The organism is Pseudomonas sp. GM102 (genome assembly GCF_000282555.1).
Taxonomy (GTDB): Bacteria; Pseudomonadota; Gammaproteobacteria; order Pseudomonadales; family Pseudomonadaceae; genus Aquipseudomonas.
Genome location: NZ_AKJB01000071.1, coordinates 1 through 54,478 on the forward strand (window position 1 = coordinate 1; position 54,478 = coordinate 54,478).

The 54,478-nt window shown below is 58.8% G+C and carries 62 protein-coding genes (1 of these 62 cut by a window edge); 38 read left to right on the forward strand and 24 right to left on the reverse strand.

The features are described from left to right. The first annotated feature begins 76 nt into the window (after window positions 1-76). The 10 genes from PMI18_RS11075 (at window position 77) to PMI18_RS11030 (ending at window position 8,977) form a co-directional block, all read left to right on the forward strand. Window positions 77-1,198: a Re/Si-specific NAD(P)(+) transhydrogenase subunit alpha gene (locus PMI18_RS11075; RefSeq protein ID WP_007902742.1), complete on the forward strand. Its 1,122-nt coding sequence runs from the start codon at window positions 77-79 to the stop codon at window positions 1,196-1,198. Window positions 1,199-1,213: 15 nt separating this feature from the next. After that, window positions 1,214-1,537 carry an NAD(P) transhydrogenase subunit alpha gene (locus PMI18_RS11070; protein WP_007902743.1) on the forward strand — a complete coding sequence of 108 codons (324 nt, stop codon included), beginning with the start codon at window positions 1,214-1,216 and terminating at the stop codon, window positions 1,535-1,537. After that, entirely contained in the window at window positions 1,537-2,988 is a 1,452-nt protein-coding gene (locus tag PMI18_RS11065) for an NAD(P)(+) transhydrogenase (Re/Si-specific) subunit beta (RefSeq protein WP_007902744.1), read from the forward strand. The genes PMI18_RS11070 and PMI18_RS11065 overlap by 1 nt, the downstream gene beginning before the upstream one ends. Window positions 2,989-3,177: 189 nt before the next feature. Continuing rightward, window positions 3,178-4,671, forward strand: a complete 1,494-nt coding sequence (locus PMI18_RS11060; protein WP_007902745.1) for an acetyl-CoA hydrolase/transferase family protein — start codon at window positions 3,178-3,180, stop codon at window positions 4,669-4,671. Window positions 4,672-4,990: 319 nt separating this feature from the next. Continuing rightward, window positions 4,991-5,206, forward strand: coding sequence for a DUF1127 domain-containing protein (locus tag PMI18_RS11055; RefSeq protein WP_007902752.1), 216 nt, complete (start codon window positions 4,991-4,993; stop codon window positions 5,204-5,206). Between the two features lie 260 nt (window positions 5,207-5,466). After that, window positions 5,467-5,676 carry a DUF1127 domain-containing protein gene (locus PMI18_RS11050; RefSeq protein ID WP_007902754.1) on the forward strand — a complete coding sequence of 70 codons (210 nt, stop codon included), beginning with the start codon at window positions 5,467-5,469 and terminating at the stop codon, window positions 5,674-5,676. 136 nt (window positions 5,677-5,812) lie between these two features. Further along, window positions 5,813-6,130, forward strand: a complete 318-nt coding sequence (locus PMI18_RS11045; protein ID WP_007902756.1) for a DUF2388 domain-containing protein — start codon at window positions 5,813-5,815, stop codon at window positions 6,128-6,130. Between the two features lie 222 nt (window positions 6,131-6,352). Then, window positions 6,353-6,670 carry a DUF2388 domain-containing protein gene (locus PMI18_RS11040; protein WP_007902758.1) on the forward strand — a complete coding sequence of 106 codons (318 nt, stop codon included), beginning with the start codon at window positions 6,353-6,355 and terminating at the stop codon, window positions 6,668-6,670. A 28-nt stretch (window positions 6,671-6,698) separates the two neighbouring features. Continuing rightward, complete coding sequence (locus PMI18_RS11035; protein ID WP_007902760.1) at window positions 6,699-7,019, forward strand: DUF2388 domain-containing protein; 321 nt, start codon at window positions 6,699-6,701, stop codon at window positions 7,017-7,019. Next, window positions 7,016-8,977 (forward strand): DUF7844 domain-containing protein, encoded by a 1,962-nt coding sequence (locus PMI18_RS11030; RefSeq protein ID WP_007902761.1) that lies wholly within the window; start codon window positions 7,016-7,018, stop codon window positions 8,975-8,977. The genes PMI18_RS11035 and PMI18_RS11030 overlap by 4 nt, the downstream gene beginning before the upstream one ends. Before the next feature lie 170 nt (window positions 8,978-9,147). On the opposite strand, the gene PMI18_RS11025 is transcribed toward PMI18_RS11030, so the two are convergent. The 3 genes from PMI18_RS11025 to trpB all read right to left on the reverse strand — a co-directional run bounded on the left by PMI18_RS11025 (window position 9,148) and on the right by trpB (window position 11,771). Beyond that, window positions 9,148-9,603, reverse strand: a complete 456-nt coding sequence (locus tag PMI18_RS11025) for an anti-virulence regulator CigR family protein (protein ID WP_007902763.1) — start codon at window positions 9,601-9,603, stop codon at window positions 9,148-9,150. A 120-nt stretch (window positions 9,604-9,723) separates the two neighbouring features. Beyond that, window positions 9,724-10,536, reverse strand: a complete 813-nt coding sequence (gene trpA, locus PMI18_RS11020) for a tryptophan synthase subunit alpha (RefSeq protein ID WP_007902765.1) — start codon at window positions 10,534-10,536, stop codon at window positions 9,724-9,726. Then, window positions 10,536-11,771, reverse strand: a complete 1,236-nt coding sequence (gene trpB / locus PMI18_RS11015) for a tryptophan synthase subunit beta (RefSeq protein WP_007902766.1) — start codon at window positions 11,769-11,771, stop codon at window positions 10,536-10,538. The genes trpA and trpB overlap by 1 nt, the downstream gene beginning before the upstream one ends. 112 nt (window positions 11,772-11,883) lie before the next feature. Between trpB and PMI18_RS11010 the strand changes: the two genes are divergently transcribed. Continuing rightward, entirely contained in the window at window positions 11,884-12,777 is an 894-nt protein-coding gene (locus tag PMI18_RS11010) for a LysR family transcriptional regulator (protein ID WP_007902769.1), read from the forward strand. On the opposite strand, the gene PMI18_RS11005 is transcribed toward PMI18_RS11010, so the two are convergent. Next, window positions 12,774-13,100, reverse strand: coding sequence for a DUF883 family protein (locus PMI18_RS11005; protein ID WP_007902771.1), 327 nt, complete (start codon window positions 13,098-13,100; stop codon window positions 12,774-12,776). The genes PMI18_RS11010 and PMI18_RS11005 overlap by 4 nt on opposite strands. Before the next feature lie 154 nt (window positions 13,101-13,254). Between PMI18_RS11005 and PMI18_RS11000 the strand changes: the two genes are divergently transcribed. After that, entirely contained in the window at window positions 13,255-13,470 is a 216-nt protein-coding gene (locus PMI18_RS11000; RefSeq protein ID WP_007902773.1) for a dodecin, read from the forward strand. 129 nt (window positions 13,471-13,599) lie between these two features. Continuing rightward, window positions 13,600-13,824 (forward strand): DUF1161 domain-containing protein, encoded by a 225-nt coding sequence (locus tag PMI18_RS10995; protein WP_007902775.1) that lies wholly within the window; start codon window positions 13,600-13,602, stop codon window positions 13,822-13,824. Window positions 13,825-13,889: 65 nt separating this feature from the next. Here the strand turns inward: PMI18_RS10995 and PMI18_RS10990 are convergent, their stop codons facing one another. Then, complete coding sequence (locus tag PMI18_RS10990; protein ID WP_007902776.1) at window positions 13,890-14,891, reverse strand: LLM class flavin-dependent oxidoreductase; 1,002 nt, start codon at window positions 14,889-14,891, stop codon at window positions 13,890-13,892. Window positions 14,892-15,129: 238 nt separating this feature from the next. On the opposite strand from PMI18_RS10990, the gene PMI18_RS10985 reads away from it, so the two are divergent. After that, window positions 15,130-15,561, forward strand: a complete 432-nt coding sequence (locus PMI18_RS10985; protein WP_007902777.1) for an OsmC family protein — start codon at window positions 15,130-15,132, stop codon at window positions 15,559-15,561. A 171-nt stretch (window positions 15,562-15,732) separates the two neighbouring features. Beyond that, window positions 15,733-15,966, forward strand: a complete 234-nt coding sequence (locus PMI18_RS10980; RefSeq protein WP_007902778.1) for a DUF1161 domain-containing protein — start codon at window positions 15,733-15,735, stop codon at window positions 15,964-15,966. 6 nt (window positions 15,967-15,972) lie between these two features. Here the strand turns inward: PMI18_RS10980 and PMI18_RS10975 are convergent, their stop codons facing one another. Beyond that, on the reverse strand, window positions 15,973-16,392 hold the full coding sequence (locus tag PMI18_RS10975; RefSeq protein WP_007902779.1) for a PA0061/PA0062 family lipoprotein: 420 nt from the start codon (window positions 16,390-16,392) through the stop codon (window positions 15,973-15,975). A gap of 40 nt (window positions 16,393-16,432) precedes the next feature. Continuing rightward, the gene (locus PMI18_RS10970; protein ID WP_007902780.1) at window positions 16,433-16,849 is read right to left on the reverse strand and encodes a PA0061/PA0062 family lipoprotein; all 417 of its coding nucleotides are present in this window, start codon (window positions 16,847-16,849) and stop codon (window positions 16,433-16,435) included. A 58-nt stretch (window positions 16,850-16,907) separates the two neighbouring features. Between PMI18_RS10970 and PMI18_RS10965 the strand changes: the two genes are divergently transcribed. After that, window positions 16,908-17,999, forward strand: a complete 1,092-nt coding sequence (locus tag PMI18_RS10965; protein WP_033036633.1) for an aminopeptidase — start codon at window positions 16,908-16,910, stop codon at window positions 17,997-17,999. A gap of 120 nt (window positions 18,000-18,119) precedes the next feature. Here PMI18_RS10965 and PMI18_RS10960 read toward each other — a convergent pair whose 3' ends face one another. From PMI18_RS10960 to PMI18_RS10950, 3 genes are all read right to left on the reverse strand, one after another. Then, complete coding sequence (locus tag PMI18_RS10960) at window positions 18,120-18,578, reverse strand: REP-associated tyrosine transposase (protein ID WP_007902784.1); 459 nt, start codon at window positions 18,576-18,578, stop codon at window positions 18,120-18,122. 175 nt (window positions 18,579-18,753) lie between these two features. Then, window positions 18,754-19,404 (reverse strand): HAD family hydrolase, encoded by a 651-nt coding sequence (locus PMI18_RS10955; protein WP_007902787.1) that lies wholly within the window; start codon window positions 19,402-19,404, stop codon window positions 18,754-18,756. 45 nt (window positions 19,405-19,449) lie between these two features. Next, window positions 19,450-19,995, reverse strand: a complete 546-nt coding sequence (locus PMI18_RS10950; protein WP_007902790.1) for a gamma carbonic anhydrase family protein — start codon at window positions 19,993-19,995, stop codon at window positions 19,450-19,452. 62 nt (window positions 19,996-20,057) lie between these two features. On the opposite strand from PMI18_RS10950, the gene prlC reads away from it, so the two are divergent. Next, entirely contained in the window at window positions 20,058-22,148 is a 2,091-nt protein-coding gene (gene prlC, locus PMI18_RS10945; RefSeq protein WP_162831696.1) for an oligopeptidase A, read from the forward strand. Then, a complete protein-coding gene (locus PMI18_RS10940; RefSeq protein WP_007902793.1) occupies window positions 22,145-22,432 on the forward strand; it encodes a YheV family putative zinc ribbon protein in 288 nt (95 codons plus the stop codon). Before prlC ends, PMI18_RS10940 begins: the two co-directional genes overlap by 4 nt. 46 nt (window positions 22,433-22,478) lie before the next feature. Here PMI18_RS10940 and PMI18_RS10935 read toward each other — a convergent pair whose 3' ends face one another. Together PMI18_RS10935 and PMI18_RS10930 are read right to left on the reverse strand one after the other, a co-directional pair. Then, the gene (locus PMI18_RS10935; RefSeq protein WP_007902795.1) at window positions 22,479-23,126 is read right to left on the reverse strand and encodes a dual specificity protein phosphatase family protein; all 648 of its coding nucleotides are present in this window, start codon (window positions 23,124-23,126) and stop codon (window positions 22,479-22,481) included. 249 nt (window positions 23,127-23,375) lie between these two features. Beyond that, window positions 23,376-23,678 carry a hypothetical protein gene (locus PMI18_RS10930; RefSeq protein WP_007902796.1) on the reverse strand — a complete coding sequence of 101 codons (303 nt, stop codon included), beginning with the start codon at window positions 23,676-23,678 and terminating at the stop codon, window positions 23,376-23,378. Window positions 23,679-23,927: 249 nt separating this feature from the next. Here PMI18_RS10930 and PMI18_RS10925 point away from each other — a divergent pair, with 249 nt between their 5' ends. From PMI18_RS10925 to PMI18_RS10915, 3 genes are all read left to right on the forward strand, one after another. Further along, entirely contained in the window at window positions 23,928-24,986 is a 1,059-nt protein-coding gene (locus PMI18_RS10925; RefSeq protein WP_007902799.1) for a PA0069 family radical SAM protein, read from the forward strand. Between the two features lie 243 nt (window positions 24,987-25,229). After that, a complete protein-coding gene (locus PMI18_RS10920; protein WP_007902800.1) occupies window positions 25,230-25,961 on the forward strand; it encodes a carbonic anhydrase in 732 nt (243 codons plus the stop codon). An 84-nt stretch (window positions 25,962-26,045) separates the two neighbouring features. Continuing rightward, a complete protein-coding gene (locus tag PMI18_RS10915) occupies window positions 26,046-27,575 on the forward strand; it encodes a SulP family inorganic anion transporter (protein WP_007902802.1) in 1,530 nt (509 codons plus the stop codon). Between the two features lie 120 nt (window positions 27,576-27,695). Here PMI18_RS10915 and PMI18_RS10910 read toward each other — a convergent pair whose 3' ends face one another. Further along, complete coding sequence (locus tag PMI18_RS10910; RefSeq protein ID WP_007902803.1) at window positions 27,696-28,346, reverse strand: hypothetical protein; 651 nt, start codon at window positions 28,344-28,346, stop codon at window positions 27,696-27,698. A 371-nt stretch (window positions 28,347-28,717) separates the two neighbouring features. On the opposite strand from PMI18_RS10910, the gene coxB reads away from it, so the two are divergent. The 4 genes from coxB (at window position 28,718) to PMI18_RS10890 (ending at window position 33,164) form a co-directional block, all read left to right on the forward strand. Continuing rightward, the gene (gene coxB, locus PMI18_RS10905) at window positions 28,718-29,845 is read left to right on the forward strand and encodes a cytochrome c oxidase subunit II (RefSeq protein WP_007902806.1); all 1,128 of its coding nucleotides are present in this window, start codon (window positions 28,718-28,720) and stop codon (window positions 29,843-29,845) included. A gap of 82 nt (window positions 29,846-29,927) precedes the next feature. Continuing rightward, window positions 29,928-31,520: a cytochrome c oxidase subunit I gene (gene ctaD, locus PMI18_RS10900; RefSeq protein WP_007902815.1), complete on the forward strand. Its 1,593-nt coding sequence runs from the start codon at window positions 29,928-29,930 to the stop codon at window positions 31,518-31,520. A gap of 165 nt (window positions 31,521-31,685) precedes the next feature. Next, window positions 31,686-32,243 carry a cytochrome c oxidase assembly protein gene (locus tag PMI18_RS10895; protein WP_007902817.1) on the forward strand — a complete coding sequence of 186 codons (558 nt, stop codon included), beginning with the start codon at window positions 31,686-31,688 and terminating at the stop codon, window positions 32,241-32,243. Between the two features lie 33 nt (window positions 32,244-32,276). Continuing rightward, on the forward strand, window positions 32,277-33,164 hold the full coding sequence (locus tag PMI18_RS10890; protein WP_007902819.1) for a cytochrome c oxidase subunit 3: 888 nt from the start codon (window positions 32,277-32,279) through the stop codon (window positions 33,162-33,164). A gap of 16 nt (window positions 33,165-33,180) precedes the next feature. Here the strand turns inward: PMI18_RS10890 and PMI18_RS10885 are convergent, their stop codons facing one another. After that, a complete protein-coding gene (locus tag PMI18_RS10885) occupies window positions 33,181-33,384 on the reverse strand; it encodes a twin transmembrane helix small protein (protein ID WP_007902820.1) in 204 nt (67 codons plus the stop codon). A 69-nt stretch (window positions 33,385-33,453) separates the two neighbouring features. Here PMI18_RS10885 and PMI18_RS10880 point away from each other — a divergent pair, with 69 nt between their 5' ends. Genes PMI18_RS10880 through PMI18_RS10860 form a run of 5 tightly spaced genes read left to right on the forward strand, consistent with a single transcriptional unit; the run spans window position 33,454 to window position 37,362 of the window. Continuing rightward, window positions 33,454-34,194, forward strand: coding sequence for an SURF1 family protein (locus PMI18_RS10880; protein WP_007902821.1), 741 nt, complete (start codon window positions 33,454-33,456; stop codon window positions 34,192-34,194). After that, complete coding sequence (locus PMI18_RS10875) at window positions 34,160-34,753, forward strand: hypothetical protein (protein ID WP_007902822.1); 594 nt, start codon at window positions 34,160-34,162, stop codon at window positions 34,751-34,753. Before PMI18_RS10880 ends, PMI18_RS10875 begins: the two co-directional genes overlap by 35 nt. 10 nt (window positions 34,754-34,763) lie before the next feature. Further along, complete coding sequence (locus PMI18_RS10870) at window positions 34,764-35,843, forward strand: COX15/CtaA family protein (RefSeq protein WP_007902824.1); 1,080 nt, start codon at window positions 34,764-34,766, stop codon at window positions 35,841-35,843. Next, window positions 35,831-36,730 carry a heme o synthase gene (cyoE, locus tag PMI18_RS10865; RefSeq protein WP_007902827.1) on the forward strand — a complete coding sequence of 300 codons (900 nt, stop codon included), beginning with the start codon at window positions 35,831-35,833 and terminating at the stop codon, window positions 36,728-36,730. Before PMI18_RS10870 ends, cyoE begins: the two co-directional genes overlap by 13 nt. Further along, window positions 36,727-37,362: an SCO family protein gene (locus PMI18_RS10860; RefSeq protein ID WP_007902830.1), complete on the forward strand. Its 636-nt coding sequence runs from the start codon at window positions 36,727-36,729 to the stop codon at window positions 37,360-37,362. The genes cyoE and PMI18_RS10860 overlap by 4 nt, the downstream gene beginning before the upstream one ends. 196 nt (window positions 37,363-37,558) lie before the next feature. Here the strand turns inward: PMI18_RS10860 and PMI18_RS10855 are convergent, their stop codons facing one another. Genes PMI18_RS10855 through PMI18_RS10845 form a run of 3 tightly spaced genes read right to left on the reverse strand, consistent with a single transcriptional unit; the run spans window position 37,559 to window position 40,074 of the window. Then, window positions 37,559-38,332: a MetQ/NlpA family ABC transporter substrate-binding protein gene (locus tag PMI18_RS10855; protein WP_007902836.1), complete on the reverse strand. Its 774-nt coding sequence runs from the start codon at window positions 38,330-38,332 to the stop codon at window positions 37,559-37,561. Between the two features lie 60 nt (window positions 38,333-38,392). Then, the gene (locus PMI18_RS10850; RefSeq protein ID WP_007902839.1) at window positions 38,393-39,067 is read right to left on the reverse strand and encodes a methionine ABC transporter permease; all 675 of its coding nucleotides are present in this window, start codon (window positions 39,065-39,067) and stop codon (window positions 38,393-38,395) included. Next, on the reverse strand, window positions 39,067-40,074 hold the full coding sequence (locus PMI18_RS10845; protein ID WP_007902843.1) for a methionine ABC transporter ATP-binding protein: 1,008 nt from the start codon (window positions 40,072-40,074) through the stop codon (window positions 39,067-39,069). The genes PMI18_RS10850 and PMI18_RS10845 overlap by 1 nt, the downstream gene beginning before the upstream one ends. 265 nt (window positions 40,075-40,339) lie before the next feature. On the opposite strand from PMI18_RS10845, the gene katE reads away from it, so the two are divergent. Next, window positions 40,340-42,478, forward strand: a complete 2,139-nt coding sequence (gene katE / locus PMI18_RS10840; protein WP_007902848.1) for a catalase HPII — start codon at window positions 40,340-40,342, stop codon at window positions 42,476-42,478. Between the two features lie 96 nt (window positions 42,479-42,574). Here katE and PMI18_RS10835 read toward each other — a convergent pair whose 3' ends face one another. From PMI18_RS10835 to zur, 4 genes are read right to left on the reverse strand one after another with little or no spacing between them, the layout of a single operon-like run. Continuing rightward, the gene (locus tag PMI18_RS10835; RefSeq protein ID WP_007902852.1) at window positions 42,575-43,291 is read right to left on the reverse strand and encodes a PA5502 family lipoprotein; all 717 of its coding nucleotides are present in this window, start codon (window positions 43,289-43,291) and stop codon (window positions 42,575-42,577) included. Between the two features lie 37 nt (window positions 43,292-43,328). Next, a complete protein-coding gene (znuB, locus tag PMI18_RS10830; protein ID WP_007902855.1) occupies window positions 43,329-44,117 on the reverse strand; it encodes a zinc ABC transporter permease subunit ZnuB in 789 nt (262 codons plus the stop codon). Next, on the reverse strand, window positions 44,110-44,895 hold the full coding sequence (znuC, locus tag PMI18_RS10825; protein ID WP_007902857.1) for a zinc ABC transporter ATP-binding protein ZnuC: 786 nt from the start codon (window positions 44,893-44,895) through the stop codon (window positions 44,110-44,112). The genes znuB and znuC overlap by 8 nt, the downstream gene beginning before the upstream one ends. Continuing rightward, entirely contained in the window at window positions 44,895-45,377 is a 483-nt protein-coding gene (zur, locus tag PMI18_RS10820; RefSeq protein WP_007902861.1) for a zinc uptake transcriptional repressor Zur, read from the reverse strand. The genes znuC and zur overlap by 1 nt, the downstream gene beginning before the upstream one ends. A gap of 66 nt (window positions 45,378-45,443) precedes the next feature. On the opposite strand from zur, the gene PMI18_RS10815 reads away from it, so the two are divergent. After that, window positions 45,444-46,364 carry a zinc ABC transporter substrate-binding protein ZnuA gene (locus PMI18_RS10815; protein WP_007902867.1) on the forward strand — a complete coding sequence of 307 codons (921 nt, stop codon included), beginning with the start codon at window positions 45,444-45,446 and terminating at the stop codon, window positions 46,362-46,364. Window positions 46,365-46,491: 127 nt separating this feature from the next. Here PMI18_RS10815 and PMI18_RS10810 read toward each other — a convergent pair whose 3' ends face one another. After that, complete coding sequence (locus PMI18_RS10810) at window positions 46,492-47,442, reverse strand: homoserine kinase (RefSeq protein WP_007902869.1); 951 nt, start codon at window positions 47,440-47,442, stop codon at window positions 46,492-46,494. Between the two features lie 59 nt (window positions 47,443-47,501). After that, window positions 47,502-47,789, reverse strand: a complete 288-nt coding sequence (locus tag PMI18_RS10805; protein ID WP_007902871.1) for a DUF2782 domain-containing protein — start codon at window positions 47,787-47,789, stop codon at window positions 47,502-47,504. A 74-nt stretch (window positions 47,790-47,863) separates the two neighbouring features. On the opposite strand from PMI18_RS10805, the gene polA reads away from it, so the two are divergent. Further along, window positions 47,864-50,632, forward strand: a complete 2,769-nt coding sequence (gene polA / locus PMI18_RS10800; protein WP_007902873.1) for a DNA polymerase I — start codon at window positions 47,864-47,866, stop codon at window positions 50,630-50,632. 300 nt (window positions 50,633-50,932) lie between these two features. On the opposite strand, the gene yihA is transcribed toward polA, so the two are convergent. Further along, window positions 50,933-51,574 carry a ribosome biogenesis GTP-binding protein YihA/YsxC gene (gene yihA / locus PMI18_RS10795; RefSeq protein WP_007902875.1) on the reverse strand — a complete coding sequence of 214 codons (642 nt, stop codon included), beginning with the start codon at window positions 51,572-51,574 and terminating at the stop codon, window positions 50,933-50,935. Window positions 51,575-51,765: 191 nt separating this feature from the next. On the opposite strand from yihA, the gene PMI18_RS10790 reads away from it, so the two are divergent. From PMI18_RS10790 to PMI18_RS10770, 5 genes are all read left to right on the forward strand, one after another. Next, complete coding sequence (locus tag PMI18_RS10790; protein ID WP_003196231.1) at window positions 51,766-52,056, forward strand: c-type cytochrome; 291 nt, start codon at window positions 51,766-51,768, stop codon at window positions 52,054-52,056. A 46-nt stretch (window positions 52,057-52,102) separates the two neighbouring features. Continuing rightward, window positions 52,103-52,714 (forward strand): c-type cytochrome, encoded by a 612-nt coding sequence (locus PMI18_RS10785; RefSeq protein WP_007902879.1) that lies wholly within the window; start codon window positions 52,103-52,105, stop codon window positions 52,712-52,714. Between the two features lie 198 nt (window positions 52,715-52,912). Continuing rightward, the gene (locus PMI18_RS10780) at window positions 52,913-53,554 is read left to right on the forward strand and encodes a thiol:disulfide interchange protein DsbA/DsbL (RefSeq protein WP_007902881.1); all 642 of its coding nucleotides are present in this window, start codon (window positions 52,913-52,915) and stop codon (window positions 53,552-53,554) included. 14 nt (window positions 53,555-53,568) lie between these two features. After that, complete coding sequence (locus PMI18_RS10775) at window positions 53,569-54,429, forward strand: endonuclease/exonuclease/phosphatase family protein (protein ID WP_007902883.1); 861 nt, start codon at window positions 53,569-53,571, stop codon at window positions 54,427-54,429. Continuing rightward, on the forward strand, window positions 54,430-54,478 hold the 5' end (the start) of the coding sequence (locus tag PMI18_RS10770; RefSeq protein WP_007902885.1) for a GGDEF domain-containing protein. Its footprint extends 1,985 nt past the window's final position; the window shows 49 of its 2,034 coding nt (coding positions 1-49); its start codon is at window positions 54,430-54,432; its stop codon lies off the right edge, out of view.

Genomic DNA, 54,478 nt, shown 5'->3' on the forward strand with positions numbered 1-54,478 from the left:
CGTGCTGATCGGCCGCCCCAGCCGCACCATCCGAAGTGCCTGGGTTTACTCAATAAGATCACGCAGGAGATTTGACGTGCACATTGGTGTTCCTCTCGAAACCCAGACGGGTGAAACACGGGTTGCTGCAACCCCGGAAACCATCAAGAAGCTGATCGGCCAGGGTCATAAAGTCACTGTGCAAAGCGGCGCCGGCATTAATGCCAGCGTTGTCGACAGTGCTTATGAAGCGGCAGGCGCAACCATTGGCAGCGCCAATGATGCATTTGGCGCCGAGCTGATTCTCAAGGTGGTCGCCCCCAGCGACAGCGAACTGACGCTGATAAAAAGCGGCACCGTTGTGGTGGGCATGCTCAATCCGTTCAGCAATGAAACCATTGCCAAGATGGCTGAGTGCGGCATTACCGCTTTCGCACTGGAGGCCGCGCCGCGCACCTCCCGCGCTCAGAGCCTGGATGTGTTGTCCTCTCAGGCGAACATCGCCGGCTATAAGGCCGTGTTGCTGGCTGCTCACTACTATCCACGCTTCATGCCGATGCTGATGACCGCTGCGGGCACCGTGAAAGCGGCGCGCGTGCTGATTCTTGGCGCTGGCGTAGCCGGTTTGCAGGCGATTGCCACGGCGAAACGTCTGGGTGCCGTCATCGAAGCGTCCGACGTGCGTCCTGCCGTGAAGGAGCAGATCGAATCCCTGGGTGCGAAATTCGTCGATGTGCCGTACGAAACCGATGAAGAGCGCGAATGCGCCGTCGGTGTCGGCGGTTACGCACGCCCCATGCCGGCCAGCTGGATGCAGCGCCAGGCCCTGGCCGTGCACGAACGCGCCAAGCAGGCTGACATCGTCATTACTACTGCACTGATCCCGGGCCGCAAGGCGCCGACGCTGTTGAGCGCGGAAACCGTGGCGCAGATGAAGCCAGGCTCCGTGGTCATCGACCTCGCGGCAGCCCAGGGCGGTAACTGCCCGCTGACCGTGGCTGATCAGGTGGTCGTCGAGAATGGCGTGACCATTTGCGGCCCGACCAATCTGGCCGGCGCCGTCGCGGCCGATGCTTCGGCGCTGTACGCGCGCAACCTGCTGGACTTCCTGAAGCTGGTCTTCAACAAAGAAGGCCAGTTTGAAGTGAACCTCGAAGACGACATCGTCGCCGCGTGCCTGATGTGCCGCGACGGCCAAGTCATCCGCAAAAACGCCTAAGCAGGGATTCAGACGATGGAAGAGCTTATCTCCCCCGGTATCTACAACCTGATCATCTTCGTGCTGGCGATTTATGTCGGTTATCACGTGGTCTGGAACGTTACACCCGCACTGCACACGCCATTGATGGCAGTGACCAACGCCATTTCAGCGATTGTGATCGTCGGCGCCATGCTGGCGGCCGCTTTAACCGTGACGCCACTGGGCAAGACCATGGGCACCCTCGCCGTGGCTCTGGCGGCAGTGAACGTGTTCGGTGGTTTCCTGGTAACGCGTCGCATGCTTGAGATGTTCAAGAAAAAAGCCCCGAAAGCCGTAAAAGAAGAGGCGCCCCAGTAATGAGCATGAATCTGGTAACGACGCTCTACCTGATCGCGTCGATCTGCTTCATCCAGGCCCTCAAAGGCCTGTCGCACCCCACCACGTCGCGGCGCGGCAATGTCTACGGCATGCTCGGCATGGCGTTGGCGATCCTCACTACCGTGGGCCTGATCTATAAGCTGGGCGCGCTCTCTTTTGAGCAAGGCAGTGCTACTGCCGGCATCGGTTACGTCATCGTCGGTCTGCTGGTCGGCGGCACTGCTGGCTCGATCATGGCCAAACGCGTTGAAATGACCAAGATGCCGGAACTGGTCGCCTTCATGCACAGCATGATCGGTATGGCCGCAGTGTTCATCGCTATCGCGGCGGTGGTCGAGCCGCAGTCTCTGGGCATCGTCAAACAGCTGGGTGATTCGATTCCGGCGGGCAACCGTCTGGAGCTGTTCCTCGGCGCGGCCATCGGTGCAATCACCTTCTCCGGTTCGGTGATTGCGTTCGGCAAGCTCTCGGGCAAGTACAAGTTCCGCCTGTTTCAAGGCGCACCGGTACAATTCAACGGTCAGCACAAGCTGAACCTGCTGTTGGGTCTGGCGACGCTGGCACTGGGCGTTACCTTCATGCTGACCGGCAATCTAAGCGCATTTGCTCTGATGCTGGCCCTGGCCTTCGTGATGGGCGTGCTGATCATCATCCCGATCGGCGGCGCAGACATGCCCGTCGTGGTGTCGATGCTCAACAGTTACTCCGGCTGGGCCGCAGCGGGTATCGGCTTCTCGCTGAACAACTCGATGCTGATTATTGCTGGCTCGCTGGTCGGTTCGTCCGGTGCGATCCTCTCGTACATCATGTGCAAGGCGATGAACCGCTCCTTCTTCAACGTGCTGCTCGGCGGTTTCGGCAACACAGCAGATGCCGCTGGCCCGGCAGGCTCGAAAGAAGCGCGCCCGGTGAAATCCGGTTCGGCTGACGATGCCACCTTCCTGCTGACCAACGCCGACACCGTGATCATCGTTCCGGGCTATGGCCTGGCGGTGGCTCGCGCGCAGCACGCATTGAAAGAGCTGACCGAGAAGCTGACTCACCGCGGCGTAACCGTGAAGTACGCGATCCACCCGGTTGCGGGCCGGATGCCTGGCCACATGAACGTACTGCTGGCCGAGGCCGAAGTGCCTTACGACCAGGTGTTCGAGATGGAAGACATCAACTCCGAGTTCGGTCAGGCCGACGTGGTGTTGGTACTCGGTGCCAACGACGTGGTGAACCCGGCAGCCAAGAACGATCCGAAATCGCCGATTGCCGGCATGCCGATTCTGGAAGCGTTCAAAGCCAAGACCATCATCGTCAACAAGCGCTCGATGGCCAGCGGCTATGCCGGCCTGGACAACGAACTGTTCTACCTGGACAAGACCATGATGGTTTTCGGGGACGCCAAGAAGGTCATCGAAGACATGGTCAAAGCCGTCGAGTAACACTCTTCGGCAATCTGAAACGCCCCGACTCGTCGGGGCGTTTTTGTTTGTGGCTGTTACCGATCCTGTAACGGTGTTTTGTCTGAAAGGCCCAGAATAGACAGCCCGAATGCGACCTTGGTAGCGGGACGGACACTGATCAAATTCACTAGACTGCGCACCTTGCTTCCGTTGCCCGAGATAACAATCATGTACCGTGACCGTATTCGCTTGCCTTCATTGTTGGACAAGGTGATGAGCGCCGCCGACGCTGCCGCTCTGATTCAGGACGGCATGACCGTCGGCATGAGCGGATTTACCCGAGCCGGCGAAGCCAAGGCCGTGCCTCATGCCCTGGCCGAGCGCGCAAAGGTCACGCCGCTGAAAATCACCCTGATGACCGGTGCCAGCCTGGGCAACGACCTCGACAAACAACTGACTGAAGCCGGCGTACTGTCGCGACGCATGCCGTTCCAGGTGGACAGCACCCTGCGCAAGGCGATCAATGCCGGCGAAGTCATGTTCATCGATCAGCACCTGTCGGAAACCGTAGAGCTACTGCGTAACCAACAACTCAAGCTACCGGACATCGCGGTGATCGAAGCCGTGGCAATCACCGAGCAGGGCCATATCGTGCCGACCACCTCGGTAGGCAACTCGGCCAGCTTCGCGATTTTCGCCAAACACGTGATCGTCGAGATCAACCTGGCTCACAACCCGAATCTCGAAGGCCTGCACGACATCTATATCCCGACCTACCGGCCGACCCGCACGCCTATTCCGCTGGTGAAGGTCGACGACCGCATCGGCAGCACCGCCATCCCGATACCGCCAGAAAAAATCGTCGCAATCGTGATCACCAACCAGTCCGACTCGCCGTCCACTGTCTTGCCGCCGGACAGCGACACACAGGCCATCGCTGACCACCTGATCGATTTCTTCAAACAAGAAGTGGCTGCCGGTCGCATGACCAACAAGCTCGGCCCGTTGCAAGCCGGTATCGGCACTATCGCCAATTCGGTGATGTGCGGCTTGATCGACTCGCCGTTTGAAGACCTGACCATGTACTCCGAAGTGCTGCAGGATTCGACTTTCGACCTGATCGACGCCGGCAAGCTGAGCTTTGCTTCCGGCAGTTCGATCACCCTGTCGAGCCGGCGCAATGCCGATGTGTTCGGGAATCTGGAGCACTATAAGGACAAGCTGGTGCTGCGCCCTCAGGAAATCTCGAACCATCCCGAAGTGGTGCGACGCCTGGGCATCATTGGCATCAACACTGCGCTGGAGTTCGACCTGTACGGCAACGTCAATTCCACCCACGTCTGCGGCACGCGGATGATGAATGGCATCGGCGGCTCCGGCGATTTCGCGCGCAATGCGCACCTGGCGATCTTTGTCACCAAGTCGATTGCCAAGGGTGGCGCGATTTCCAGCGTGGTCCCGATGGTCAGCCACGTCGACCACACAGAACATGACGTCGACATTCTCGTGACCGAGATAGGCCTGGCCGACCTCCGGGGCCTGGCACCGCGTGAGCGTGCTCGAGTCATCATCGACAACTGCGTTCACCCGGACTATCGACCAGCCTTGAATGACTACTTCACTGCCGCTTGCGCAGTCGGCGGGCATACCCCGCACATCCTGCGTGATGCCCTGAGTTGGCACATAAACCTGGAAGAAACCGGGCGCATGCTGGCGGTGTAATTGATACAGATTGCAGCTGACGCAAACACAGTTTCGTCAGCTCGCGGTGACAACACTCAATACCGTCAAAAACTGTACTGCTGTACCGGTCTTTTCCTACGGTATTTTCCTACCTTTTGCGTTGAACGGAGCAAAAATGCACCGTATTAGTGCAGATAGGTACAGTTGCCTCAATTTCGACCAGTACACTGCCTTTTAACAGTTAACTGGTCTCTCACAATACAGGTGAACTGTATCTACAGAGACTGGCCAAACGAGAGGATCATTGGCATCAGTTAAACCACTACCTAATCCCGCCATAAGCGGAAGGATGTCAACCATGGAACGTACACTCAGTTCCGAACTGTTCTTCGAAGATACTGCTGCAAAAACCCAGGCTTCCATGCCTCTGCGCGTTATCGCCAACCTGATGCTGTGGCAGCGCCGCATCTCCAGCCGCCATCAACTGGCTCGCCTGGATTCGCGTCTGCTGGCTGACGCAGGGATTAGCGAAGCACAACGCTACGAAGAGCTGAGCAAGCCGTTCTGGCGTTAAGTTAGCGTCGCTGGCTCTGATCCTCTGGATCCACCGCCAGCAACCCGAATTGAACAAACAAAACCCGTCGTGGGAAACCACGACGGGTTTTGTCGTTTTGGAGCGTTCACATTGGGCCGTACAGAAGACATAACCCTCAATAGGTACAGTTTATATATTCAACAAATTGAACCAGTACAATTTCATCTGAGTGTGTCTGTGCCCGCAGGCGTAGGGGGGTCACCATTGAATCCCGACAAGTTGGCAAAAGGACCGCGCCCATGAATAACTTACTAAATGCTTCCATCGTCACACCGCAAGCAAAGCCCCGCTTGGCCAGGCTTCGAGGATTGCTGAGAGCGTTCGCCGACAGCCTGGAAAGGGCTCGCACCCGACGGTTACTGGGCCAACTCAATGATCAACAGCTCTCGGATCTGGGCATCAGCCATGCCGACCGCCTCAACGAAGTGGACAAACCGTTCTGGCGCTAGCGTTCTCCATTAACAGACGGGACTGTTCTAACCGAGGTGCACAGGCCTAATATCCAGATAGAACGTGGCGAACGCTTTACGAAAGGCGTCTGATCCTGAGCCACCTCTAAATCGGTCTATCCAAAGGAGCTACCCCATGTCCCGTCTACGTCTGCTCAGCGCTGCCGCCCTGCTTGCCGTTGCTGCCAATTCCCACGCCACCAGCTTTATCGTGACCACCGATTCCATTGTTGGTGGACTGAAGGCGTCCTCTGACGCAACGTCGGATGTCTCGTCGTCCTTTCGCGACGACAAAATCGTTCGTGCTGCTCGTGACGATGCCGCCAGCTTCGTCGCCAGCGAAGGCGCCATTCGTGGTGTGAAACTGGAAAGCGCGCTCGACCACATCCGCCAACAGACTCCACAACTGAATGCGACCGACGCACAGCTGGCCCAGGCCATCCTGACGATCTAAGCGACAGCTCTGAAGCGGGGCACGCCCTAATGCTGATCAGTTAAACGCAATCCATGTCGGAGCGGGTTTGCTCGCGAAGGCGTCAGCACATCCAACATTGATGTCGTCTGACGCACCGCTTTCGCGAGCAAGCCCGCTCCCACAGGTGTCCCCATGTTTCGGCACTGGCTCTAGCCCGGGCATTGCGCTAGCCTTGGGACTCGTTTTCAGCTATCGAGCCTCATGCGTTTTCTTTCAAGTATTTCGATCACTGCGGTTTTTCTTGCGGCTTGCTGGTCGGGTTCGGCCCATGCCTTCGATGCTTTCAACCTGTCTACGCAAGGCACCGTGGCCAGTGGTTATGCCACCAGCATGGTGACCTCCGCGCCCTTCGACCATAAACTGCTGATCGCCGCCCGGGATGACGCTGCCGCGTTCATTGCCAGTGACGGTCAACTGCGAGGATCACAACTGGAGGCCGCGTTGATTTACCTGCGCCGGACCCAGCCAAAACTTCACGCCAGCGACCTTGAACTGGCGCAAGCAATTCTCGTCCAATAGTTATCCCTTGTTCCTCCGGAGTCGTTCCATGCGTAGCCCGCTGATTGCTGCCACCCTTGGCCTGCTGTTGTTGGCCAATGTGGCCCAGGCGCAAACCCTGGTAGCCACCAGTAACATCATCATTCGTGCTTCCGAACGCACGCTTGATTTCACTTCCGACACCACCACGTCCATCCGCGATTCGAAGATCGTCCGTGAAGCCCACGACGATGCAGCCAGTTTCGTCGCCAGCGAGGGTGAAATCCGTGGTGCGCACCTGGAAGCGGCCTTCGACACCTTGCGCACTCGCGTGCCGGAAGCCCGAGACGCCAGTGATCAGGTTCTCGCCGAAGCCATCCTCGCACTGTGAAGTCACTCGGCGCCTGGCTGCTGGCCGGGGTTGTGTTGCTGCTTGGCAACACAGCTCAGGCCAGCCTGCAATTACGGCTCAAGACCGACGGTCTGAGCCCCGCGCAACAGCAGGCCAGTCAGGCGCTGCTCGATGAAGCCATGCAGGCGTTACCACCGCGCTTCATCGAGCAACTGGACCGGCGCATTGACGTCGGCTGGACCTACGACATGCCGAGCGATGCTTACGGCCAGGCGTCACTGGTGTCCGAACTCGATCTGAACCGCAATTTGCTCGCCAGCCTCACCAACGGCAGCGCCGCGACCCAAAAAACGTATCGTCCACACGGTACCGTTCGCCGGGAAATGCTCGCCACGGTGTTGCACGAACTCACCCACATTTATGACCGTGCGCGCCTGTGGCCAGCCGCCGAGCGCACACTGATCCAGCGTTGCACGCAACGTAACAGCAGCTCCGGGCTGATCGGCATCCCCGATCAATGCCGTGGGCAGACGGAGAGACGCTGGACCCTCAGCGATGACCCTCGTCTGCTGGATTTGGCCGGCTGGCCGCAATACGTCGGTCGGCGCGGCGAGCGCGAACAGCACAACCGGCAGATTGCCCGAAGCCCGGACATCTACGAGACGAACAGCCCGAAGGAGTTTGTCGCGGTCAACATGGAGTACTTCCTCCTCGACCCAAGTTACGCCTGCCGTCGCCCTGCGCTGTATCGCTACTACAAAGAACATTTCGGTTGGGCTCCTGCTGCAAAAGATACGTGCGCCCAATCATTTGCCTTTCTCAATGCGGGTAACGACTTCGCCAAGCAGCCTCTGGGTCAGGTCGATCCGGAGCGGGTTTACGCGGTTGACTATCTACTGGCAGAAGCCAACCAGAACTGGGTCAGCCGCTGGGGTCACAGCATGCTGCGACTGGTGATCTGCGCACCGGGTCGGCCTCGCGGGCCGGATTGTCGACTGGATCTGGATCAGCATCTGGTGTTGTCCTACCGCGCCTTCGTCGGTGACTTACAGCTGTCGAGCTGGGATGGGCTGGTGGGTAAATACCCATCGCGCCTGTTTGTCTTGCCGCTGGCCCAGGTGATCGACGAATACACCAAGACCGAACTGCGCAGCCTGGCATCGGTGCCGCTGAACCTGTCGCACAGCGAGGTCGAAGACGTGGTGGAACACGCCGCGGAGATGCACTGGAGTTACGACGGCAACTACTTTTTCCTGTCCAACAACTGCGCGGTAGAAGGCCTGAAATTACTGCGCAGCAGCACCAACAATGCGCAACTGGTCGGCCTCGACAGCATCATGCCCAACGGTTTGCTGGAAGTGCTCAAGGGCCGTGGATTGGCAAACACCAGCGTGCTGGATGATCCCCGCGAAGCACTGCGCCTGGGCTATCGCTTCGACTCCTTCCGCGAGCGTTATCAAGCGATGTTCGAAGTGCTGAAAAAGCATTTGCCGATCAAGCAGGACAAGGTCGAGGACTGGCTGTCCTTGAAAGCTGAGGAACGCCGTAAATGGATTGATCAGGCTGACTTACGCACCAGCGCGGCATTGCTGCTGCTGGAGCAGGCCAGTTTCCGTCAGCAGATGGTGCTGGCCCAGGACGAAGTGAAGCAACGTTATCTGGGCGCTCGGGAATTGAAGAATGGCGGCATGGATAAGGCCAATGCGACCTTGCAGGAGATTCTCGCCAACAGCGGCTTCCTCAGCCGTCCGGCCGAACTGCTCGGCACCGGCGGTTATGGTTTGCCGCAACCGAACGAGTGGACGCGCCTGGAGTCGGAAAGCAACCTGCGCCAGAAGCAACTGCAAGCGCTGACCGGGGATCTCGACAAGGAAGTGAGAGCACTGCTCGAACCGAGTCGAGCCGCCGAGATGGCCGCCAACGAAGCCAACCTGAAGCAGGTTGGCGAACATTTGCGCAAGCTGCACAAGGCTGCGGGTGGGTTGGAGTTGCCCTGAGGTAAAGGATCCCTGAAAGACCAGAGATCCCCCTGTGGCGATAAGAGCTTGCTCCCGTTCGACGGCGAAGCCGGCGCGATAGGTTGCCTGGTCGATCTTGGGGCCGCTCCGCGACCCAGCGGGAGCGAGCTCCCTCGCCACAATGGATCGCCTTCCCGCTTAGGCGTGAATCAATACAAAACCCCATCCAGAATCTCATAAACAATCCCGGTGCCTACGGCGATCAGCACAATATCGCCGCCCGCACGACGCCACTCGTAACCCGGGTAATACGGCAGTCGGCCCAACGCGCGGTTATCCAGACGCTCTCCGTAGTAACCGTGAGGCAACGGCCGGCCACGGACCAGATGAACACCTGGAGGTGGCGGCGCACCGCGTACGAAATAACCATGGTTATCGTGGATAGTCTGACGCACCGGGCCGAAATCCCGTGGTGGACCGCCGCGACGATTGTCCTGCGGGCCACGGTGATCGTCGCCACGATTGTCACCTCGGTTATCGTAATGACCCTGCTGCGGCCCGCCTCGGTCGTTATCGTCGCGCTGATCGGCGCTGGCGTGCAGCAATGGAGTCGCACTGAGCATCAGCACGCCCAGGCTGGCAATCAGACGTTTCGGCATTTTCATCAGGTCTTTCCTCACAGCCATACAGCAAAAAGGGCTTCAGAACGTAGTCCTGAAGCCCTCGGTCTTGCTGTTTAGTCTGTGCTGCGAAGCTCTAATTCCTCTGTATCAGGAACTTTACCTTCAGCTGACCCGCGCTTTACGTACGCCGTCAGACAAGGCCGCGCACAGGCTGAGTACACCCTCCACAGCCTGATCCGGCGTTGAGGCATTGGCGATGTGATCGATCAGTGCCGACCCCACCACCACACCGTCGGCCAGACGCGCGATGGACGCCGCTTGCTCCGGTGTGCGGATACCAAAACCGATGCTGATCGGCAGATCGGTATGGCGACGCAGACGGGTGACGGCTTCTTCGACATGTTCCAGAGTCGCCGCGCCCGCACCGGTCACACCCGCCACCGATACGTAGTAAACAAAGCCGGAACTGCCGTTCAATACAGTCGGCAAGCGCACGTCATCAGTCGTCGGAGTGGTCAGACGGATGAAGTCCAGGCCCGCCGCCTGTGCCGGGTCGCACAGCTCGCCATTATGCTCGGGCGGCATGTCGACCACGATCAGGCCATCGACACCGGCCTCTTTGGCTTCAGCGATGAAACGCGGCACGCCGTACATGTGAATCGGGTTGAAGTAACCCATCAGCACCAGCGGCGTATCGGTATTGCCTTCGCGGAACTCGCGAACCATTTGCAGGGTTTTCGCCAGGTTCTGTTTGGCGCCCAAGGCACGAATGTTGGCCAGTTGAATCGCCGGGCCATCGGCCATCGGATCGGTGAAGGGCATGCCCAACTCGATTACGTCGGCACCCGCTCCCGGCAAGCCTTTGAGGATCGCCAGCGACGTGTCGTAGCTCGGATCGCCAGCGGTCACGAAGGTCACCAGGGCGGCGCGATTCTGTTCCTTGAGTTCGGCAAAACGCGTTTGCAGGCGGCTCATCAGTGTTTCTCCTGCTTGGATTGCTCTTGTTGAGAGTGTTCCATGTGGTGCATCACGGTCTGCATGTCTTTGTCGCCACGGCCGGACAAGTTGACCACCATCAGGTGATCTTTCGGCAGGGTCGGTGCGCGTTTGAACACTTCGGCCAGGGCATGGGCGCTTTCCAGTGCCGGAATTATCCCTTCCAGGCGGCAGCATTTGTGGAATGCGTCGAGGGCTTCATCGTCGGTCACCGAGGTGTACTGGACGCGGCCGATGTCATGTAACCAGGCGTGTTCCGGGCCAATGCCTGGATAGTCGAGGCCGGCAGAGATCGAGTGAGCGTCGATGATCTGGCCATCGTCGTCCTGCAACAGGAACGTACGGTTGCCGTGCAGCACACCCGGTACGCCGCCGTTCAGGCTGGCCGCGTGCTTGCCGGTTTCGATGCCGTAACCGGCGGCTTCGACGCCGATGATCTCAACGCTCTTGTCATCGAGGAACGGGTGGAACAGACCCATGGCGTTGGAACCACCACCGATGCACGCCACCAGACTGTCTGGCAGACGGCCTTCCTGGGCTTGCAACTGCTCGCGGGTTTCCTTGCCGATCACAGCCTGGAAGTCACGAACCATGGCCGGGTACGGGTGCGGGCCGGCCACGGTGCCGATCAGGTAGAAGGTGCTGTCGACGTTGGTCACCCAGTCACGCAGGGCTTCGTTCATTGCATCTTTAAGGGTGCCGGTGCCAGCGACCACCGGGATCACTTCGGCGCCCAGCAGCTTCATGCGAAACACGTTGGCTTGCTGACGTTCGATGTCAGTGGTGCCCATGTAGATCACGCAGTCGAGGCCGAAACGCGCAGCCACGGTGGCGGTCGCCACGCCGTGCATACCAGCGCCGGTCTCGGCAATGATGCGTTTCTTGCCCATGCGCCGCGCCAGCAGAATCTGGCCGATGCAGTTGTTGATCTTGTGCGCGCCAGTGTGGTTCAGCTCTTCGCGCTTGAGGTAAATCTTCGCGCCGCCACAGAACTCAGTCAGACGCTCAGCGAAATACAGTGGGCTTGGACGTCCAACGTAATCTCGCTGGAAGTAGGCCAATTCTTCTTTGAACGCCGGATCTTCCTTGGCCGCTTCGTATTCGCGGGCCAGATCGAGGATCAACGGCATCAGGGTTTCGGCGACGTAACGGCCACCGAACGCGCCGAACAGGCCGTTGGCGTCGGGGCCGTTGCGCAGATTAGTCTGGGTCATGGGTCGCTCCAGTTGTATTCGAGAGGTGACGATGGGGTTCACTCTACCCCTGACATCCCGCACTGAAAACCGATAAGATCGCCACAACCTGTCAGGAAAACTCACAGATCCCATGAGCCACGACCTTCCTCCGCTGAACGCCCTTCGCGCCTTCGAAGCCACTGCCCGCCTGAACAGCGTCAGTCAGGCCGCCGAACAGCTGCACGTCACTCATGGTGCGGTCAGTCGACAACTCAAGGCGCTGGAAGAACACCTCGGTGTGAGTCTGTTCATCAAGGATGGACGCGGCCTGAAACTCACAGATGCCGGTGTCCGTTTGCGCGATGTCAGCGGTGAGGCCTTCGAGCGATTGCGCAGCGTTTGCGCCGAACTGACCCAAAGCACCGCCGATGCGCCGTTCGTGCTCGGCTGTTCGGGCAGCCTGCTGGCGCGCTGGTTCATTCCGCGCTTGGGGCGACTCAATGCGGACCTGCCGGATCTGCGTTTGCACCTGTCGGCTGGCGAAGGCGATCTCGATCCACGACGACCCGGCCTGGATGCTCTGTTGGTATTTGCTGAGCCGCCATGGCCGGCGGACATGCAGGTCTACGAATTGGCCAGCGAACGCATCGGCCCGGTCATGAGCCCACGATTCGTCGGCTGCGAAAGGCTGCAGAATGCACCGGCTCACGCGCTGCTGACCGAACCCTTGCTGCACACCACCTCACGCCCGCAAGCCTGGCCGAGTTGGGCACAGCAAAGCGGCCTCGACGGCAAGGCGCTGAAGTATGGTCAGGGTTTCGAGCATTTGTATTATTTGCTGGAGGCAGCAGTCGCCGGGCTGGGCGTGGCCATCGCGCCCGAGCCGCTGGTGGCCGAAGACTTGAAGGCCGGTCGCCTGGTTGCGCCATGGGGCTTCTGTGAAACCCCGGCGCAACTGGCGTTGTGGCTACCCAAGCGCGCCGCGGACGGGCGCGCTCGGCAGCTGGCGCAGTGGCTTAAAAACGAACTGCGCCAGGCATCTTAATTACCGCGTTTGCACAGCAGATAGGCCGCCAGAAGACCCAGCGCACCGACTGCGACACCGGCTGTAGTCCAAGGGTGTTCCTGGGCGTAGTCACGTGTCGCGATCCCGGTTTCACGGGTTTTGACCTTGACCTCTTCATAGGCATCGGAGAGCAGATGACGCGAATGCTTCAGCGCGTTTTCGGCGTTGATTTTCAGCGTTTTAAGGGTTTTACGCGACTCGTCCGAGGCGTCGTCCTTCAGGCTTTCCAACGATTTCAGCAGACTCTCGATCTCGGCTTCCATGCTTTGCAATGAGGCTTTACGTAACGAGGTGTTGGCCATGGTGAATCTCCTGCATTGTTTGAGTTGCGTGTGTTGGTTGGGACTTCAGGGGTTCGAGAAAGTGCAGTAAATCTGAACTTCCATCCGGATTGGTCGACAGAAGAAATAAGAAAAATCACTGCTAGGCTGTATTTCACACCCTTAGGAGAACGCCATGACTGACCATCACACCTACAAGAAAGTCGAGCTGGTTGGCTCATCCACCACCAGCATTGAAGACGCCATCAACAATGCCCTGGCCGAAGCCAACAAAAGCCTCAAGTACATGGAATGGTTTGAAGTGACCGAAACCCGCGGACACATCAAGGACGGCAAAGCAGCACACTTCCAAGTGACGCTCAAAGTCGGATTCCGGATTGCCAGTAGCTGAGTTTGAGCTAGTCTTCTGAACTTGCGCGCTGGCCGAATGCCATAGGGAATGGCAGAGCGCTGCACGGTGGGCGCATCCAGCCGATAGCTGGATGCTCTCCCCTATTGATCCGACCAGAGAGTGCAACCCATGAAGAAGTTTATTTTGGCGGTAGGCTTGTTGAGCCTTGCGGGAACAGCCTTTGCCCAAGGCAAGTCGTGCGACGAGCTGAAAGCCGAAATCTCAGCAAAACTGGATGCCAAAGGCGTTTCCAATTACACACTGGAGATCGTCGACAAAGGCGCTGCTGCTGACGGAAAAGTCGTCGGCACCTGTGAAAAAGGCTCCAGGCAAATCGTCTACAAGCAGGGCTGACCTGCCCTCGATAATAAAAAAGCCGACGCAATGGCGTCGGCTTTTTTGTGGGCGCTGTTTGCGCTTCAGCCCTTCATGACCTGCGCCAGCAACTCATAGGAATGCAGGCGATCGGCATGTTCGTACAGGTCACAGGTAAAAATCAGCTCATCGGCTTGAGTCTGTTCGATCAACACTTCCAGCTTGGCGCGAATTTTCTGCGGGCTGCCGACCATGGCAAGACCCAGGAAATCACCGACCGCTTCTCTCTCATGGGGCAGCCATAGCCCGTCCATGGTCTTGACGGGCGGGCGTTGCACCAGGCTCTGGCCACGCATCAACGCGAGAATCCGCTGATAGACCGAGGTGGCCAGGTAATCGGCCTGCTCATCAGTATCCGCTGCCACCAACGGCACGCCGAGCATCACGTAAGGCTTATCCAAAACCGTTGAAGGCTTGAAGTGGTTGCGGTAGACGCGAATCGCCTCATGCATGAAGCGCGGTGCGAAATGTGAAGCGAAGGCGTAGGGCAAACCGCGCTCACCCGCCAACTGTGCACTGAACAGGCTCGAACCCAGCAACCAGACCGGAACATTGGTGCCGGTACCCGGCATGGCAATGATCCGCTGATCCGGCGTGCGTGGGCCGAGGTAGCGCATCAGTTCAGTCACGTCTTGCGGGAAGTCGTCGGCGCTGCCGGAGCGCTCACGGCGCAAGGCGCGAGCGGTCATTTGATCGGAGCCAGGCGCGCGACCCAGGCCCAGATCGATCCGTCCCGGGTACAGACTTTCAAGGGTGCCGAACTGCTCGGCGATCACCAGTGGCGCGTGGTTGGGCAGCATCACGCCCCCCGAACCGACACGAATGGTCGAAGTGCCGCCAGCCAGATAGCCCAGCAGAACCGAGGTCGCCGAACTGGCGATCCCGTCCATGTTGTGGTGCTCGGCGACCCAGAAGCGGTTATAGCCGAATTTTTCGACGTGCTGCGCCAGGTCCAGGGAATTGTGCAGAGACTGGGCCGCACTGCCGTTCTCCCGCACGGGCACCAGATCGAGGGTCGAAAACTTGATATCGGATAGTCGTTTCATAAACCTGCTTCTCCAATGGGTAAGCAGGTTTTTTCACGAACGAAAACCTGCCGAGTCTATAAGCGTGTTCTATGCAATGAGGGCATATACCCGAGTTTCAATAGGAGAGACAAAATTCCTACGCGATTAGAGGACCGATCAGATGAGGTGAACTTTGCCTGACGGTCTATCCTCAGAACCCTGGTAACCGAAAACCACGAAGGCGCGACGTTTCGCGTCGGATCTTGAGGAGGCAGACATGGCTATCACGAAGAAAGCATCAGCTCATTGGGAAGGTGATCTGAAAACCGGTATCGGCTCGATTTCCACGGAAACCGGCGTTCTCAGAGACGCGCCCTATGGCTTCAAGGCCCGTTTCGAAGGGGGTAAAGGCACCAATCCGGAAGAGCTGATCGGCGCGGCTCACGCGGGCTGTTTCTCCATGGCGTTTTCAATGATTCTCGGCGAGGCCAACCTTAAGGCCGACAGTATCGACACCAATGCCGAAGTTACCCTGGACCAGGTAGACGGTGGCTTTGCAATCACAGCGGTAAAACTGATTCTCAAGGCGAAAATCCCCGGGGCGACCCAGGCGCAATTCGAGGAACTGAGCAACAAAGCCAAAGAAGGCTGCCCGGTGTCCAAAGTGCTGAATGCGAAAATCAGCCTGGATGCGACGTTGGTCAGCTGATAGTGGGTTGATACGCTAGCGGGTAAAAGATCGCAGCCTTCGCGGGCTCCCTTGCGCAGGTTGCGGTCTTTTTTTGTCCTGAAACATAACCTGACTGACAAAACTGTGGTCGAATAAATGACAGCAGCTTCAGCGCATCACCGTGCGCGCTGCCTAAAGGGAGCTTCAACCATGAAACGTTTTGCCTTGGCGGTTATCTGTTGCACGCTGGCCACATCGGCCCTCGCGGCACCGAAATCCTGTGAGGAACTCAAGGCCGAGATCGAAGCCAAGATCCAGGCCAATAACGTCTCGTCCTACACCCTGGAAATCGTCACCAACGACGAAGTCCACGATCAGAACATGGTGGTCGGCACGTGCGAAAACGGCACCAAAAAAATCATCTACCAAAAAAATGATCGCTGATTCGGCTCACATGACGCAGTTGGCCAGCCGATCTTCGGCGACAATTTCCCGCTTGGCATTGTAGAGTCGGGCGCTGGGGGTGAACGCTATCGAACGCGCTTCCAACAGGTAGCGTTGGCCGGCCTCGAAATGGTCGTAATTGATGGTCAGGTAGCACAGCCGCTCCAGCGGAGCATTCATCAAGCCTGAGCCACCACCAAACACTTCAAAATCGAAACGCACTCTCAGTTCATGGCTACCTGGGGTGACCTGGAAGTAACGCCCGTCGCTCAGCCGCTGATTGTCCAGCCGGTCGGCCATTAGCAGTTTCCCGCCGGGGCTCGGCGTAGCGAAGTCGACCCAGGCCATCTGCGGATTGACCGCCGGTAACGGACTCGTGCAACCGACAAAGGCGCCTGCAGCGAGCAACAGCAACAACCTGCGCATGATGAATTTCCCAAGGACTGATAATTCAGCATAGCGTCGATCAAGTACGTTGGCAGCCTGCCGGTGTGCCCTGCCCAATCACTTTTCGCTGTTGATCATAGAGCTTCGCCCACGGTCGAAAGCCGATATACCCCGCTTGCAGCTGATACCGCTGACCGGCGTTGAAGTCCTTGAATTTCACATTCAACTGGCAGTCGCGCCACAGCGGCTCGGCGTCGGGGCCAATGTTGGTCGGCTGGACTGCAAACAGGTAGCGAACCGTCAGCTCATGGCTGCCCGGCTGCACCTCGAAGTAGCGCTTATCGATGGAAGCCTTGTCATCGACTTCCACCGCTTGCAGCGCGGTGTCTTCCTGCCGTGAATCCAGATCGATCCATGCCTGCGAAGGATCAGGGGTGGGCAGTCCAGCACAACCGGCCAGCATCAGCAGGCCTCCCGTCAGTATCAACTTGCGCATAGCGGAGCTCCAATAGGCGGGATAGTCTTGCGGGCAGACTTTCCAGGGATGATTCATTTTGATCAGGCCGTGTCCAAGCCTTGGGTTACTTGATCGCGTTTTACGCATTTTGTTTCCGGGGATGCTTCTTTTGTTATTTAACGGCTGCACCAGCATCAGCTATTACGGCCAATTGGCCAGTGGTCAGCTGCACTTGCTGCGGGCACGGGAGCCGGTTTCCAGTGTGATTGCCGATCCGGACCGCGATCAGCAATTGCGCGCGCATCTGGCCCAATCACAAAAGGCCCGGACATTTGCCAGCCAGCGCTTGCACCTGCCGGACAACCAGAGCTATCGCCTGTACGCCGACATCGGCCGACCGTTTGTAGTCTGGAACGTCTTTGCCACGCCGGAGTTTTCGCTGAAGCCACAGAACCATTGCTTCCCCATCGCTGGCTGCGTCGCCTATCGCGGGTATTACAGCCAGAGCGCTGCCCGCGGTGAGGCCGCGTTGCAACGATTGCAAGGTATGGACGTGTCGATTGGCGGCGTCGAGGCCTATTCGACGCTCGGTTGGTTTAACGACCCGATCATGAGCTCGATGATGGGTTGGGGCGACGAACGGTTAGCCACGCTGATTTTTCACGAACTCGCCCATCAACGTGTCTATGTGAAAGACGACACCGAGTTCAACGAGTCCTTCGCCACCTTCGTCGAGCAGGAGGGCACTCGCCAATGGCGCGCATTCCGAGGCCTGCCACCGGATAACCGAGCGTTGGCACAGCAACGCGACCAGTTCATCCAATTGGTTTTGGACGCACGCAAGAGACTGGAGCAGCTCTACGCCTTGCCACTGCCTGCCGAGCAAATGCGCGAGCGAAAAGCAGCAGAGTTCGAACAATTGCGCCGTGATTACCGGACGCTACGCGACAGCCAATGGGCCGGGAACAAACGCTACGATGCCTGGATCAACACCCCGATGAACAACGCCCGGCTGCTCCCGTTTGGTTTGTATGACCAATGGGTACCGGCGTTTGCTGCGTTGTTCGGGCAAGTCGATGGGGATTGGGTGAGGTTTTATGCGGCGGTGGAGAAATTGGGCGCGTTACCGGTCGGGGAGCGTAAGGCGGCGTTGAAAGTGTTGGCCGGATCAGCGAGCTCCGGTGGCTGAGCGGGCCTCTTCGCGGGCAAGCCTCGCTCCTACAGTCGGGCGACGACGGTGCAGGCGACGTACATTCTGTAGGAGCGAGGCTTGCCCGCGAAGAGGCCGGCCCAGGTTCCCCAAAGTCGGCTACAGCCAAATCGCATCCCACAACGGATAGTCCCCGACCTTTTCTACCAATCCCGCTCGCAACGGATTGGCAACGATATATCGAGCAACTGCCTGCAAGTCTTCTTCCTTGCGAATGGCGCGATCATGATAGCCATGCTGCCAAACCGGACCTTGACGGCGAATCGAGCGATTGACCGTCACCGCGATCCGGGATTTGGTACGGGCCATTAATATGGATAGTTGAGTGGTCTGTAACTCAATCAGCCAATGAAAATGATCTGGCATGACCACCCAGGCTAACGATGTTGCAAACTCCTCTCGCTCAGCCGTTCTAAACGCATCAACCACCAGACGCCCATTCTTGAAGTTGCGAAACAACGGTTCTCGATTCAAAACCACCGCGGTCAGTAGGTAAATCTGTCCGGACTCCGAATATCGCCCGGAGCGCAATCGATGAGCATGTTTGAGTTCTGGCAATGATGATCCTCCTTGATCGTGGCCGGAGTGTTAAGGCTAGGACGATTAGAAGGGATTGGAGTGAGAACAGTTGCTCAGGATGTGTCTGGGGGGACGCCTTCGCGGGCAAGCCTCGCTCCTACGGAATTTACGCATCTTCCCGTAGGAGCGAGGCTTGCCCGCGAAGGCAATTCAACTAACGCTGCAAAAACGCCTGATGCATCTCCTCCAGCGTCTCGAAGTGATACGCCGGTGCTTCGACGCTCAACTCCTCCCGGCTGCCAAACCCATAACCCACCGCCGCCGCGTCCAGTCCATTGCTGCGAGCGCCGATCAGATCGTGTTTACGGTCGCCAATCATCAGCGTATTGGCCGGGTCGAGACCTTCTTCGGCCATCAAGTGCGCAATCAGCTCGACCTTGTCAGTCCGCGTGCCGTCCAGCTCACTGCCGTAAATCACTTTGAAATGCCTGGCGAAGTCGAAGTGCCGGGCGATTTCCCGGGCGAAAACCGATGGCTTGGAGGTCGCGATGTACAGCTGTCGCCCTTGCCCAACCAGTGTTTCCAGCAGCGGCGTGACGCCGTCGAACACGCGGTTCTCATACAGGCCGGTGACCTTGAAGCGCTCGCGATAGAAATTCACCGCTTCCCAGGCTTTGGGCTCGTCGAAGTCGTAGAACTGCATGAACGCCTGCAACAACGGCGGGCCTATGAAATGTTCAAGCCTTGTCAGGTCCGGTTCATCGATCCCCAGTTTGCTCAGGGCGAACTGGATGGAGCGGGTAATACCTTCACGCGGGTCGGTCAGCGTGCCATCGAGGTCGAACAGTACGGTTTGGTAATGCATGAAAATTCCTGGGCAATAGGGAGGCACTTTCCATTATCAAGCGGCTTAGAGTTGGTCGTAACCTTCGGCCAGATGCAGATCCTTGAGCTTCACGTAGTTCGCCGCGCTGTAGGTGAAAAAGGCTTTTTCCTTGTCAGTCAGCGGTCGGATCTGTTTCACCGGGCTACCGACATAGAGAAACCCGCTTTCCAGGCGCTTGCCCGGGGGGACCAGACTGCCGGCACCGATGATCACATCGTCCTCGACCACCGCACCGTCCATGACGATGCTGCCCATGCCGATCAGAATCCGGTTCCCCACAGCGCAGCCATGAAGCATGACTTTATGCGCGATGGTCACATCGTCACCGATCAGCAGCGGGAACCCATCGGGGTTGAATGGTCCGGCGTGGGTAATGTGCAACACGCAGCCGTCCTGCACGCTGGTGCGCGCACCGATACGGATGCGGTGCATGTCGCCGCGGATCACTGTCAGCGGCCAGACGGAGCTGTCTTCGCCGATTTCGACGTCGCCGATCACCACCGCCGAGCCGTCGACAAAGGCGCCTTTACCCAGCAGCGGCGTGTGGTTCTGATACTTGCGAAGGGTCACGATAGGCTCTCTCTCTTTTGCTGATAGCTGCGGTGAGCGTCGATTGTAATTAAGATGGGGCCATGTTTCTTCCCGCATGTTTTCCAGCCAAGGTGCTAACCGTGAGCGTGAACAACCCTCTTTTGCAGTCCTACGACCTGCCGCCGTTCTCGGCGATCCGTGCCGAACACGTGCAACCGGCCATTGAAAAGATCCTGGCTGACAACCGCGCTGCCGTCGTCGACATCCTCAAAACCCAAGGCAAACAACCGACCTGGGCTGGCCTGGTGCTGGCGATGGATGAACTCAACGATCGTCTGGGCGCCGCCTGGAGCCCGGTCAGCCATCTCAACGCCGTGTGCAACAGCGCTGAGTTGCGCGAAGCCTATGAGTCCTGCCTGCCGGCCCTGAGCGCCTACGCCACCGAGCTGGGCCAGAACCGTGAACTGTTTCAGGCCTATGAAGCGCTGGCCAACAGCCCGGAGGCCGCCGGTTTCGACGTGGCACAGAAAACCATCCTGGAACACGCCCTGCGTGACTTCCGTCTGTCGGGTATCGACCTGCCTGAAGCCGAACAAAAGCGTTACGCCGACGTGCAGAGCAAACTGTCGGAGCTGGGCAGCCGCTTCTCCAACCAGTTGCTCGACGCCACCCAGGCCTGGACCAAGCACGTCACCGACGAAGCCGCCCTCGCCGGCCTGACCGAGTCGGCCAAGGCGCAAATGGCCGCCGCCGCACAAGCCAAAGAGCTGGATGGCTGGTTGATCACCCTGGAATTCCCGAGTTACTACGCGGTGATGACCTACGCCCAGGACCGCGCCCTGCGCGAAGAAGTCTATGCCGCCTACTGCACCCGTGCGTCGGACCAAGGGCCGAATGCCGGTCAGAATGACAACGGACCGGTCATGGAGGAAATCCTCGACCTGCGTCAGGAACTGGCAAAACTATTGGGCTTCACCAGCTTCTCGGAGCTGAGCCTGGCCACCAAAATGGCCGAATCCAATGATCAGGTACTGAGTTTCCTGCGTGACCTGGCCAAACGCAGCAAGCCGTTCGCCGCCCAGGATCTGCAACAGCTCAAGGCCTACGCCGCCGAACAAGGTTGCCCGGACCTGCAAAGCTGGGACAGCGGTTTCTATGGCGAAAAACTTCGCGAACAGCGCTATAGCGTCGCTCAGGAAACCCTTCGCGCGTACTTCCCGATCGACAAGGTTCTGGGTGGTTTGTTCAGCATCGTCCAGCGCCTGTACGGCATCGAGATTGCCGAGCTGAAAGGCTTCGATACCTGGCATCCGGACGTCCGCCTGTTCGAAATCAAGGAAAACGGCCAGCACGTCGGTCGTTTCTTCTTCGACCTGTATGCCCGCGCCAACAAGCGCGGCGGGGCCTGGATGGATGGCGCCCGCGATCATCGCCGCACAGTCAACGGCGTGCTGCAAAGCCCGGTGGCTAACCTGGTGTGCAACTTCACCCCGGCCGACAGCGGCAAACCGGCCCTGCTGACCCACGACGAAGTGACCACCCTGTTCCACGAATTCGGCCACGGCCTGCATCACCTGCTGACCCGCGTCGAGCATGCCGGCGTGTCTGGCATCAATGGCGTGGCTTGGGATGCGGTCGAACTGCCAAGCCAGTTCATGGAAAACTGGTGCTGGGAGCCGGAAGGTCTGGCGCTGATTTCCGGTCACTATGAAACCGGCGAGCCGTTGCCTCAGGATCTGCTGGAGAAAATGCTCGCGGCGAAAAACTTCCAGTCCGGCCTGATGATGGTCCGCCAACTGGAGTTCTCGCTGTTCGACTTCGAATTGCACGCCACCCACGGCGACGGCCGCAGCGTGCTGCAAGTGCTCGAAGGCGTACGCGACGAGGTCTCGGTCATGCGGCCGCCGGCCTACAACCGTTTCCCCAACAGCTTCGCCCACATCTTTGCCGGTGGTTACGCAGCGGGTTACTACAGCTATAAGTGGGCAGAAGTATTGTCAGCCGATGCCTTCTCGAAATTCGAAGAAGACGGCGTACTCAATGCCGAGACCGGTCGCGCGTTCCGTGAAGCGATCCTGGCGCGTGGTGGTTCCCAAGAACCAATGGTGCTGTTCGTCGACTTCCGTGGCCGTGCGCCATCGATTGACGCACTCTTGCGCCACAGCGGCCTGAGTGAGGACGCGGCAGCATGAGTGAGGGACCTGTGATTACCAAAAAACGCTTTATCGCCGGGGCGGTCTGCCCGGCCTGCAGCGAGCCGGACAAGTTGATGATGTGGAGCGAAGACACAGTTCCGCATCGCGAGTGCGTGGCCTGCGGTTATTCCGACACGTTGAATGAACAAGGTCTGTCGGTGCCCAAGGAACTGGGCACGCGGGTCAATACCTCGGCACTCAAGGTGCCGGACGCCAAGGTCCAGGCCGTGCAGTTTTTTCCGAACCCTAAGTTAAAGAAGAAACCAGACGAGCAACACTGAGTGCCGGAAACCACCTTCCACTGCGCCATGCAGTGGGAGGTATTAATTACTCGACATGGGCCGACTTGAACCAGTTCTTCATCGAGCAACTGGCAAACGGACTCGTGCTGCAATCACCATTGGCCAGCGCCGTACGAAGTTTTTCGACATCGGCCTGCATCATGTAACGCACACCGTCCTTGAAATGGGTGCTGTCACCAAAGCCGCCCTGGGTCATTTCGTTCAGGGCATCCTCTTTGCTCCAGCCTTGCACCACCACCCGGTACATTGCGGCCATCAGGCCGGTACGATCCGAACCGTGTTTACAGTGCATAAGCACAGGGCCTTTGGCCTCGGCGGTCTGAATTGTGCGAAGGGCCTTGAGTACATCACTGTCATCCACGTGATTGGTGCGGTAGGGCAGCTGTATCTGGGTGATTCCGCGTGTGGACAACCAGGTTGAGTCCGACTCGGGCAGGAAATTGATGACAGTCGCGACCTTGAGTTTTTTCAGCAACGACACCGCTCCGCTGTCCGGCAACGCACTGCGATAGAGGGTTGGGGACATCTGATAGAGGTTGTACTGAGCCTCCACCGGCTGAGCCCAGTCTGCGGGACGGGGTAAAGCAGTTTCGTCAGCGGCGGCCAGCGTCAGATTGAAAAGTGTGGCCAACGACAAAAAGAGCGTCGCAGGTAAAAGGCGCAGTAGGGGCATGCTCAGGCGACCGTGATTATAAGGGGTGGATGGATAGCACCCAGCTTCGGCCCAGAGCGGTCAAAGGTCTGTGAGACAACCGTCAAGGAATCGTGAACCGAACGATCCCGATAACCAACCCTGTACGACAAACAAACATCCAAAACAACAAATCAAAATTAAAATAAAAAGCCCTGTGTAATTTTTATTCACACGGGGCTTTCTTATTGGCTTATATGGATAACAGCGCAAAGTTATCCATACCAGGTATCAAGGACTGACAATACTGACGTACGCCTTGGCTAATGCCAGTAGCTTGGCCTTGTCATCGGCGTCAATATCACCGTCACCATCGATATCTTTAGAGTTGCGCACATTGAAAGTTTGACCACTATCGTACGAAGCCGCAACGACAATAGTGGAATCCAGCAGCGTTTCCTTCGGTACCGCATTGACATCGTCCCAGCCTGACTCTTTCAGAGCAAACTGCATGGAGACCAGCACCTCATCTGGATCGACCGGAGTTGGACCAAGCTTTTGTAGAAAAATGCCACGATGGTTAAAAGAAGACATTGTTTAATCCCTTAATGAATATCCATATATATGATGTGTGCAGCGGCTGAAACAATACCGACACCTTTGATATTAAACCACACTTGATATGTGTCTCTTGGTTGCCAACAAAATCAAACTACTATGAGGTCTTATATCAACCTGTTAATGAGGGAGCCTATCCGTAGGAATTGAAAGGCGCCGAATGGCACTAGCCGATTTTACGCGACCGAGATACTGTATGCACATACAGCAATCAGGACCTCTCCCATGAATGCGCCATTGCCCCCTCGCGGCCGCGGCACCGCCACCAACCCGCACAACCGCTTCGCGCCTAACCGTTCAGTGGCCGAGGATGACGGCTGGTATCAGGAAGCGCCAATCACCCAAGGCACCGAGGTGCGCATCGAGACGGCGAAATCCATCATTACCCGCAACAACTCGCCGGACCTACCCTTCGACCGCTCGATCAATCCCTATCGTGGTTGCGAACACGGATGCATCTATTGCTACGCGCGACCCAGCCACGCCTATTGGGACCTGTCACCGGGGCTGGATTTCGAAACCAAACTGATCGCCAAGACCAACGCCGCCGATGTCCTGGAGGAGCAACTGTCCAAACGCGGATATCAATGCGCACCAATTAACCTGGGCTCCAACACCGACCCTTACCAGCCGATCGAGCGTGAACACAGAATTACCCGCAAGACTCTCGAAGTTCTGCTGCGTTACCGCCATCCGGTGACCATTATCACCAAGGGTTCGCTGATTCTTCGCGATCTGGACCTGCTGGCCGAACTCGCCGAGCAAAGGCTGGTGGCGGTGATGATCAGCCTAACCACGCTGGATGACGAACTCAAACGCATTCTCGAACCTCGCGCCGCGGCACCCAAGGCGCGGCTGCGGGCGATCCGGGTGATGCGTGAAGCCGGGATTGCGGTGGGCGTTTTGTGCTCACCGATGATTCCAATGATCAACGACAGTGAACTCGAAAGCCTGCTGACCGAGGCCCATGCGGCCGGCGCGCAAAGTGCGGCGTATATGATGTTGCGCCTGCCGCTGGAAGTGGCACCGCTGTTCGAAGAGTGGCTGGCCGCCCACTATCCTCAGCGTGCAGCTCATGTGTTGAGCCTGATCCGCCAAAGCCGGGGTGGCGAGCTTTACGACAGTCGGTTTGGCGCTCGTATGCGCGGTGAAGGGCCGTTTGCCGACCTGTTGGCGCAACGCTTCGCCAAAACCATCAAGCGTCTGGGGCTCAATAATCGGGAAGGTTTCAATCTGGATTGCGAAGCCTTTTGTCCGCCGGGTCGCCAAATGTCGTTGATTTGAGGACAATTAGCCCTATGGTTGAGTAGTGAAAACGATATGCCGCTTTAGGCTGGTCACGCTTTTTGTGACCTGGAACACTCGTTCTAGAGCGTTTTATTCAGTTTGAGTTAAGTTTCAACGGCTACCTTGTTCATCGAGTGACTGACGGGTCTGGCTCTTCGACCTGGATGTTTTTTAAACAGCCACTGGCTTCAACCGGACAAAACGGGAAAATCCCCCTGAATCCGCCAAAGAGGATGAATCATGAGTGACAAGGATAAACAGCCGTTGGCTGCGTCGGCTTCAGCCCAACCCGAGGCGGAAACCGCCGATGCAGCGCTGCAGCATATCGTTGACGGCTTTTTGCACTTTCATCACGAGATCTTTCCGCAGCAGGAAGAACTCTTCAAAAAACTCGCCACGGCCCAGCGGCCTCGGGCGATGTTCATCGCGTGTGCCGATTCACGCATCGTTCCTGAACTGATTACCCAAAGCGCCCCCGGCGACTTGTTCGTGACCCGCAACGTCGGCAACGTCGTGCCGCCCTATGGGCAAATGAACGGCGGTGTTTCCACGGCCATCGAATACGCAGTGCTGGCCCTCGGCGTGCAGCACATCATTATCTGCGGGCACTCTGACTGTGGCGCCATGCGCGCCGTGCTCAACCCGCAGAGCCTGGAAAAGATGCCGACGGTAAAGGCCTGGCTGCGTCATGCGGAAGTGGCGAAAACCATGGTTCAGGACAACTGCAATTGCGTTGACGAGAACGAGAGCATGCACATCCTCACCGAAGAGAATGTGATCGCTCAGTTGCAGCATTTGCGAACGCACCCATCAGTAGCCTCGCGCATGGCAAACGGTCAGCTGTTTATCCATGGTTGGGTCTACAACATCGAAACCAGCGAAATCCAGGCTTACGATGCGGATCAGGGTTGTTTCCTGCCGCTCGATGGCAGCCATCCCATTCCGGTGGCGACGCCCAAAGCGCGCTTCTAAATCCTCCTAAGTATGGTTTAGCCGAGGCTGCCGATCTGGCGGCACGGCTTTGCCACGCCTGAAAAAAACTCCGGGAGAGCCACAATGCGTGCCGCTCAACTAAAAGCTGTTCTGCCACGGGAGCTGCTGGCTTCGGTGGTTGTATTTCTGGTCGCCCTGCCCTTGTGCATGGGCATCGCCATCGCCTCGGGACTGCCGCCGTCCAAAGGCCTGATCACCGGCATTATCGGGGGCCTGGTGGTCGGCTGGCTTGCCGGTTCGCCGCTGCAAGTCAGCGGCCCGGCGGCGGGCCTGGCGGTATTGGTGTTCGAACTGGTGCGCCAGCATGGTATCGCCATGCTCGGGCCGATCCTGCTGCTGGCGGGCTTTCTGCAACTGGTGGCCGGGCGCCTGAAACTGGGTTGCTGGTTTCGGGTCACCGCTCCAGCGGTGGTTTACGGCATGCTCGCCGGGATTGGGGTGCTGATCGTGCTGTCACAGGTGCATGTAATGCTCGATGCCGTGCCCAAGCCTTCGGGGCTGGATAACCTGGCAGCCTTCCCCGCTGCGGTGATTCAGGCTTTGCCGTCGTTTGGCTGGCAGGCGGGTTTGCTCGGACTGTCGACCATTGCCGTGATGTGGCTGTGGGAAAAATTTCGCCCGCACTCTCTGCGTTTCATTCCGGGAGCATTACTGGGGGTCGGTCTGGCAACGGTCGCCAGTCTGATGCTCGCATTGCAGGTCAAACGCGTGGAAGTCCCCGCCAACCTAGCGGAAGCCATCGACTGGCTACGCCCGGCAGACTTGCTCAATCTCGCAGACCCGGCCTTGCTGATCGCGGCCTTCGCCGTGGCTTTTATCGCCAGCGCCGAAACCCTGCTCTCGGCCGCCGCCGTGGATCGCATGCACAGCGGTCAGCGCTCGGACTTTGACCGCGAATTGTCGGCGCAAGGTGTGGGCAACATGCTCTGTGGGTTGCTCGGCGCGCTGCCGATGACCGGGGTGATCGTGCGTAGTTCGGCCAACGTTCAGGCAGGCGCCACCACCCGACTGTCGACGGTGTTCCATGGCCTGTGGTTGCTGGCTTTCGTGCTGCTGCTCTCGAGCGTGCTGCAAAGCATTCCGGTGGCGAGTCTGGCGGGGGTTCTGGTTTACACCGGTTTCAAACTGGTGGACCTCAAGGCCTTTCGTGGCCTGGGCCGTTATGGCCGGATGCCGATGTTCACCTATGCGGCGACCGCTTTGGCAATCATCTTCACCGATCTGCTGACCGGCGTGCTGATCGGCTTCGGCCTGACGCTGGCCAAACTGGCCTGGAAGGCTTCGCGCCTGAAAATCAGCCTGATCGATCTGCCGGCAGACGGCGAGATGGAACTGCGACTGGTGGGGGCGGCAACCTTCCTCAAGGTACCGGCGCTGACCCAAGTGCTGGGGAGTATTCCGGCAGGTGCAACGGTGCATGTACCGCTGAACAATCTGAGCTATATCGATCACTCGTGCTTGGAGTTGCTTGAGGAGTGGGGCCGGGCCAATGCGGCCAAGGGCTCGAAGCTGTTAATTGAAGCGCGGGGGTTGAAGCGCAGGCTTGAAGGACGGTTGCGTACTACCGCTGGCGTTGGCTCAACGGCGAGTTGAGGCAACTCCCTGTAGGAGCGAGGCTTGCCCGCGAAGGCGTCCTCGAGTACGCCAAAAGCTTCGCGGGCAAGTCTCGCTCCTACAGGGCAAGTCTCATTCGTACAAGGGTTACACAGGCAGTTACGCCGCTGGCTGATCCAGTTCAAGGCCCACGCCCAATTGGCGCGACAGGCACGGCCAACGCTTCCACGCAGCGCCGGTGTCCGGGCTGTTGAGTTTCTCGCGGTAGGCTTCTACCGACTCCAGCGCGAAACTTTCATCGTTAAGCATCTCGTCCACAGCGTGATGCACCGCCTCATCCAGTTGATTGGCAAATTCTTCGCCGATCAGTTGGTGGGCAATCAGGTTGGCAACAGTCATGTCCAAGGGGATCAGTGGCTGGCCAAAATGCTTGATGTACAAGTCGTTGACCTCTTCGACCAACCGATGCGCCAGATAGGCTTCGTCCAGCAGGCTGTCCAGGCCGACGTGACCGGCCATGATTGCCGGTGGCTGGAGGAAGAACTGCTCGGCGATTTTCAGCACCGGTTTGATCTGTGATTCGATGCCCGCTTCCCTGGCGACTTCATTGGCTGCATCCAGCAGGTCCGGCACTTGCTCTATATACGCGGCCACAAAACGCGTCATCACGCCGTTGGCATCGGCATCCGGCAATTGGATGGCGGAGTGAAGGTGCGGCAGTTGGGTTTCCAGCTGACGAGTCAGCAGGCCGGTCTCGGCCTCATGTTGTTGGGCTTTTTGGATCTGCTCGCGCAATGCGGCGGTGTTCATGAAAACTCCAGGAAACAAAGGCAATGAAATAGGGAAGACATAACTTAGCTGGCTTACGAAAAATGCTAAGACGCATTTGTCATAATTATTTCATCCTTGAGACGTCTACGTTATATCGATTTGCCACCACTCGTCTGCATCCTTCTCCATTCGTGACATGGAACGCAAGTCCAACCTGTTTCAGTCGATTTACGTCATCGCATTGCGAGGTGGCAGTCGCTGTCTATACTCGGTTCTGAATGGAGTTAGCTGATGACGCCCGACTGCATATGCAGCAAGGCTCGGCGATTCAAGTTCGTAGTCTGAAAAAGCCGCTCCCTTGCCGCAGGTGAAAGCCGGCGGGATAAAAAGAACTATAAGGGGAACCCGCAATGATGCGACATCCACATGTCTGGATGGGCCTCCTGTTGTGGTCGATTTTCAGTCAGGCACAAGCGGCCTGGACTGTGAATATGGCGCCTGGAGCGACTGAAATCAGTCACGCAGTATTCGATCTGCACATGACCATTTTCTGGATCTGTGTAGTGATCGGCATCATCGTCTTCGGCGCCATGTTCTGGTCGATGATGATCCACCGCCGCTCTACCGGGCAGGTGGCCGCTAAATTTCATGAAAGCACCACCGTCGAAATTCTCTGGACCATCGTGCCCCTGCTCATTCTGGTGGCCATGGCGGTCCCCGCAACCGCCACCCTGATCAAGATGTACGACAACACTGAGCCGGATATCGATATCCAGGTCACCGGTTACCAGTGGAAGTGGCACTACAAATACCTGGGTCAGGACGTCGAATTCTTCAGCAACCTGAACACCCCCGCCGATCAGATCCACAACAAGGAAACCAAGGGCGAGCATTACCTGCTGGAGGTCGACAAGCCGCTGGTGCTGCCGATCGGTGCCAAGGTGCGCTTCCTGGTGACTTCCGCCGACGTCATCCACTCCTGGTGGGTGCCGGCCTTCGCGGTCAAGCGCGATGCGATCCCGGGCTTCGTCAATGAATCCTGGACCCGTGTTGAAAAGCCCGGCATCTACCGTGGCCAATGCGCCGAACTGTGCGGCAAGGATCACGGCTTCATGCCGATCGTGGTCGAGGTCAAGGAAAAGGCCGACTACGAAACCTGGCTGGGCGAGCGCAAGGCGGAAGCTGCGCAGCTCAAAGAGCTGACCAGCAAGGAATGGACCCTCGACGAACTCAAGGAGCGCGGTGACAAGGTCTATCACACCACTTGCGTGGCCTGTCACCAGGCTGAAGGCCAGGGTCTGCCGCCGATGTTCCCGGCACTCAAGGGCTCGAAAATCGCCACCGGGCCGATCAAGGATCACCTGAACATCGTTTTCCACGGCAAGCCCGGCACCTCCATGGCGGCGTTCGGCAAGCAGCTCTCGGAAGTCGATATCGCAGCGGTCGTGACCTACGAACGTAACGCCTGGGGCAACAACAAAGGCGACATGGTCACCCCTAAAGAAGTGCTGGAGCTGAAACAGGCGGAAAGCAAATGACCCGGTTAATTGCGCATGTAAGGAACCGCTCGGGGCATGACGCCCCGGCCCGCCCAGCCCATCCGTTTGCAGGAGACAGGACATGACTGCTGTAGTCGATGACCATGTTCATACCGGCACCGCCCACGCCCACGGCCCCGCCAAAGGCCTGATGCGCTGGGTATTGACCACCAACCACAAGGATATTGGCACGCTGTACCTGTGGTTTGCGTTCTCCATGTTCCTGCTGGGCGGCTCGTTCGCCATGGTCATCCGTGCCGAACTGTTCCAGCCGGGACTGCAAATCGTCCAGCCGGAATTCTTTAACCAGATGACCACCATGCACGGTCTGGTGATGGTGTTCGGTGCGGTGATGCCGGCCTTCGTCGGCCTCGCCAACTGGATGATCCCGTTGATGATCGGCGCGCCGGACATGGCCCTGCCGCGGATGAACAACTTCAGCTTCTGGCTGCTGCCGGCGGCGTTCATCCTGCTGGTATCGACCCTGTTCACCCCCGGCGGCGGGCCGAACTTCGGCTGGACCTTCTATGCACCGCTGTCGACAACCTACGCGCCGGAAAGCGTGACGTTCTTCATTTTCGCCATCCACTTGATGGGGATCAGTTCGATCATGGGGGCGATCAACGTGATCGCGACCATCCTCAACCTGCGCGCCCCCGGCATGACGTTGATGAAAATGCCACTGTTCGTCTGGACCTGGCTGATCACCGCGTTCCTGCTGATTGCAGTAATGCCGGTATTGGCCGGCTGCGTGACCATGATGCTGATGGACATCCACTTCGGCACCAGTTTCTTCAGTGCCGCCGGTGGCGGGGATCCCGTGTTGTTCCAGCATGTGTTCTGGTTCTTCGGCCACCCCGAGGTGTACATCATGATCCTGCCGGCCTTTGGTGCCGTCAGCTCGATCATCCCGGCCTTCTCGCGCAAGCCGCTGTTTGGCTACACCTCGATGGTCTACGCCACGGCGAGTATTGCGTTCCTGTCGTTCATCGTCTGGGCACACCACATGTTCGTGGTCGGCATTCCGCTGGTGGGCGAGTTGTTCTTCATGTACGCCACGCTGCTGATCGCAGTGCCCACCGGGGTCAAGGTGTTCAACTGGGCCAGCACCATGTGGCAAGGCTCGCTGACCTTCGAGACGCCGATGCTGTTCGCCGTGGCGTTCGTCATCCTGTTCTCCATTGGCGGGTTCTCCGGGTTGATGTTGGCCATTGCCCCGGCGGACTTCCAGTACCAGGACACCTACTTCGTGGTCGCGCACTTCCACTATGTGCTGGTGCCGGGGGCGATTTTCGGGATTTTCGCCTCGGCCTACTACTGGATGCCGAAATGGACCGGCCACATGTACGACGAAACCCTCGGCAAGCTGCACTTCTGGCTGTCATTCATCGGCATGAACCTGGCGTTCTTCCCGATGCACTTCGTGGGCCTGGCGGGCATGCCGCGGCGGATTCCGGACTACAACCTGCAATTCGCCGACTTCAACATGGTGTCGTCGATCGGCGCGTTCATGTTTGGCGCCACACAGATCTTCTTCCTGTTCATCGTGATCAAGACCATTCGTGGCGGCGAGCCGGCACCGGCCAAACCGTGGGATGGGGCCGAAGGCCTGGAGTGGAGCATTCCGTCGCCGGCGCCGTATCACACCTTCACCACACCGCCGGAAGTGAAATGAACAGCCTTGCCTTTGTGGGAGCGCGCTTGTGTGGCGAGGGAGCTTGCTCCCGCTCGGCTGCGAAGCAGACGCAATGCTTTTGGGGCCGCTTCGCGACCCAGCGGGAGCAAGCTCCCTCGCCACAAAGGCCCGCTCCAACCGGGTTATGCGTAGAGGTTGGAAGTCATGGCTGACTCTATTTCTTTGAAGAAACTGGTCACTCGCCTGTTGCTGGTGGTGGTGGCGATGTTTGTCTTCGGCTTTGCCCTGGTGCCGATCTACGACGTGATGTGCAAGGCGTTCGGCATCAATGGCAAAACCTCCGGGCAGTATGAAGGCGAGCAAACGGTCGACGCCTCGCGGCAGGTTCGCGTGCAGTTTCTGTCAACCAACTCTGCCGACATGACCTGGGATTTCTATCCCAAGAGTGATGAGCTGACCGCTCACCCGGGGGCGGTGAACGAGATGATTTTTATCGCCCACAACCCCACCGATCGCCCGATGAGCGCCCAGGCGGTGCCGAGCATCGCGCCCAGCGCAGCCGCGGCGTACTTCCACAAGACCGAATGTTTCTGCTTCACCCAGCAGGTGCTGCAGCCCGGTCAACGAATCGAGATGCCGGTACGGTTCATTGTTGACCGCGACATGCCCAAGGATGTGAAGCACCTGACGCTGTCCTACACGCTGTTCGATATCACCGCACGTCATCCGCCCGTGGCTGTTGCAGCAAGCACCGGCGGTTAGGCGTTAAAGCGTGCCCGATAAGGAGAACAATAAATGGCAACTCATGAACATTATTACGTTCCAGCCCAGAGCAAATGGCCGATTATCGCCACGGTCGGCATGTTCGTCACAGTGTTCGGCCTGGGCACCTGGTTCAACGACCTGAAGGCTGCGCGGCCGGAATCCCACGGCCCGCTGATCTTTTTTGTCGGCGGACTGCTGTTGGCCTACATGCTGTTCGGCTGGTTCGGTACGGTGATCAAGGAAAGTCGCGCAGGCTTGTACAGTGCACAGATGGACCGCTCGTTCCGCTGGGGCATGAGCTGGTTCATTTTCTCGGAGGTGATGTTTTTCATCGCCTTTTTCGGTGCGCTGTTTTATGTGCGCAACATCACGGGCCCGGCACTGGGTGGTGAAGGCACCAAAGGCCTCGCTCACATGCTGTGGCCGACGTTTGAATTCACCTGGCCGCTGTTGAACAACCCGGACCCGAAACTCTTTCCTCCCCCCAAGGAAGTCATCAGCCCCTGGGGCCTGCCGCTGCTCAATACCGTGCTGCTGGTGAGTTCCAGCGTCACCGTGACCATTGCTCACCACGCCTTGAAAAAAGGCCATCGCGGCGCACTGAAAATCTGGCTGGCGCTGACCGTGTTGCTCGGTTGCGCGTTCCTCGGTTTCCAGGCTGAAGAATACCTGCACGCCTACCACGAACTGGGCCTGACCCTGGGTTCAGGCATCTATGGCGCAACGTTCTTCATGCTCACCGGTTTCCACGGCGCCCACGTGACCATCGGCACGATCATTCTGTTCGTCATGCTGATGCGGATCATGCGCGGGCACTTCGATGCCGACCATCAATTCGCCTTCGAGGCGGCGAGCTGGTACTGGCACTTCGTGGACGTGGTGTGGATCGGTCTGTTCGTTTTCGTCTACGTGCTCTGAGCCTTGGCTCTCATGCCTACCAAGGCACGTGAGACACCAACTGGCCGCTGAAAAAACCCCAGGCGATCAAGCCGACAGTGGCGGCGGCCAGTGCAACACGAACACTCAAGGCGATGACCAGGCGATTCGAATGGCTGTCGTCCTTGACCAGAAAAAACAGGCCGCTGAAAAGGCTGACAACCGTGGCAATCAGCATCAGGACGATGGCTGCTTTGAGCATGGTGACACTCCGGGGACAGGCGATGCATTTGAGTATAGCTATCGCGACTACCGACTTTCTGGCGACGCCATGAAACGCTTCCGGCCGGGCCTCGTGCCGACCCTGGTGGTCGCGGTGCTGCTGCCTTTACTGGTGTCACTCGGGTTTTGGCAGTTGAGCCGGGGGGCGGAGAAAAGCGCGCTGCTGCAAAGCTACGCCGAGCGCCGGGTGGCCGAACCGATGGCCAGCACTGAACTGCAACACACCGAAGATCCGGCCTTCCGCCGGGTTCGCCTGCATGGCCAATTCGATGCCGAACACAGCCTGCTGCTGGACAACCGTCAGCGCGACGGCAAGGTCGGGGTCGAGTTGCTGCAACCGTTCCAGGACCGGGCAACCGGGCTCTGGCTACTGGTGAATCGCGGCTGGTTGCCGTGGCCGGATCGGCGCACACCTCCGTCATTCACCACACCGACTCAGGCATTGAGCCTCGATGCCTGGGTCTACGTCGCCCCCGGCGCAACGTTCCAATTGCACGCCGACCCAGACGCCACGACCTGGCCACAACTGGTCACCGCCATTGAGCCGGCCAGGCTCTGGGCGGCGCTTGACCGTGACGGTTTCGCCTACGAATTACGCGTGCAAAGCGGTCCCGCGACCTATCAGGCCGATTGGCCGGTGGTGGCCATGGGGCCAGAAAAACACTTGGCTTATGCCGTGCAGTGGTTCGCCCTGTCGATAGCCCTGCTCGGCCTTTACCTCTATCTCGGCTGGCACAACGCAAAGGAGAAAAATAATGGGAGCGGCCATGAATCCACTCGGCATGTCTGAGGCGAAAACGCCGGTAAATCGTCGGCGCGGGCGCTTGCAGTTGTTACTGATCCTGTTGGGAGTGGTGGGTCCGATGATCCTCGCCACCGGCATGTACAAATTGCAGTTCTGGGTGCCGGAGGGCCGCAGTTATCACGGCGAACTGATCGGCAACGGCCAGACCCGCGCCGACATCGGCGTACCGACGCAAGAAAACCGCTGGCAGTTACTGGTGACCGCGCCCAAGGACTGTTCAGTGGACTGCCAGCAGCTGGTGTATCTGGCGCGCCAGATCCAGATCGGCCTCGGTCGCGATGCCTCCCGCGCCAGCCATGCGCTGGCCATCGCACAGCCGCTGAACAGTGATTACGAGACTAAACTTCAACGTGAGTACCCGCAGCTGCAACGTTATTCCCTGGACCCGCCGACCTACATCAAGGGCGCTCAGAGCAATGACACGCCGCACCTGTGGATCATCGACCCTCACGGCAACCTGGTGCTGCGCTACGACCCGACGGTGAAGGGCAAGGACCTGCTCAACGACCTGCGCCATTTGCTGAAACTGTCGAACATCGGATAAGGGCATCGTCATGGCCAAACCTGGATTTCGCCTCGCGCTGTTTGCCACCTTGCTGGCACTGATTGTGGTGTTGCTCGGCGCCTACACACGCCTGACTCACGCTGGCCTTGGCTGTCCGGACTGGCCCGGTTGCTACGGCTTTATCAGCGTGCCGCAAAGTGAAGCCCAACTGGCCCATGCCGAACTGCATTTTCCCGACGCGCCGGTAGAAGCCCACAAAGGCTGGAACGAGATGCTCCATCGCTACTTCGCCGGCACGCTGGGGCTATTGATCGCAGTGCTGGCGGGCCGCGCCTGGGTCCATCGTCATCACCCGGGACAGCCGGTGAAGTTGCCGCTTTTCCTGTTGGCGGTGGTGATCGGCCAAGCGGCGTTCGGCATGTGGACGGTGACGCTCAAGCTCTGGCCGCAAGTGGTCACCGGGCATTTACTTGGCGGCTTTGCGACCTTGAGCCTATTGTTTCTGCTGACCTTGCGACTGTCCGGCGTGTTGCCGGCGCTAACCGTGCCACGGCGTTTGCAGCACTGGGCGACCGCCGGCTTATTGCTGGTGATCCTGCAAATTGCCCTTGGTGGCTGGGTCAGCTCCAATTATGCGGCGGTGGCCTGCATCGACTTTCCAACCTGCCACGGGCAATGGCTGCCACCGACTGATTTCGCCAACGGCTTTCACCTGACCCAACACATCGGCCCCAATTACCTGGGCGGGCAACTGGACAGCGATGCCCGCACCGCGATTCACCTGACGCACCGTATCGGCGCGCTACTGGTCACCCTCGTTCTGCTTGGTCTGGCCTGGCAACTGAAGGTCGTCGGCATGACGCGCCTGGCCGCCATGGTGCTGATCGCTCTGGCCGCTCAAATCACCCTGGGTATCAGCAACGTGGTGTTTCACTTGCCGCTGCCGGTGGCCGTCGCCCACAACGCCGGTGGCGCAGCGCTGCTACTGACGATGGTGCTGGTCAATTATCACGCGCGAACCAGCCTGGTTCGGGTCAAGCATCAGCCCCCGGTACGCTGGCGCCTCAGCCTGCGTAAACACTCGGCCGGGCCCATAACAATAAAAGGAGAAATGCCATGGCGACCCTGATCGGCGAACGTCACAGTCAGGCAATCTGGCGCGATTACCTGGAGCTGACCAAGCCGAAAGTGGTGGTGTTGATGCTCATCACCTCGTTAGTCGGCATGTTTCTCGCGACCCGCGCCGGGGTGCCGTGGACGGTGCTGGTGTTCGGCAATCTGGGGATTGCCTTGTGTGCCGGCGGTGCGGCGGCGGTCAACCATGTGGTGGACCGACGCATCGACGCTGTCATGGCCCGGACCCACAAGCGGCCCTTGGCCGAAGGCCGGGTTTCTCCAACCGCTGCGCTGACTTTCGCGCTGGTGCTGGCGGTGCTCGGCCAAGCTCTGCTGCTGGCCTTCACCAATCCGTTGACGGCATGGCTGACCCTCGCGTCCTTGCTCGGTTATGCCGTGGTCTACACCGGGTTCCTGAAACGTGCGACGCCGCAGAACATCGTCATCGGCGGCCTCGCTGGTGCAGCCCCGCCGCTGCTCGGCTGGACCGCCGCCACCGGTCATGTCAGTGCCGAACCGTTGCTGCTGGTGCTGATCATCTTCGCCTGGACCCCGCCGCACTTCTGGGCACTGGCGATTCACCGCAAGGAGGAATACGCCAAGGCTGACATTCCGATGCTGCCGGTGACCCATGGCGAGCACTACACCAAAGTCCACATCCTGCTTTATACCTTTGCACTACTGGCCGTCAGCCTGATGCCCTACGTGATCCACATGAGCGGCGTGCTCTACCTGATTTGTGCCCTCGCACTGGGCGCGAGGTTTCTGCAATGGGCCGTGGTGCTGTACCGTGGCACTCGGCCGCACGCGGCGATCAACACGTTCAAGTACTCTATTTACTACTTGTTCCTGCTGTTTATCGCGCTGCTCGTAGACCACTACTTACTGTTGAACCTATGACTCGAACCCAGAAAACCGTCTTCATTCTCGTCGCCTTGATCGCGCTGATCCTGGGCCTGACCATCAATAAAGTACTGACCGGAAAAAACCAGGGCGACCCGACGGCACTGATCGATGCGGGGATCATCCTGTTGCCCCAAAGCCGTAACCTGCCGGACGTGAAGATGACCGATCAGGACGGTAAGCCGGTGGCGGTCAACGAGCTGAAAGGCAAGTGGAGTTTGCTGTTCTTCGGCTACACCTTCTGCCCGGACGTCTGCCCGACCACCCTCGCCCAGCTACGGCAGATCAAGAGCGAACTGCCGGCGGACTCGGTGGACAAGCTGCAGATCGTTTTGGTCAGCGTCGACCCGAATCGCGACACGCCCAAGCAACTCAAGCAGTACCTGGGCTACTTCGATCCACAGTTCATCGGGCTGACTGCGTCCTCGGTCGAAGACCTTCAGAAACTGGCCAATGCGGTGAGTATTCCGTTTATTCCGGCGGACACCAGCAAGCCTAACTACACCGTTGATCACAGCGGTAATCTGGCGGTGATCGGGCCGGACGGGACGCAGCGTGGGTTCATTCGTGCACCGTTGAACAACCAGAAACTGGTGGCGCAGTTGCCGGTAATGCTAAAGCGCGAGTAACCAACACAGAACCGTAGGAGCCAGGCTTGCCGGCGAAAGCGATCTCACGGGCGCCTTCGCCGGCAAGCCTGGCTCCTACAGGGGTGGTATTTCAGGCATAAAAAAACGGGGACGCAATCAATGCGTCCCCGTTTTTTGATCGTTCCCACGCTCCGCGTGGGAATGCAGCCAGGGACGCTATGCGTCCCCTTCAACATCAGAACGCCGGCACTACCGCGCCTTTGTACTTCTCAAGGATGAAGGCTTTCACTTCCGGGCTGTGCAGGGCAGCAACCAGTTTCTGCATCGCGGCGCTGTCCTTGTCGTCCGGACGGGCAACGAGGATGTTCACGTACGGCGAGTCGCTGCCTTCGATGACCAGCGCGTCCTTGGACGGATCGAGCTTGGCTTCCAGCGCGTAGTTGGTGTTGATCAGCGCCAGATCGACCTGAGTCAGCACGCGCGGAATGGTCGCGGCTTCCAGTTCACGGAATTTCAGGTCCTTGGTGTTCTCGGTGATGTCCTTCACGGTCGACAGGATGTTGTTCGAATCCTTCAACTTGATCAAGCCAGCCTTCGCCAGCAGCAACAGCGCACGACCGCCGTTGGTGGCGTCGTTCGGGATCACCACGTTGGCGCCGCCCGGCAGCTCGGTCAGCGCTTTGTACTTGCTGGAGTAAGCGCCCAGCGGCTCCAGGTGCACACCGGCAACACTGACAAGGTTAGTGCCCTTGGCCTTGTTGAACTCATCCAGGTACGGCTGGTGCTGGAAGAAGTTGGCGTCCAGACGCTTCTCGGCCACCTGCACGTTCGGCTGGATGTAGTCGGTGAAGACTTTGACCTTCAGGTCCACGCCTTCTTTGGCCAGGGCCGGTTTAACGAACTCGAGGATTTCCGCGTGAGGCACCGGGGTAGCCGCGACAGTCAGGGTGTCGGCAGCGTGTACGGAAAAGGCTGCAACGGCAGCGAACGCGACGAGTAGTTTTTTCATTCAGCTAACTCCTTGTGAGGCGCCCGTTTGGCGCCTGCCAGCGAATGGCCGGCTCATGACTTATTTACGTGAGAAGTGGACAACCAATTTGTCGCCAACGGTTTGCAGCACTTGAACCAGCATCAGCAGCAACACCACCGTCACAACCATCACATCTGTCTGGAAGCGCTGGTAACCGAAACGGATCGCCAGGTCGCCCAGACCGCCAGCGCCGACCACACCGGCCATTGCCGTGTAGGACACCAGTGTAATCGCTGTCACCGTAATCGCCGCGAAGATGCCGGGGCGGGCTTCCGGCAACAAGGCGTTGGTGATGATCTGACGTGTTGTTGCGCCTATGGCCTGGGTTGCCTCGATGATGCCGCGATCCACTTCACGCAGGGCGGTTTCCACCAGTCGTGCGAAAAACGGAGTCGCGCCCACCACCAGCGGAGGAATCGCACCAGCAACACCCAGGGAGGTACCTGTGATCAACACGGTGAACGGAATCATCACGATCAGCAGAATGATGAACGGCAGCGAACGCAGAATGTTCACCACCAGCGACAGCATCGCGTAGACGCCTTTGGCTTCCAGCAACTGGCGCGGGCTGCACAGGAACAACAGCACACCCAAGGGCAAGCCCAGTAGCACCGTGAACAACAGCGAACCGCCGAGCATCAGCAGGGTGTCGCCGGTGGCCAGCCAGATTTCGTACCAATCGATATTGGAAAAGAAACTCATCAGGACTTCCATCAGCGCAGCACCTCCATGTGGACGTCAGCTGCGGTGAAGCGGGCAAACGCCGCTTCCATGTCGCCACCGGTGACGGCCAGGGTCAATTGCCCATAAGGGACGTCTTTGATGCGATCGATACGACCGGCCAGGATGCTGTAGTCCACGCCCGTTTCCCGAGCGACGGTACCCAGCAATGGCGCGTAGGTTGCTTCGCCCTGGAAGGTCAGACGCACGATGCGCCCCGGTACGTGAGCGAAGTCGTCGCGCTGTTCGCTTTCGTCGATCTGCTCGTCTTCCTGCACGAAGCGCTTGGTGGTCGGGTGCTTGGGGTGCAGGAACACCTCGGCCACCGAACCTTGCTCGACGATCTTGCCGGCATCCATCACCGCCACCTGATCGCAGACCCGGCGGATCACATCCATTTCGTGGGTGATCAGGACGATGGTCAGTTTCAGTTCGCGGTTGATCTCGGCCAGCAGTTGCAGGACCGACGCCGTGGTTTGCGGGTCCAGGGCACTGGTGGCTTCATCGCACAACAGGATTTTCGGTTTGGTTGCCAGGGCGCGGGCAATGCCGACACGCTGTTTCTGACCACCGGACAATTGCGCCGGGTACTTTTTCGCATGGTCAGACAGGCCGACCCGCGCCAGCAACTCCGCCACACGCTGGTCGATTTCGCGGCGGGACAGTTCACCGGCGAGGGTCAGCGGTAACGCGACGTTGTCGGCAACGGTTTTGGAGGCCAGCAGGTTGAAGTGCTGGAAAATCATCCCGACCTGCTGACGGAAACGCCGCAGGCTATTGGCGTCCAGCGCGGTGACTTCTTCGCCATCGACGATGATCTTGCCGCCACTGGCGTTTTCCAGGCGGTTGATCAGGCGCAGCAGGGTACTTTTCCCCGCGCCGGAATGGCCGATCAAGCCAAAGACCTGAGCATTCTCAATCGTCAGACTGGTCGGGTGCAGGGCGGGAATATCCTTACCGGCGACGCGGTAAGTTTTGTGGACGTTTTGAAACTCGATCACGTAGCGAACCTTGTGGGGCGCGTTGGAAAAGGATCAGCGGTTAGCCGGGCGCGCATTTTAGCCTGTCCGTATAGAGGTTATTAGCATTTATTCCGCATTCAACCAGCGATTTGGCAATAACGCGATCAAAGGTCAGAAAAAAGGAACGGCGCCAACGCGCCATCGGTCACTGATTAAGCAACTCGAGAATGCCTGGATGCCTTGTCTGCGCAATGGCTCATAAGCCTTGGCCACGACGGGAATCGCAACGAGGAGTTTACGTCTGATGAGTACTAAAAAGCCTGCCGCCCCCAAAAGCGCACTGGCCGGGACCGCTACCCTGGACCGCAGCAACACCAATGCCAAGCTCGACAGCCTGGAAAAATTTCGCTCCGATGCCACCGACCAGGCCTTGCGCACCAACCAGGGTGTGAAGGTCGCGGACAATCAGAACACGTTAAAGGCCGGCGCTCGCGGGCCGTCATTGCTGGAAGACTTCATCATGCGTGAAAAGATCACGCACTTTGACCATGAACGCATTCCTGAACGCATCGTCCATGCCCGTGGCACCGGTGCCCACGGTTACTTCCAACCATATGAAACCCATTCCTCACTGACCAAGGCCGGTTTCCTACAAGACCCAAACCAAAAAACGCCGGTGTTTGTGCGCTTTTCCACGGTGCAAGGTCCGCGTGGATCAGGCGATACCGTGCGGGACGTACGAGGTTTCGCGGTGAAGTTTTTTACCGACGAAGGCAACTTCGATCTGGTGGGTAACAACATGCCGGTGTTCTTCATTCAGGATGCGATCAAGTTTCCTGACTTCGTACATGCTGTAAAACCCGAACCCCACAACGATATTCCTACCGGTGGTTCGGCCCACGATACGTTCTGGGACTTTGTTTCTCTGGTGCCGGAATCCGCGCACATGGTGATGTGGACCATGTCCGACCGAGCGATCCCCAAAAGCCTGCGCACCATGCAGGGCTTCGGCGTGCACACGTTTCGCATGATCAACGCCGAAGGCAAGGCGCGCTTCGTAAAATTCCACTGGCGCCCCGCCGCCGGCACCTGCTCGCTGGTGTGGGATGAGGCGCAGAAGCTCGCCGGCAAAGACACCGACTTCCACCGTCGCGATCTCTGGGAGTCCATCGAGATAGGGGACTACCCGGAATGGGAATTGGGCGTACAGGTCGTCGAGGAAGAAAGCGAACATGCCTTTGATTTCGACCTGCTTGATCCGACCAAAATCATTCCCGAAGAAGTCGTCCCCATCACTCCGCTGGGCAAGATGGTGCTCAACCGCAACCCGGACAACTTCTTCGCCGAGACCGAGCAGGTTGCCTTCTGCCCTGGGCATATCGTGCCGGGGATCGACTTCTCAAATGACCCGCTGCTGCAAGGCCGGTTGTTTTCCTACACCGATACGCAGATCAGCCGACTGGGTGGGCCGAATTTTCATGAGATCCCGATCAACCGCCCGGTGTCACCGTTCCATAACGGTCAACGAGATGCGCAGCACCGAACCACCATCGACAAAGGACGCGCTTCCTACGAGCCAAACTCCATCGACAGCGGCTGGCCGAAAGAAACCCCACCGGCAGCGCAGGACGGCGGCTTCGAGACTTATCCAGAGCGCATCGACGCTGCGAAAATCCGTCAGCGCAGTGAGTCGTTCAGCGACCACTTCTCTCAGGCGCGGCTGTTCTTTCACAGCATGAGCAAGCACGAGCAGGAACACATCATCGCGGCCTACAGCTTCGAGCTGGGCAAGGTCGAACGCGAATTTATTCGTACCCGGCAGGTGAATGAGATCCTGGCCAATATCGATCTGGAACTGGCCAAACGCGTGGCGCAGAACCTGGGCTTGCCGGTACCTAAGGCCGGAACGGTCGAGGTGCGTAAAACGTCACTCGACCATTCCCCCGCCCTGAGCCAGGCCAACCTGCTGTCGGGGGACATCAAAACCCGAAAAGTGGCCATTCTGGCGGCCAACGGGGTGGACGGCGCGGCGATCGATGCGATGAAGAGGGCTCTGATGGCCGAAGGCGCGCACGCCAAACTGCTCGGCCCGACCTCGGCCCCCGTGACAACCGCCGATGGCAAAGCGCTGCCGGTGGATGCGTCGATGGAAGGGCTGCCTTCTGTAGCGTTCGACGCAGTGTTCGTGCCGGGTGGCGCGGCGTCGATCAAGACACTGAGTACTGATGGCGTGGCGCTGCATTACCTGCTGGAAGCCTATAAGCACTTGAAAGCGATTGCGCTGCATAGCGAGGCCAGACGGTTGTTGGATGTGTTGAAGCTGGAAGTGGATGCGGGGGTAATCGTGGGTAACGATGCCAAGTTGTTCGAGGCGTTTTTTGTCGCGATCGGACAGCATCGGGTTTGGGATAGGGAGCCTAAGGCCAAGGCGGTTCCGGCTTGAGGATCTTTATCGAACAGAAGGACGCCTTCGCGGGCAAGCCTCGCTCCTACCGGGTTTACGCTGCACCTGTAGGAACGAGGCTTGCCCGCGAAGCTTTTAAGGCTTGCGCGGACTCAAAACCATCTGCGCCGGAATGTTGCGCAGAATCTGCTTCTCCAGCTTCAGATCAAACTCCGAATCCAGCTTCTTCACCCGCTTGGTCAGCAGCGTGGCCAGCCAAGGGTAATCCTGAGTGCGCGGCGCCTGAATGCTCACGTCGCACTGATAATTCACCACATCGGCGGCGATGGCATCCAGTTGACGACGAAGCTTGCTCATATCGGTGAGGTTCAACGCCACCGTAGTGCTTTCAGCCGTCGGGTCGATGACTTTGGCCTGAGGTTTGGCCTCGGCAGCCTTGAGAGCCGCTTCAGCTTTATCCAGTTCAGCCTTGCGGGCATGGACAATGGCGCTGTTGACACCACCGGTCAGCGCCGGGGCCTTGGGCATCAATACCCGGGCACGGCTGAGGGCGGTGGCGGCAGCATTCACATCACCTTTTTGCAACACGATCTGGCTACGCAGCAAATAAGCTTCGGCCAATTGCCGTTGGTACTGCTCGAGGGATTGATCGTTGGGCGACTCGGCCTGCAAGGCCGCCAATTGTCCTTCGGCGGTGGCCAGCTCGCTGCTGGCCAGGCTTTGTTCCAGCTGTGCGATAGCCGTGGCCCGTGCATCGGGGGCCTCGGTGGCTGCCGGTGGCGTGCTCTGGCAAGCGCCCAGCAGCAGCGAAAATGCGACAAGGAGCAGATAACGGGAGGCGAACAGCTTCATTCCTGCGACTCTCTATTTGCGCAAAAAACGAGCAAGTCTACACCCCTCGACGGGGCAGGACAAAACTCAGCAGAAACAGCGCGGCGGCCGTCACCACAATCGACGGGCCGGCCGGGGTGTCCTTGAACCAGGACAACGCCAGCCCGCCACACACCGCGAGCATGCCCAGCAGGCTCGCGCCCAGTGCCATCTGCTCCGGCGAGCGGGCGTGACGCTGTGCCGCAGCCGCTGGAATAATCAGTAACGAAGTGATCAGCAACACGCCGACGATTTTCATCGCCACCGCAATCACCACAGCGATCAGCAACATCAGGGCCAGGCGCAACCCCGCCACTGGCAAACCTTCCACCTTGGCCAGTTCTTCGTGCACCGTGATCGCCAGCAAAGGTCGCCACAGCGTGACCAGCAATGCCAGCACCGCCGCGCTACCGCCGAGAATCCAGGCCAGATCGGTCGGGCTGATCGCCAACAAATCGCCGAACAGATAAGCCATCAGGTCGATCCTCACTTCATGCATGAAGCTTAGTACCACCAAGCCAAGCGAGAGCGTGCTCGGTGCGAGAATTCCCAACAGCGTGTCGGACGCCAGTGGTTGCCGTTGTTGCAACGTCACCAGCAATACCGCCAGCAACAAGCAGCCTACCGTGACGGCAACGGTCGGGCTGACATCCAGCAGGAAACCCAGTGCCACGCCGAGCAATGCGGCATGGGACAGCGTGTCGCCGAAATAGGCCATGCGTCGCCAGACCACGAACGAACCCAACGGGCCCGCGACCAGCGCCAGGGCCAGACCTGCAAGCAGGGCAAAGAGCAGAAAATCAGCCATGCTTGCAGCTATCTCCATGAACGTGGGTAGGGGCCGACGGGGACGCGCTGACCACCGAGCCATGCAGGTCGTGAGCGTGGTCGTGATGGTGGTGATAAATCGCCAGGCTTTGTGCGTTCTTTCCGAACAGTTCGACGAACGCCGGATCGCCACTGACCTGCTCGGGATGCCCGGAGCAGCAAACATGACGGTTCAGGCACACCACCTGGTCGGTGGTGCTCATCACCAGATGCAGATCGTGGGAGACCATCAAAACGCCGCAACCATGACGGTCGCGCAAGCGTGTAATCAGGCTGTAGAGCTCGGCTTGACCGGCCACATCGACGCCTTGCACCGGCTCATCGAGCACCAGCAATTCCGGCTCGCGCAGCAACGCCCGCGCCAGTAGCACCCGCTGCATTTCGCCACCGGAAACACTTTGCACCGGGCTGTCGATGACCTGTTCGGCACCGACTTCCTTGAGGGCGGCCAACGCCCGAGCGCGGTCCACGCCCGGGACCAGACGCAAGAAGCGCAGCACCGACAGCGGCAGGGTCGGATCAACATGGAGTTTTTGCGGCATGTAACCGACGCGCAACTTCGGCTTGCGCCAGACGCTGCCGCTGTCCGGTTTCAGCAAACCGAGCACCGCGCGCACCAGCGTGGTTTTGCCGGCACCATTGGGGCCGATCAAGGTGACGATCTGCCCCGGTTCGACGCTCAGCTCGATGTTGTCCAGCACGTTTTGCCCGGCAAAGGTGACAGCCACCTGCTCGAGGCGAATCAGCGCGTTGCTCATCAAGCCCCCTGGCAGCCCGAGCAGAGACCGATCACTTCAACGGTCTGGGCCTCGACGATGAATCCGACATCTTTGGCGCTATTGATGATCGCGTCGCTGATGGATTTCTGTTCGAGTTCGATGGCGGCGTGGCATTCACGGCAAATCAGGAACTGGCCTTGGTGGGCGTGTTCCGGGTGATTGCACCCGACGAAGGCGTTCAGCGAGGAGATGCGATGAACCAGGCCGTTTTCCAGCAGGAAATCCAGCGCGCGGTACACGGTAGGAGGCGCAGCGCGGCGGCCGTCCTGCTCGCTGAGCACCGCCAGAATGTCATAGGCACCCAACGGTTTGTGGCTTTGCCATACCAGTTCCAGCACCCGCCGGCGCAAAGCAGTCAGGCGCAGCCCCTGACGTGCGCACAAGGCATCGGCCTCAGACAGTGCGCTATGAACGCAATGAGAGTGGTCGTGGGGACGGCTGGCAATCGGTGTTTTAGGCATGAGCGGCGACGAGTTTTGTGAGAGACGTTATTATGTTACCCGTTCTCGCCTCTTCGAGTGGTCATCGTGTCCCGACTTTTTTCTATCTTTGTCGCATTTGTCGCTACTTTTCTGCTGATCGGCTCAGCTCAAGCCGAGGTTAAAGTCCTCACCAGCGTCAAACCCCTGCAGTTGATCGCCGCGGCGGTGCAGGACGGCATAGCGGTTCCGGAAGTCTTGCTGCCGCCTGGTGCCTCACCCCATAACTACGCCTTGCGCCCTTCCGACGTACGGAAAGTGCAATCGGTGGATCTGGTGTACTGGATCGGCCCGGACATGGAAGGTTTCCTGCCTCGCGTGCTGAAAGGTCGTACGTTGCCCAGCGTCGCGGTGCAGGATTTGCCTGGCCTGAAACTGCGACATTTCGCCGAAGATAACCATTCCCACGCCGAAGAAGCCGACGAGCATGACCACGATCACCGCCCCGGTAGCCTGGATGCACACTTGTGGTTGTCACCGATCAACGCCCGAGTGATCGCCACCAAAATGGCCGCCGATCTGAGCGCCGCCGACCCGGCCAACGCGGCGCGCTACCAGAGCAACCTCAAGGCATTCGATGAGCGCCTGGATGCTTTAGACCTGCGTCTGAAAGCCCGCCTGGCGGGTATCGCGGGCAAGCCATATTTCGTGTTCCACGAAGCCTTCGACTACTTCGAAGACGCTTACGGCCTCAAGCACACTGGCGTATTCAGTGTCGCAGCCGAAGTACAACCCGGCGCCCAACACGTGGCAGCGATGCGCACGCGGTTGCAGGAAGTCGGCAAGACCTGCGTGTTCAGCGAGCCTCCGCTGCGCCCACGCCTGGCAGAAACCCTGGTGGCCGGGCTGCCGGTGAAACTGGCGGAACTGGATGCACTGGGCGGGTACACGCCAGCGACCGCTCAAGGGTATGAGCAGGTGCTGGAAAAGCTGGGGAATGATTTGGCGGGGTGTCTGGAGTCGTTGTAAGTGTCCCGTAGAACTGTGGCGAGGGGGCTTGCCCCCGTCGGGCTGCGAAGCAGCCCCACATGAGCCCCCCAATGAATTGCTGGGGAGCGCTTCGCACTCCAACGGGGGCAAGCCCCCTCGCCACAATTTAGAGGGCGAAAGGCAGCGGTGTGTGGACCTTCTGCCGCTGCATCAGCCGCAGCTGAAACTCCATCGGATCGTGAATCAACACGTCCTGCCCGGCGAAAGACTCCGCGGCGATCAATCGCGACAACCAGAACCGTACGCATGCCACGCGCAGCATGGTCGGCCATAGCTCGGCCTCGGCAGCGGTAAACGGTCGTAGCGCGGCATAAGCGCCCAGCAATGCCCGCGCCCGAGCGCCATCAAGCTGCCCTTGTTCGTCCGAACACCAATCGTTCAAGGCAATCGCCACGTCATAGAGCATCGGCCCCGAACAGGCGTTGTAGAAGTCGATCAACCCGGTCAGGTGTGTGCCTTCGAACATTGCGTTATCGCGGAACAGGTCCGCATGGATGTTGGCTCGCGGCAGTGCCAGAATTTTCGTCTTCTGTTGTGTGATTTCATCCAGCGCCCGTTGCAGCAAATCGCTTTGCTCGGCATTCAGATGCGAAAGCAACTGCGTGCCCTCCTCCAGCATCCAGTCCAGGCCGCGATCGGTTTTGCGTTTGATCATGTTGGCCTGGGTCGCCAGGTGCAGATGAGCCAGCAGCTCGCCGACCTGAGCGCAATGCTGCGCGTTGGCGTCCTTGATGTGCTTGCCCGCCAGCCGGGGCTGCAGCAGCGCGGGCTTACCGGCCAGTTCGCGCAACGCGACGCCGTCGGTGGTGCGCAAGGCATAAGGCACCGGCAGGTCGGCGTCGTGCAGCACGTCGAGCAGTTCAATGAAGAACGGCATCTCCTGCACCGGACCGCGCTCGACCAGGGTCAGGACAAATTCGCCCTGCTCCAGGCTGATAAAGAAATTGGTGTTTTCACTACCGGCGGCGATCCCCTGGAAATCAAGCAGGCGGCCGAGCCCGTAAGGGGCGAGAAAGGTTTCCAGCTCGGGCCGAGCCAGGGGGGTGAACACAGACATGGTTAAAACTGCCAGTACGGGCGCCGCGACTGCCGGCGCCGATTTAAGTTAGGAGCGGTTTACCACTCAAATATTTTCCACGACGGAATCAGCATATCCGGCTGGTCCGAGCGAATGAAGTTACCGTCCGAGCCATCAGCGCGCACCAGGAAATACGGTTTACCGACTTTCGGGGTCACCTTGATGGCGTACAAAAAGCCATTTTGCCGATATTCCTGAATGGTTTTGTCACCTTCCGTGCGGATTGTTACATCCGGGTCCGCCGAGGGCGCGTCGTCCGCCGCCATGACAGCCAATGGGGTGACTGCAAACAAGCCAGCCAGCAACAAGCGATTTAGTGTGCGCATGATAACCTTGTCCCTTTGTCGTCAACGGTCCCGCTATTCTAGCGCCGGACCCGCCGAAAAGGTTGATCCTGCTCATGAGCCAAGCCCCCCTCGTCCTGGTGGACGGTTCTTCTTATCTGTACCGCGCCTTTCATGCGCTGCCACCGCTGACCACGTCCAAAGGCCTGCCGACCGGAGCGGTCAAGGGCGTACTGAACATGCTCAAGAGTCTGCGCAAGCAGTACCCGGACAGCCCGTTCGCCGTGGTATTCGACGCCAAGGGCGGGACGTTCCGCGACGAGATGTTCGCCGAATACAAGGCCAATCGCCCAAGCATGCCCGACGACATGCGGGTCCAGATCGAGCCGCTGCACGCCAGCGTCAAGGCCCTGGGCTTTCCATTGCTGTGCGTGGACAACGTCGAAGCCGATGACGTGATCGGCACCCTGGCCCGCAGCAGCGCGGCCGCCGACCGTCCGGTGGTGATCTCCACCGGCGACAAGGACATGGCGCAACTGGTCGACGGGCACATTACCTTGGTCAATACGATGACCGGTAGCGCGCTGGACGTGGAGGGCGTGAAGGAGAAATTCGGCGTCGCTCCCGAGCAGATCATCGATTATCTGGCACTGATGGGCGATTCGTCCGACAACATCCCGGGGGTTCCAGGTATCGGCCCCAAGACCGCTTCCGGCCTGCTGGTCGGCGTGAATGGCGGCCTGACCGAACTCTATGCTCAGCTCGACATCGTCCCGACCCTGCCGATTCGCGGCGCCAAAACCCTGCCGGCCAAGCTCGAAGAGCATAAGGAAATGGCCTTTCTTTCTTATCGGTTGGCAACCATCAAGATCGACGTGCCGCTGGACGTCGGTCTCGATGACCTGCAAATGGGCCAGCCGGATCACGACAAGCTCGCCGAACTCTACACCCTGCTGGAATTCAAAAGCTGGTTCGAAGAGAACCAGCGCGACGCGAAGCGCTCGGGTCAGGACATTGTCGAGGTCGCCCAGGAACAGCCGGGCACTGCCGAAGCGAAGTACGAAACCATCCTCGACCAGAAGCACTTCGAGGCCTGGCTGGGCAAGCTCGACAAGGCGCCGTTGATCGCCTTCGTCACCGAAACCAACGGCAGCGATGCACAACATGCACAACTGGTGGGTCTGTCATTTTCGGTCGCGGCCAACGAAGCGGCCTACATTCCGCTGACCCATTCCTACATGGGCGTGCCGGAGCAACTGGATCGCGACACGGTGCTGTTGGCGTTGAAACCGCTGCTGGAAAACCCGAATAAACTGAAAGTCGGCCAACACGCCAAGTTCGAAACCAATATCCTCGCCAACTGCGCCATCGGTGGCGATCAGAGCAACGGGATTATTGTTCAGGGTATTGCCTACGACACCATGCTCGAATCTTACGTCCTGGACTCGACGGCCACCCGCCACGACATGGACAGCCTGGCGCTCAAGTACCTGGGTCAAAGCAAGACCGACATTCAAGGGATCGCGGGCAAAGGCGTCAAACAGCTGAGTTTCGACCAGATCTCTCTTGAGCTGGCAGGCCCCTATGCTGCCGAAGATGCCGATGTCACCTTCCAGTTGCACCTGGCTTTGCAGGAAAAACTCGCAGCAACGCCAAGCCTGGGCAAAGTGCTCAACGAGATTGAAATGCCGCTGATGCCGGTTCTGGCCCGAATCGAACGCCAAGGCGCGCTCGTGGATGCCAACCTGTTGGGCATCCAGAGCGTCGAGCTGGGCGAGAAACTGGTCGCCCTTGAGCGCGAAGCGTTCGCCATTGCCGGTGAAGAATTCAACCTGGGCTCGCCAAAGCAACTGGGCGTGATTCTCTACGAAAAACTCGGTTTGCCTGTGCTCAGCAAAACTGCCAAGGGCCAGGCCTCGACTGCCGAGGCGGTGTTGGCCGAATTGGCCGAACAGGACTACCCGCTGCCCAGGGTGCTGATGCAATACCGCTCGCTGAGCAAGCTCAAGAGTACCTACACCGACCGTTTGCCAGAGCAGATCAACGCTCGCACCGGGCGCATTCATACGTCTTATCAGCAAGCCGTCGCCGCCACCGGACGTTTGTCGTCCATCGACCCGAACCTGCAGAACATTCCGATTCGCACTGCCGAAGGTCGTCGGATTCGTCAGGCGTTCGTCGCGCCGAAAGGCTACAAGCTGCTGGCCGCGGATTACTCGCAAATCGAACTGCGGATCATGGCGCATCTGGCCAAGGATGAAGGCTTGCTGCACGCCTTCCGCAACAACCTCGATGTTCACCGGGCAACGGCCGCAGAGGTATTTGGCGTCGAGCTGGATGCGGTCACCAACGATCAGCGTCGTAGCGCTAAAGCCATCAACTTCGGTTTGATCTACGGCATGAGCGCGTTTGGCCTGGCCAAGCAGATCGGCGTAGACCGCAAACAGTCCCAAGCCTACATCGATCGCTACTTCGCCCGTTATCCCGGCGTACTGGAATACATGGAGCGCACGCGTGCCCAGGCCGCCGAGCAAGGTTTCGTCGAAACCATCTTTGGTCGTCGCTTGTACCTGCCGGAAATCAACGCGAAAAACCAGGCCCTGCGCAAAGCTGCGGAGCGCACAGCGATCAATGCCCCGATGCAAGGCACCGCGGCGGACATCATCAAGAAAGCCATGGTAACGGTGGATAACTGGCTGACATCGTCAGGCCTGGACGCCAAAGTCATCCTGCAGGTACACGATGAATTGGTGCTTGAGGTGCGTGAGGACCTGATCGATCAGGTGCGTGAGGACATTCGCGTGCACATGAGTAGCGCAGCACAGTTGGATGTACCACTTCTGGTCGAGGTAGGCGTAGGCAACAACTGGGATGAGGCGCACTGAACGGCCTGAAAGACGCCGGTGCTGCGGCCTTATGCCGCAGCACAAAATAACGAAGGGCTATAGTGCGGAAAATGACATCGATTATTTCCAATGGTTTTTGAAAATAGTCTGAACTAAATCCGTGAACCGCCACTCAGAGATACTGAATGGCTGGTGAAGCCCTTCGATGCTCCTATGTTGTGTTAAGTGTTGGCAGATATCTGGACCCCGCCCTAGCGGTCCGGAGCTTGAACCCCGGAACTTCTCCCTCCCCATATGAAGTCCGGGGTTTTTTTTGCCTGGCTTTTCACCTGTAAAGCCTTACTCGGCAGCCTCGCTGCCCTTGTCCGCCAACTCCATCCAGCCCGCCAATACAGTGTAGGCGTCTTCCAGACCCAAGCGTTTGGGTGCCGAAAACAGCTGGATAGTGATCGTATCGCCCCAGCCCTTGCGGATTTCCGACTGAACCTTGAGCAGCACGTTTTTCGCCGCGCCGTAGGTCAGCTTGTCTGCCTTGGTCAGCAAAATATGCATCGGCATGCCACTGGCGACAGCCCAATCGAGCATCAGCAGGTCGAAATCGGTCATTGGATGACGGATATCCATCATCAGAATCAAACCTTTCAAACTCTCACGACCGCCCAGATAGGCTTCGAGGTGACGCTGCCAGTGCATCTTCAACGGGATTGGTACTTTCGCGTAACCGTAACCCGGCAGGTCGACCAGACGGCGTTCATCGTCTAGCTTGAAGAAGTTCAACAGCTGCGTGCGACCCGGTGTTTTCGAGGTCCGCGCCAGGCTGGCGTGTGTCAGGGTGTTCAACGCGCTGGACTTGCCGGCATTGGAACGCCCGGCGAAGGCCACTTCAAAGCCTTCGTCGTCGGGGCATTGATCGACTTTGGCGGCGCTGAGCATGAAGGTGGACTGTTGGCACAGGCCGAGGATGGGGTTCTTGAGTTGCATGGGATTTCCGATGTGGGCGGCGCCGGGAATGGACGCGGCAAGCAGTGTCGTTTCCGTTTCAGTGACGCCAGTATATAATGCCGCAGATTTTGTGTGCGCTTTGTCCCAGCGTAGGATGAAGTTCACGAGAGCGATTAACCTTGATTGCGCATTAGAACGCAGCACGCTCTCAACCCTGAAAAGGTCGTTTTATGACGAAATGGCTGCTAGCTGCCGGTGTCTTGATGCCGCTTTACAGCGCTCAGGCTACACAGGATCCGGAAGCTGTGTACAACCGTGTTTGTGGTGCCTGTCATTCCGGCCAACTACCCATGGCGCCCCGCAAGGGCGATCAGGAAGCTTGGACGCCGAGGTTGGCGAAAGGTATGGAGACGCTGGTGCAACACGTGACCCAGGGTTTCAAGGCGATGCCGCCGCGTGGTTTGTGCATGGACTGCAGTGCCGAGGATTACCGAGCCATCATCCAGTGGATGAGCGAGTAAACCCGGCCCATAACTCTTTAACCCTTAGCCGTAGTTGGATTAGCTGATGAACAAATTGATCGTGAGTCTGCTGTTGACCGTGGGGATCTCCGGCATTGCCCATGCTGCAGGTGATGCGACTGCTGGTCAGGCGAAAGCCGCAGTATGTGGCGCCTGTCATGGCCCGGATGGCAATAGCATGGCGCCTAACTTTCCGAAACTGGCAGGTCAGGGCGAGCGTTATCTGAACAAGCAGCTGCACGACATCAAGTCCGGCAAACGCACGGTACTGGAAATGACCGGCCTGCTGACCAACCTGAGCGATCAGGACCTGGCTGATATCTCCGCCTACTTCGCCAGCCAGAAAGGCAGCGTTGGCGCCGCCGACCCGAAAGTCGTGGCTCGCGGTGAAGCACTGTTCCGTGGCGGTGATCTGGCCAAGGGCCTGCCAGCTTGCACTGGTTGCCACTCTCCAGATGGCAAGGGCAACGCAGCTGCCGGCTTCCCGCATCTGGGCGGCCAGCATGCCCAGTACGTCGGCAAGCAACTGACCGACTTCAGAAAAGAAGAAGGTGGCCGCACCAACGACGGCGATACCAAGCCGATGCAGAGCATCGCTAAAAAGCTGAGCGACGAAGATATCGCCGCAGTCTCCAGCTATATTCAAGGCTTGCACTGAGATCGATCGAACAAGCGTTGCTGGAGATGTACATCTCTTGCAACGTTAACACTCGATTAATCCGTCGATGCAAACATAAAAAGGGTAGCTTTGGCTGCCCTTTTTTGTGGCCGCTGCCGTTACACTACAAACTCAAGCCCGCCAGGATCTGTCTGAAAACAGGTCGCGCGAGGCGACCCAATTGTCCAGGAGTAAAGCATGCGTAATCTGATCATCAGCGCCGCGCTCGTCGCTGCCAGCCTGTTCGGCATGACTGCCCAAGCCGCCGAAAAACCTGCAGCGCCCTATGTCGAGCTGAGCAATCCAGTCCCGGTGGCCGCGCCTGGCAAAATCGAAGTCGTGGAGCTGTTCTGGTACGGCTGCCCGCATTGCTATGCCTTCGAACCCGTCATTAACCCATGGGTTGAAAAACTGCCTTCCGACGTGAACTTCGTGCGCATTCCGGCCATGTTTGGCGGCCCTTGGGACGCACACGGCCAAATGTTCCTGACCCTTGAAGCCATGGGCGTCGAAAGCAAGGTTCACGCGGCAGTTTTCGAAGCGATCCAGAAAGAACACAAGAAACTGACCGACAAAGAAGACATGGCGGACTTCCTGGCGACCCAAGGTGTAGACAAGGACAAGTTCCTGGCCACCTTCGACTCCTTCGCCATCAAGGGCCAAATCAACAAAGCCAAAGAACTTGCAAAGAAATATGAAATCACCGGCGTGCCTACCATGATCGTCAATGGCAAGTATCGCTTTGACATCGGCTCTGCCGGCGGTGCCGAACAAGCGCTGAAACTGGCCGACCAACTGGTCGCCAAAGAGCGAGCGGCAACCAAGGCCGTCGCTAACTAAGCGCGGCACCTGCCATGCGCCGCTGGGGAACTGAACGCATCGTTGGCCTGCATCATCCGCAGGTCAACGAGCATCACCTGGAATCGACGGGGTTGCCCGTGAACAGCCGTCTGCGTTTGCTCAGTTTCAATATCCAGGTCGGTATCAGTACCGAGCGCTATCGACACTATCTGACCCGCGGCTGGCAGCATCTGTTGCCGCACACAGGGCGTGCCGACAATCTGCAAAAAATCGGTAATCTGCTGGGCGACTTCGATCTGGTCGCCTTGCAGGAAGCCGATGGCGGCAGCCTGCGATCAGGCTACGTCAATCAGGTCGAACACCTGGCGCAGCTCGGTGCTTTCCCCTACTGGTATCAACAACTCAATCGCAATCTCGGCCATCTCGGCCAGCACAGCAATGGCGTGCTCAGCCGCCTGCGCCCATGGGCGATTGAAGATCATCCACTGCCGGGGCCCAAGGGTCGCGGGGCCATTCTGGTGCGCTTCGGCGAAGGTCCGGAAGCGCTCGTGGTGGTGATGATGCACCTGGCGCTTGGCGCCCGCGCCCGTAGCCTGCAACTGGCCTACATCCGCGAATTGATCGGCGGTTATAAACACCAGGTGCTGATGGGCGACATGAACACCCATGCCAGTGACTTGCTGCAAAACTCCCCGTTGCGTGATTTGGGCCTGCTCGCGCCGCAACTGGAAGCGACCTTCCCCAGCTGGCGCCCGCAGCGCTGCCTGGACCATATTCTGCTCAGCCCCACTCTGACCCTTGAAAAGGTCGAAGTGCTGGCACAGCCCATTTCCGATCACCTGCCGGTCGCGGTAGAGATTCGTCTGCCGGGTTCGCTCACGGCCGATGCATTGCCCGCGTTGAGTCCTGCCTGAATGAGCGACGAAACACAGCGCTGGAAAGAGAAATACCTCAAAAACATCG

Bases quoted from the DNA above. Each gene is read 5' to 3' on its own strand.
- PMI18_RS11070 (WP_007902743.1), top strand. From the start codon at position 1,214: ATGGAAGAGCTTATCTCCCCCGGTATCTACAACCTGATCATCTTCGTG.
- PMI18_RS11065 (WP_007902744.1), top strand. From the start codon at position 1,537: ATGAGCATGAATCTGGTAACGACGCTCTACCTGATCGCGTCGATCTGC.
- PMI18_RS11060 (WP_007902745.1), top strand. From the start codon at position 3,178: ATGTACCGTGACCGTATTCGCTTGCCTTCATTGTTGGACAAGGTGATG.
- PMI18_RS11055 (WP_007902752.1), top strand. From the start codon at position 4,991: ATGGAACGTACACTCAGTTCCGAACTGTTCTTCGAAGATACTGCTGCA.
- PMI18_RS11050 (WP_007902754.1), top strand. From the start codon at position 5,467: ATGAATAACTTACTAAATGCTTCCATCGTCACACCGCAAGCAAAGCCC.
- PMI18_RS11045 (WP_007902756.1), top strand. From the start codon at position 5,813: ATGTCCCGTCTACGTCTGCTCAGCGCTGCCGCCCTGCTTGCCGTTGCT.
- PMI18_RS11040 (WP_007902758.1), top strand. From the start codon at position 6,353: ATGCGTTTTCTTTCAAGTATTTCGATCACTGCGGTTTTTCTTGCGGCT.
- PMI18_RS11035 (WP_007902760.1), top strand. From the start codon at position 6,699: ATGCGTAGCCCGCTGATTGCTGCCACCCTTGGCCTGCTGTTGTTGGCC.
- PMI18_RS11025 (WP_007902763.1), bottom strand. From the start codon at position 9,603: ATGAAAATGCCGAAACGTCTGATTGCCAGCCTGGGCGTGCTGATGCTC.
- trpA (WP_007902765.1), bottom strand. From the start codon at position 10,536: ATGAGCCGCCTGCAAACGCGTTTTGCCGAACTCAAGGAACAGAATCGC.
- trpB (WP_007902766.1), bottom strand. From the start codon at position 11,771: ATGACCCAGACTAATCTGCGCAACGGCCCCGACGCCAACGGCCTGTTC.
- PMI18_RS11010 (WP_007902769.1), top strand. From the start codon at position 11,884: ATGAGCCACGACCTTCCTCCGCTGAACGCCCTTCGCGCCTTCGAAGCC.
- PMI18_RS11005 (WP_007902771.1), bottom strand. From the start codon at position 13,100: ATGGCCAACACCTCGTTACGTAAAGCCTCATTGCAAAGCATGGAAGCC.
- PMI18_RS11000 (WP_007902773.1), top strand. From the start codon at position 13,255: ATGACTGACCATCACACCTACAAGAAAGTCGAGCTGGTTGGCTCATCC.
- PMI18_RS10995 (WP_007902775.1), top strand. From the start codon at position 13,600: ATGAAGAAGTTTATTTTGGCGGTAGGCTTGTTGAGCCTTGCGGGAACA.
- PMI18_RS10990 (WP_007902776.1), bottom strand. From the start codon at position 14,891: ATGAAACGACTATCCGATATCAAGTTTTCGACCCTCGATCTGGTGCCC.
- PMI18_RS10985 (WP_007902777.1), top strand. From the start codon at position 15,130: ATGGCTATCACGAAGAAAGCATCAGCTCATTGGGAAGGTGATCTGAAA.
- PMI18_RS10980 (WP_007902778.1), top strand. From the start codon at position 15,733: ATGAAACGTTTTGCCTTGGCGGTTATCTGTTGCACGCTGGCCACATCG.
- PMI18_RS10975 (WP_007902779.1), bottom strand. From the start codon at position 16,392: ATGCGCAGGTTGTTGCTGTTGCTCGCTGCAGGCGCCTTTGTCGGTTGC.
- PMI18_RS10970 (WP_007902780.1), bottom strand. From the start codon at position 16,849: ATGCGCAAGTTGATACTGACGGGAGGCCTGCTGATGCTGGCCGGTTGT.
- PMI18_RS10955 (WP_007902787.1), bottom strand. From the start codon at position 19,404: ATGCATTACCAAACCGTACTGTTCGACCTCGATGGCACGCTGACCGAC.
- prlC (WP_162831696.1), top strand. From the start codon at position 20,058: ATGTTTCTTCCCGCATGTTTTCCAGCCAAGGTGCTAACCGTGAGCGTG.
- PMI18_RS10940 (WP_007902793.1), top strand. From the start codon at position 22,145: ATGAGTGAGGGACCTGTGATTACCAAAAAACGCTTTATCGCCGGGGCG.
- PMI18_RS10935 (WP_007902795.1), bottom strand. From the start codon at position 23,126: ATGCCCCTACTGCGCCTTTTACCTGCGACGCTCTTTTTGTCGTTGGCC.
- PMI18_RS10930 (WP_007902796.1), bottom strand. From the start codon at position 23,678: ATGTCTTCTTTTAACCATCGTGGCATTTTTCTACAAAAGCTTGGTCCA.
- PMI18_RS10925 (WP_007902799.1), top strand. From the start codon at position 23,928: ATGAATGCGCCATTGCCCCCTCGCGGCCGCGGCACCGCCACCAACCCG.
- PMI18_RS10920 (WP_007902800.1), top strand. From the start codon at position 25,230: ATGAGTGACAAGGATAAACAGCCGTTGGCTGCGTCGGCTTCAGCCCAA.
- PMI18_RS10915 (WP_007902802.1), top strand. From the start codon at position 26,046: ATGCGTGCCGCTCAACTAAAAGCTGTTCTGCCACGGGAGCTGCTGGCT.
- PMI18_RS10910 (WP_007902803.1), bottom strand. From the start codon at position 28,346: ATGAACACCGCCGCATTGCGCGAGCAGATCCAAAAAGCCCAACAACAT.
- coxB (WP_007902806.1), top strand. From the start codon at position 28,718: ATGATGCGACATCCACATGTCTGGATGGGCCTCCTGTTGTGGTCGATT.
- ctaD (WP_007902815.1), top strand. From the start codon at position 29,928: ATGACTGCTGTAGTCGATGACCATGTTCATACCGGCACCGCCCACGCC.
- PMI18_RS10895 (WP_007902817.1), top strand. From the start codon at position 31,686: ATGGCTGACTCTATTTCTTTGAAGAAACTGGTCACTCGCCTGTTGCTG.
- PMI18_RS10890 (WP_007902819.1), top strand. From the start codon at position 32,277: ATGGCAACTCATGAACATTATTACGTTCCAGCCCAGAGCAAATGGCCG.
- PMI18_RS10885 (WP_007902820.1), bottom strand. From the start codon at position 33,384: ATGCTCAAAGCAGCCATCGTCCTGATGCTGATTGCCACGGTTGTCAGC.
- PMI18_RS10880 (WP_007902821.1), top strand. From the start codon at position 33,454: ATGAAACGCTTCCGGCCGGGCCTCGTGCCGACCCTGGTGGTCGCGGTG.
- PMI18_RS10875 (WP_007902822.1), top strand. From the start codon at position 34,160: ATGGGAGCGGCCATGAATCCACTCGGCATGTCTGAGGCGAAAACGCCG.
- PMI18_RS10870 (WP_007902824.1), top strand. From the start codon at position 34,764: ATGGCCAAACCTGGATTTCGCCTCGCGCTGTTTGCCACCTTGCTGGCA.
- cyoE (WP_007902827.1), top strand. From the start codon at position 35,831: ATGGCGACCCTGATCGGCGAACGTCACAGTCAGGCAATCTGGCGCGAT.
- PMI18_RS10860 (WP_007902830.1), top strand. From the start codon at position 36,727: ATGACTCGAACCCAGAAAACCGTCTTCATTCTCGTCGCCTTGATCGCG.
- PMI18_RS10855 (WP_007902836.1), bottom strand. From the start codon at position 38,332: ATGAAAAAACTACTCGTCGCGTTCGCTGCCGTTGCAGCCTTTTCCGTA.
- PMI18_RS10850 (WP_007902839.1), bottom strand. From the start codon at position 39,067: ATGGAAGTCCTGATGAGTTTCTTTTCCAATATCGATTGGTACGAAATC.
- katE (WP_007902848.1), top strand. From the start codon at position 40,340: ATGAGTACTAAAAAGCCTGCCGCCCCCAAAAGCGCACTGGCCGGGACC.
- PMI18_RS10835 (WP_007902852.1), bottom strand. From the start codon at position 43,291: ATGAAGCTGTTCGCCTCCCGTTATCTGCTCCTTGTCGCATTTTCGCTG.
- znuB (WP_007902855.1), bottom strand. From the start codon at position 44,117: ATGGCTGATTTTCTGCTCTTTGCCCTGCTTGCAGGTCTGGCCCTGGCG.
- znuC (WP_007902857.1), bottom strand. From the start codon at position 44,895: ATGAGCAACGCGCTGATTCGCCTCGAGCAGGTGGCTGTCACCTTTGCC.
- zur (WP_007902861.1), bottom strand. From the start codon at position 45,377: ATGCCTAAAACACCGATTGCCAGCCGTCCCCACGACCACTCTCATTGC.
- PMI18_RS10810 (WP_007902869.1), bottom strand. From the start codon at position 47,442: ATGTCTGTGTTCACCCCCCTGGCTCGGCCCGAGCTGGAAACCTTTCTC.
- PMI18_RS10805 (WP_007902871.1), bottom strand. From the start codon at position 47,789: ATGCGCACACTAAATCGCTTGTTGCTGGCTGGCTTGTTTGCAGTCACC.
- polA (WP_007902873.1), top strand. From the start codon at position 47,864: ATGAGCCAAGCCCCCCTCGTCCTGGTGGACGGTTCTTCTTATCTGTAC.
- yihA (WP_007902875.1), bottom strand. From the start codon at position 51,574: ATGCAACTCAAGAACCCCATCCTCGGCCTGTGCCAACAGTCCACCTTC.
- PMI18_RS10790 (WP_003196231.1), top strand. From the start codon at position 51,766: ATGACGAAATGGCTGCTAGCTGCCGGTGTCTTGATGCCGCTTTACAGC.
- PMI18_RS10785 (WP_007902879.1), top strand. From the start codon at position 52,103: ATGAACAAATTGATCGTGAGTCTGCTGTTGACCGTGGGGATCTCCGGC.
- PMI18_RS10780 (WP_007902881.1), top strand. From the start codon at position 52,913: ATGCGTAATCTGATCATCAGCGCCGCGCTCGTCGCTGCCAGCCTGTTC.
- PMI18_RS10775 (WP_007902883.1), top strand. From the start codon at position 53,569: ATGCGCCGCTGGGGAACTGAACGCATCGTTGGCCTGCATCATCCGCAG.